This window comes from Kitasatospora sp. NPDC093102, from assembly GCF_040683915.1.
GTDB lineage: Bacteria > Actinomycetota > Actinomycetes > Streptomycetales > Streptomycetaceae > Kitasatospora.
Genome location: NZ_JBFBFA010000052.1, coordinates 1 through 43,815, shown reverse-complemented (window position 1 = coordinate 43,815; position 43,815 = coordinate 1). Strand labels below are relative to the sequence as shown.

General features: G+C 72.9%; 15 protein-coding genes and 3 pseudogenes. 12 read left to right on the top strand and 6 right to left on the bottom strand.

Annotated features, from left to right (window positions below; translation table 11 throughout):
• Positions 1-233: 233 nt before the first annotated feature.
• From AB0O11_RS34850 to AB0O11_RS34840, 3 genes are all read right to left on the bottom strand, one after another.
• Positions 234-827, bottom strand: a complete 594-nt coding sequence (locus AB0O11_RS34850) for a hypothetical protein (RefSeq protein ID WP_363395113.1) — start codon at positions 825-827, stop codon at positions 234-236.
• Positions 828-1,122: 295 nt separating this feature from the next.
• On the bottom strand, positions 1,123-1,959 hold the full coding sequence (locus AB0O11_RS34845) for a glycosyltransferase (protein WP_363395116.1): 837 nt from the start codon (positions 1,957-1,959) through the stop codon (positions 1,123-1,125).
• A gap of 252 nt (positions 1,960-2,211) precedes the next feature.
• A complete protein-coding gene (locus tag AB0O11_RS34840) occupies positions 2,212-3,555 on the bottom strand; it encodes a transcriptional regulator (protein ID WP_363395110.1) in 1,344 nt (447 codons plus the stop codon).
• Between the two features lie 421 nt (positions 3,556-3,976).
• Here AB0O11_RS34840 and AB0O11_RS34835 point away from each other — a divergent pair, with 421 nt between their 5' ends.
• From AB0O11_RS34835 to AB0O11_RS34795, 9 genes are all read left to right on the top strand, one after another.
• Complete coding sequence (locus AB0O11_RS34835) at positions 3,977-8,569, top strand: FkbM family methyltransferase (RefSeq protein WP_363395107.1); 4,593 nt, start codon at positions 3,977-3,979, stop codon at positions 8,567-8,569.
• The gene (locus AB0O11_RS34830; protein ID WP_363395104.1) at positions 8,566-12,777 is read left to right on the top strand and encodes an amino acid adenylation domain-containing protein; all 4,212 of its coding nucleotides are present in this window, start codon (positions 8,566-8,568) and stop codon (positions 12,775-12,777) included. Before AB0O11_RS34835 ends, AB0O11_RS34830 begins: the two co-directional genes overlap by 4 nt.
• A 5-nt stretch (positions 12,778-12,782) precedes the next feature.
• A complete protein-coding gene (locus AB0O11_RS34825; RefSeq protein WP_363395101.1) occupies positions 12,783-18,281 on the top strand; it encodes an amino acid adenylation domain-containing protein in 5,499 nt (1,832 codons plus the stop codon).
• A complete protein-coding gene (locus tag AB0O11_RS34820) occupies positions 18,278-19,696 on the top strand; it encodes a condensation domain-containing protein (protein WP_363395098.1) in 1,419 nt (472 codons plus the stop codon). The genes AB0O11_RS34825 and AB0O11_RS34820 overlap by 4 nt, the downstream gene beginning before the upstream one ends.
• Positions 19,693-20,622 carry a phosphotransferase gene (locus tag AB0O11_RS34815; RefSeq protein WP_363395095.1) on the top strand — a complete coding sequence of 310 codons (930 nt, stop codon included), beginning with the start codon at positions 19,693-19,695 and terminating at the stop codon, positions 20,620-20,622. The genes AB0O11_RS34820 and AB0O11_RS34815 overlap by 4 nt, the downstream gene beginning before the upstream one ends.
• A gap of 71 nt (positions 20,623-20,693) precedes the next feature.
• On the top strand, positions 20,694-22,280 hold the full coding sequence (locus AB0O11_RS34810) for a hypothetical protein (protein ID WP_363395092.1): 1,587 nt from the start codon (positions 20,694-20,696) through the stop codon (positions 22,278-22,280).
• Positions 22,281-22,314: 34 nt separating this feature from the next.
• Entirely contained in the window at positions 22,315-23,025 is a 711-nt protein-coding gene (gene ureB / locus AB0O11_RS34805; RefSeq protein WP_363395089.1) for an urease subunit beta, read from the top strand.
• Positions 23,022-24,701, top strand: a complete 1,680-nt coding sequence (locus AB0O11_RS34800; RefSeq protein ID WP_363395086.1) for an urease subunit alpha — start codon at positions 23,022-23,024, stop codon at positions 24,699-24,701. Before ureB ends, AB0O11_RS34800 begins: the two co-directional genes overlap by 4 nt.
• Before the next feature lie 31 nt (positions 24,702-24,732).
• Positions 24,733-25,557: a hypothetical protein gene (locus AB0O11_RS34795; RefSeq protein WP_363395083.1), complete on the top strand. Its 825-nt coding sequence runs from the start codon at positions 24,733-24,735 to the stop codon at positions 25,555-25,557.
• 16 nt (positions 25,558-25,573) lie between these two features.
• On the opposite strand, the gene AB0O11_RS34790 is transcribed toward AB0O11_RS34795, so the two are convergent.
• The 3 genes and pseudogenes from AB0O11_RS34790 to AB0O11_RS34780 all read right to left on the bottom strand — a co-directional run.
• A complete protein-coding gene (locus tag AB0O11_RS34790) occupies positions 25,574-26,311 on the bottom strand; it encodes a phosphotransferase (protein ID WP_363395080.1) in 738 nt (245 codons plus the stop codon).
• A gap of 399 nt (positions 26,312-26,710) precedes the next feature.
• Positions 26,711-27,484 carry a tyrosine-protein phosphatase gene (locus AB0O11_RS34785; RefSeq protein WP_363395077.1) on the bottom strand — a complete coding sequence of 258 codons (774 nt, stop codon included), beginning with the start codon at positions 27,482-27,484 and terminating at the stop codon, positions 26,711-26,713.
• Positions 27,485-27,860: 376 nt separating this feature from the next.
• Positions 27,861-28,181 (bottom strand): annotated as a pseudogene (locus AB0O11_RS34780) (glycosyltransferase family 2 protein); the annotation flags it as partial.
• Between the two features lie 70 nt (positions 28,182-28,251).
• Between AB0O11_RS34780 and ltrA the strand changes: the two are divergent.
• The 3 genes and pseudogenes from ltrA to AB0O11_RS34765 form a co-directional block, all read left to right on the top strand.
• Positions 28,252-30,054: a group II intron reverse transcriptase/maturase gene (gene ltrA / locus AB0O11_RS34775; protein ID WP_363395074.1), complete on the top strand. Its 1,803-nt coding sequence runs from the start codon at positions 28,252-28,254 to the stop codon at positions 30,052-30,054.
• 71 nt (positions 30,055-30,125) lie between these two features.
• Positions 30,126-31,145: pseudogene (locus AB0O11_RS34770) on the top strand (ISAzo13 family transposase); the annotation flags it as partial.
• Between the two features lie 433 nt (positions 31,146-31,578).
• Positions 31,579-43,815 (top strand): annotated as a pseudogene (locus AB0O11_RS34765) (hypothetical protein); the annotation flags it as partial.

The window sequence follows — 43,815 nt, the reverse complement described above, 5'->3', positions numbered from 1 at the left end:
GCCCGAGTCCAAGTGCATCGACATCGCTGTACCCCCAGTTCGCGCCCGCGATTCTGCCGCACAACACACTCACAGCCGCGGACGCCACACACCTCATGATCGCGTCGACTTCACCCGAATTGGGCAACAGGGTCCGTCACGGAGAGTACAAGCGCCGGCTTCCGCTCCGATGTTCCTCAACCCCCAGGTACAGGACGCGGTGGGGCAGCCGGGCGGCGGCTGGGCCGGTCTGCTCAGCGCCCCGACCGTCTGGCCGTCAGACCGACGGCCAGACGGTCGGCGTGGAGGGCGCGGGCGGCCTCGCGTTCGCGGCGGACGAACTGCGCGGTCGTGTGGATCGCCCCGAGGAGGACGGGGATCAGGACGAGGTCGAGGAGGTGGGTGCTGCGCTGGACGGCTTGGCCGGGCGGGGTGGCGAGCGCGGGGCCCACGACGACGGTGAGCATCAGGATGAAGGCGGCGGCGGCCCAGAGCGCTCCGACCGTCCAGGGCGAGGTGAGGCGGCGCCGCATCGGCAGGCCCTGCGCTGCGCGCAGGACGTCCTCCTGGTGGCGTTCGACTGCCCGACATCGGGCGGCGGCAACGGCCAGGGCCGGCGGGGTGATCAGCCAGACCAGGATTGACGCGAGAACGACGGAGGCGTCGCCCGGCATGGACACCAAGGCGGCAGCCACCGGCAGCAGCCACGCGGAGACGACCGCCCAGGAGACCAGCCGGGCCGAGCGGGGGACATCGAGCGCGGGCCGCCGCAGTGTGCGCAGATGGCGCCAGGTCACCGGCAGGGGGACCAGGGGAATCATGACGGTCATCACTACGGCGCTGCCCACGTCGTCCCCTTCATCGACTTCGGCCCGTCCAGGGCGTGGTGGACCAGCTTGTCACGGCACGGCATCCCGAGGTGGGGAGTACGTCAAGGCTGTTTGACCGCGATGGTGCTGCCCCGTCCGGAAGACGCCGGGCCCCAGGCTCACCACGATCAGGCCGCCGGAGCAGAGCGGCTGGGCGGCCGGGACGGGGATGCCGAAGCGGGGGCCGCGGCGAACTCCTTCCGGTGGACGGACCGATCCTGACGACGGTGCCGGCCCCGGCGTACGGCCGCACCGCGGCAGCCGAGCGGAGCGTCTACACGATCGGCGGGCGGCCGGCCCGGGTGAGGCGCAGCACGGTGTTCCAGGACATGGGGCGGCGTTCGCCGTGGCCGCCGCGCAGGCCTTCGCGGAACCCGGCGAACCAGGTGGTGAGGGCCTTGCGGTCCCTGGTCCGGGCCGTGGTGATCAGTACCCACAGGGTCAGGTAGGCGGGGACCAGGGGGGCGGGGAGGCGCCGGTAGGCGATCCAGACGCGGTTGCGGGCGACCAGTCGCAGGTAGAGGGCGTGGCGGGCGGGGTCGGTGGCGGGGTGGTGGATGACGATGTCCGGGGCGTACCAGCCGGTGTGGCCGTTGTCCCAGAGCCGCCAGCTGAGGTCGAGGCCCTCGTGGTAGGGGAAGAAGTGGCCGGGCCAGCCGCCGGCCTGCTCGTAGGCGGCGCGTCGGACGAGGACGACGCCTTCGGCCATGACGGTGCCGGGCCGGGTGGGGTCGCTGGCGCGCAGGCGAGGGCCCCAGCGGCGCACGGTGATGCCGGTGTCGGGGTCGGCGATGCGGGGCTGGACGTAGACGGCTTCGGGGTGGCGGCGGGCCTGGTCGACGAGGCGCGCCAGCACGCGTTCGTCGGGGAGGTGGGCGTCGTTGTCGAAGAAGAAGATGAACTCGCCCGCTCCGGGCCCAGCCAGGGCGTCGGCACCGACGTTGCGGCCCTCGGGGATGCCGAGGTTCTCCGGGAGAGCGAGGGCTTGGACGCCTTCCGGGACGTGGTCGGGCTGGCAGCCGTTGCCGACGACGACCGCGCGCAGGTCGACGTCCTGCTGGGCGAGGAGGGAGGCCATCGCCGGCGGGAATTCGGCCGGGCGGTCGTTCATGGTCAGCACCACCGCGTCGACGGTCGCCTTCGGACTGGGGGTCAAAGGAGTCTCCGGGGTCAGGCGGCCTGGGCGTGGCGGTGGAGTTCGGCGGCGGTGCACCCGACGCCGTTGAGCCAGCGCTGTTCGGAGGCTACCTCGCCAACCGGGTGCCGATTTGCTCGGAAGGAGGCCATGGCCGTCCGGGACACAGCCGAGGTAGGCATCCAGACAGTCGGTACCCGGCTCGCGACGAAGGTGTTCAGCAACGTCCTACGCGGTGAACTCCAGAAAGGTCCTGACTTCAGCTGCGCCCGCGTGCTGTCGCAGTTTCGCCCGAAGCTCGGCCAGAGCAGTGCTGCCGCGCGCGGAATTCACGCCACCCATGTGCTCCACGGCCTGGTGGGCCACCGCCACGGCCTGCTCGACGTCATTGAGTTCGAGATACGCCTCGGCAGCCCGGGCCTCGTAGATCGCTGCTCCTCGGGGGAAGGAGTCGCCGTCGTAGTCGTCGTAGATCTCGGCCCTGCCGGCGGTGGCGGCCTGCTGGAAGTGGACCAGGGCGCGGGTGGGGTGGCCCAGGTTGAGCGCGGAGCTACCGAGCAGCTGGTGGATCTCTCCCAGGTTGACCCAGTACATGGACGGCAGGTCTTCGTCGAGGGGGACAGCGCGGCTGTAGGCGTCCAGAGCTGCGTTAGCTTCCCGGTCGGAGGCGCGCAGATCCCCGGCCTTGGCGTATGCGCGGCAGGCCCGGGCGTGGAGCATGGCGAGCATTCGGGCGGAGCCGGTGGCCTGGCCGTGGGCGTGGGCCGCTGCGACGAGAGATACCGCTGCACGGGGATCGCCGGTCGAGTAGCACTTGATGGCCCAGAAGGCCAAGGTGTTGGCGAGCACCTCCGGAGCGTGGGCGGCGACCGCGTCTTCGGCGGCGTCGGCGAAGTGTTCCTCTGCGCGGTCGGGGTGTCCGCTGTCGTAGGCGGTCCAGCCCGCGGCGCGCTGGGCGTCGGCGGCGGCTGCGAGCAGACGCTGGCCGGTGCTCTCGTTGTAGGTGGTGGTGTTCAGCGCGCTGGCGATCATGTCGAACTCGTTGACGGCAGCGTTGTAGACGTGGCCGGAGCCGAACTTGTCGTCGAGGTGGCGTAGGGCTTCCAGGCGCTCTTCATGGAGGGTAGCGACGCTGTCGCCGACCCGGCGGCCGGCACCAGTGCGGGTGGGGGTGGGGGTGAGGGGAGCCAGGGCGATGGCCATGCCGCTGGCCGCGGTTGTGATCATGAACCGACGACGTTCCACGGTTTCACCGGCCTTTCGGGCCTTCAGCGCGGTCGGGGTCGCGCGGTGCTGTGCGAGTAGGACATCGGGGACGGCCCGTTCCAGCCAGGCAGGCCAGCCGAGTTCCAGGACATCTCGTTGGGGAACGCTGAGGAGATGGGCGAGTGCGAGTTGTGCCTCCCGGTCGGGCGTGGTGCCGTTCTTCCACCGATGTAGCTTCTGCTTGTTGGTGGCGAAGTTGCCGAACCCCAGGTGCTGGTGCCGGTCCCCAACCCGTTTCAGGAACGCTTCCGCCTTCCCTCCGTGGTGTCTGACGAGGTACTCCAGCAGGGCCCCGACATCGCTCAACGGTGCACTCACCTCCGTTGCCGGATCGACGGTCCCAGTGTCCCTGCGTGAAGCTGTTTCCGGGAGAGGGCGGCCAAGGTGGATGACCGCTGGATGACCGGGAGGCCACCCGAGATGACGCTGGCGCCCTTCCTGTGACCTCCCGTCAGGAGTCTCCTAGGACGGCCGGGACGCTCAGTCCGGGTCGGAACCGCAGGTCTCGGACCGCGGTCACTCGGTCGGCGAATCGGTTTGACGCACGTTCGGGTCGTTCACGTCGTCAGGGGGAAGAGTGGCGTCATCACGGGCAGATCAGCCCGAATTCGGGTTGTCGCGAGCGGGGACGTTGAGGCGGGCCGATGATTTCGTCGGCGAAATCCACGAGCATGGCCGGTCGGCGGTCTCGATCGTCGTGTCCCCGTCCGCGTGCTGGGGAGCAACGGTGGAAGGGTGCGAGCGTGGCCTGCTCGCACGGACGGTCTTCGCGGTTGTCCTGGCGATCGCCACCGGCAGCAAGGATGTGCGGCTGGCCTGCGGTAGCGAGGAGGCCGGAGAGCAGCTGCAGGTCGAGGAGCTCCAGGTCGTGCCGCATGTCTCGCTGCGGGAGCTCTCCCACCGCTGGGTGAGCGCTCCGCCGACCGGGACCGGCTCGTTGGCGGCGCTGCGGCGGCTGGTCGGTGTCGGCGGAGCGCCGGCATTCCACTTCGCCGGAGACGGGCAGGCACCCCGTGACCTCCTGTCCCCTCTGAGCTGCGTGTTCCGTACGGTCCCGGAGGGCCTGGAGTGGACGGTCACCGCGCGGAATGGATCCGCGGACCCGGGTCTGCTTCACGCACTCGCCGACCAGGTCGCAACGATTCTGCGAGCGCTGGCCAACAACCCGGACGTGACGGTGGAGCAGGCCGCCGGGACGGTGCGGCCGCTGGCGTTCGAGATCCGAGTCCTTGGCGCCACGGGCACGGCCGCGGAGGCCCTGCACGCCTGGGGGAAGGCCATCGGCCTGCCCGTGTCCGCGCGCCGTGTCGAACCCGGGGACGCGGTCCTGCCTGCCACGGCGGACGGTGGACTTCAGCTGGCCGGCTGGGGCGCGAACCTCGCCGTCGTCGGCCGGGCCCTGGGCACTCTGCCGCAGCCGCACCCCGCCCGTGCAGAGCACGAGATCCCCTCGGCGGGTTGGGGCGCGCTGCCGGACGGGCGCGCGATCGCGGAGATGCACCCGAATGAAAGCCGCGAGCTCTACGACGAGATCGTGGTCCGGAACCAGTACCTACGGCATGGCCTTCAGGTCTGCGACGGCGACGTGGTGGTCGACGTCGGCGCCAACGTCGGCGTGTTCGCACTGTTCGCCGCCGCGCAGGCGGCCAGGGTCACGGTGCACGCCTTCGAACCGGTCCCCGCCGTGGCCAAGGCGCTGGAGGCGAACATGAACCTCTACGGGATCAGCGGCACGGTGACCCGGGCCGCCGCCGGCGCGAGCGCCGGCGTCCGCACGCTCACGTTCTATCCGCAGTCGTCCCTCCAGTCCGGCTTCTACACCGATTCCGACCGTGACCGGCACATCGTGCGCGACTACGCCCGCCACCAGGCCGAGGCCCTACCTGGACTTCCGGACGATCTACGGACGGCTGCCGCCGAGGCCCTCGAACCGACGGCCCTCGCGCGTACGGCCGACCGGCAGGAGCTCGCGGTGCCGGTGATCCGCCTGTCGGACTGGATCCGCAGCAACACCGTGGGCCGCATCCACCTGCTAAAGGTCGACGCCGAACGCGCGGAGGAGGACGTCCTCGCCGGGATCGACGACGAGCACTGGACCCTCATCAACCAGGTCGTCGCCGAAGTCCACGACCTCGACGGACGGGTGGAACGGCTCCGGGCCCTGCTCCAGAGCCGGGGCTTCGAGACGGTCGTCGACCAGGACGCGCTGTTCGCCGGATCCGAGATCTACATGCTGTACGGCCTGCGGCCCGGCGTGTCGCGCCCGGAAGCCCCCTGGCTGGGCCGCCAGATCGAAGCCGCCGAGCGCTGGGCCGCCACGTCGGCCCTGCCGCTGTACGTGACCGTTGCGCCCGGAGCGAGCGCCGCCGCGACGCGGCAGGCCCGCCGGGCCGTCGAGGCACGCGGCCTCACCTGGGTGGAACCGCCACCCTCCTGCGCTCCGGCCGGCATCGGCACCGAGGGATCGGAGGTGGTGCTGCCGTGGGCGGAGGCGGTGCTGCGCCGGACGACCGCCGCGCAGCGGCCGGTGACCAAGGCCGTGGTCGTGGACGGAGACAACACCTTGTGGGGCGGGGTGTGCGGCGAGATCGGGCCCGAGAACGTGGACGCCGGCGGCCCCTACCGGCAGGTACAGGAGGCGCTGCGGGAGCAGCTGGAGGCCGGGCGGGTGCTGTGCCTGTGCTCGCGCAACAACCTTGCCGACGTGGAGGCGGTGTTCGCCGCTCACCCGGACATGCCGCTGATCCTCGGGGACTTCGGGTCGGTGCGCGTGGGCTGGGGCCCGAAGTCGACCGCCATCGGTGAGATCGCCGACGAGCTCGGCTTCGCGGTGGAGTCGCTGGTCTTCGTCGACGACAGCGCCGCCGAACGCGCCGAGGTGGCCATCGCGCACCCGGGAATCACGGTCGTCGACCTGCCGGCGGACCCACGGGAGTTCCCCGCAGCCCTGCACGGGACGTGGCAGCTCGCCCTGGAGGGCACTGGGACCGCGGAGGACCGCGCGCGGACGGGCCTGCTCGCGGCGGAGGCCCGGCGCCGCCGGGCCGCAGCGCAGACGGCGACAACGGCCGAGTACCTGGAGCAGCTGGACCTCCGCGTGGAGGTGTCCCCCGCGACGGAGGACGAGGTGGAGCGGATCGCACAGCTCGCGGCCCGCACCACCCAGTTCAACCTGACGCTGCGCAGCCACACGCCCGGAACGGTCCGTCAAGTGCTCGACGGCACCGGGGTGGCGCTGTCGGTCCGGGTACGCGACCGCTTCGGCGACTACGGGCTCGTCGGCTTCGTCTCGGCGGAGGCCGACGGGCGTGTGCTGCGGGTGAGGGACTTCTTCGTCAGCTGCCGCGCGCTGGGCCGCAACGTCGAGTGGTGCATCCTGCGGGAGCTGGCCGAGCGGGCCACCGCCCTCGGCCTGGACGGCATCGCGCTCACCGGCACGCCAGGGCCGCGCAACCGGCCGGCGCTGGAGTTCGCCGACGCGGCCCGGACCCGGTTCAGCCTCGCCGATGCCCCCGACCTGGTGGATGCGTCGGCCGCCGCAGCCCTGGAGTGGCGGCTCCTCACCGCACCGCAGGCCATCTCGGCCCCGGCCGCCGATGGGCACCCGGCCGCCTGGGCGCCGTCGCAGGTGCGGTGGCCCGTCTCACAGCAGGCCGCCACGCTGGCCGCGGACGCCTACCGGCGCCCCGGCGAGACGGCGTCCACCACCCCCTACGTCGCGCCGCAGACCGAGACTGAGCGCCGGATCGCCGAGGTGTGGGAGGAGACGCTCAGGGCCGCGCCGGTCGGCGTCCACGACGACCTGTTCACGCTGGGCGGCGACTCGCTGAGCGCCGCGGTGATCTGCGCGCGCCTTCGCCGCCACGGTGTGGACCTGGCGGTCCACGAGCTTCTGGCGCAGCCGACCGTCCGCGGGGCGGCCCGGCAAGCGGGCGCCGGACAGCGGCTGGCGGTCGAGCTGCCGGCGGACGAGGAGTTCGGGCCGGCGTCGCTCGGGCAGCAGCGCATCTGGGCGGCGGAGGCGATCGGAGGGCGCGGAAACGCCCAGGTCATCCCCCTGGCACACCGGATCGCCGGCCCGCTCGATCTGGGCCGGCTGCGTTCGGCGCTGGCGGCGGTCGTCGCCCGGCACCCGGCCCTGCGCACCGTGCTGGTCGACGGCGGCGGGACGCTGGTGCAGCGACGGCTGACCGCCCAGGAGGTCGACATCGAGGTCAGCGACCTGTCGAGCCTGCCGGAGCCCGACCGCGCCGACCAGGCTGATCTGCTGTCCCGCCGGTTCTTCCAGGCGCCGTTCGACGTCGGCCGGGACCTGATGCTGCGTGCGGCCCTGCTGCGGCTGGCCCCCGACGACCATGTGCTGCTGCTGACGCTGCACCACAGCGCCGCCGACGGCTGGTCCGTCGACGTCCTCCAACGGGACCTGGGCGCCGCGTACGCGGACCCGCAGGCCCTGGCTGGCGCTGCGGACGGCGCCACGTTCGCCCAGTACAGCGCTGCGGCGGTCCGGCGGCGCGGGAGCGGCGTGCTCGACCAGGGCCGGGCTGCCGTCCGCGCCGCGCTCGACCGGACGGCGGCCCGGTCCTGGAGCACCCCCACTGGTCTGCCCGTCGAGCCGCGCCACCTGCGCTTCGCACTGGACGCCGACCTGGTGGCCTCCGTGCGGGCGGCGGCGCGCAGCCGCTCCACTCCCCCGGTCGCGATCCACCTCGCGGCCTGGCAGCTCCTGCTCGCCGCCGCGGCTGGCAGCGACGCGCTGGTGACGGGTTGCCCGGTCGCGGGCCGCGCTCAGGAGGCGTTCACCGACACGGTCGGCTTCTTCGCCAACCTCGTCCCCGTCCCGGCACGCTTGGACTGGTCCACCACCGCTCGCGGACACCTCGACACGGCGGTGACCGCCGCGATCGAGGCGCTGAGCCACGCCGAGGTGCCCTACGGGATGGTCGCCGACGGCGCCGGCGCGGTGTTCGACACGCTCTTCACCCTCCAGCCGCCCGCCGCACACCCGCTGCGCCTGACCGGCTGCACCGTCGCGTGGAGCGAGCCGGCGCTGTGGCCGGTGCCGTACCCGCTGATGCTCGACGTCCAGGAGCACGCCGACGGCGCGAGCGCACTGCTGCGCTTCGACGCTCACGCCCACCACCCCGTGGATCCGCCGTGGCTGGCCGAGGCGTACCCGCTTGTCCTGGCCGCGCTCTGCGCCCTGCCCGAACTGCCCCTGCACCGGCTGCGCGACCTTCTGCGGCCCGGCGCCGCCACCGTGCGCGACCTGGTCCGCGACCGACTGGCCAACCTGCGAGAGGACGGCGAATCCCGGTGACCACCACGAGCCCCCGACCCGCCACCACCACCACCGTGTGGCAGATCACCGCCGCCGACGGCCTGGCCGTCGTACCGGCCGCACCGCAGCACCGCCACTTGGCCGCCCACCCTGCGGCCGCGTTCACCGCCCCGCTTCTCGAACTGCGGCTGACCGGGCCGCTAAACACCGACCGGCTCCGCGCGGCCGCCGAGCACACCGTGCGCGAGCACACCGCGCTGCGCCGCCGCCTCCCCGTCACCGTCGGCGGCGACGGGGAGCAGCCGCTGGTCGGGCTCGCCCGCCTCGTAGACGGCGGCCACACCCTCACCCTGAGCCCGACGCTCGGCTCGGTGGATACCACCGGCCTGGTGCGTGCCGCGGCGACCGTCGCCGCCGGCTACCGGACCGGGACGGTGGCCGGGGCGAGCGGGCCGGATCCGCAGACGGTCGACGCCTTCCTCGCCGGCCTGCTCACCGACCCTGGTGCCGCTGGCGGCCGCGAGCACTGGCAGGCCCGTCGGCTGGAGGCGGGGGCCGAGGAGCTGGCCCGCGCCCTGGTGATGCGCACCGCCGCACCCGGCGCCCGGCTGCACCTGCCCGTGCCGCTGGGCGACGCGGCCGGTACCCGGATCATTCGGCTCGCCCGGGACCTCCAGGTCGGTGTGGACGCCGTCGTGGTGACGGCGTGGCGGCTCCTGCTGGAGCGGGTCGCCCCCGGCGAGGACGGGGCGATGGGCCTGTTCATCCCTGGGCCGGTGGAGCAGTTGCCGGACACGATCGGCCTGCTGGGCCGCTGCGTCCCCGTGCCGGTGCGCCTGGACTTCGCCGGTTCGCTCGTCGGCACCGTCCGCGCCTGCCACCGCGAGATCGCGCTCGCCGCCCGGCTCGGCGACTTCTTCACCCACTCGCAGCCCGGCGGCGAGTACACGGTCGGCGTCCGGCACGTGGAGGCGCCCGGGCTCGACTTCGGTCCGGGCCTGGACGCCAGCGTCGAGGCGCTGCGGGCCGCGACCGACCGCCTCCGCCTCGACCTGCACTCCCTGCATGCCGACGGCCGGCTCCATCTCGCCCTGGACGTGGACGGCGCCGCCGTTGCCGAGGAGAGCGCCCGGTGCTTGGCCGACTGGCTGGCCGCTCTGTGTACCGGTCTGCCGGACCTGCTCGACGCCCCGGCCACGGCGGTAGTCGGGCGGATCCTGGACCCGCTCACCTCCAGCAGCCGGCTTCGCGGTGCCGACCGGCCCGGCGTCGGCACCAAGGTACCCGCCACCCTGGGGGAGGCGTTCGACGCCCAGGCCACGCGTACCCCGCTCGCCTGCGCCGCCCGCGACGACAACCAGGAGGTCACCTACCGCGACCTGCACGCCGCGAGCGCCGCGCTCGGCCGGACGCTGGCCGAACGAGGCGTGGCCGCCGGGGACCGGGTGGCCATGTGCATGAACCGCCGGGTGCCGCTACTGGCCGTGCTGCTGGCTGTCGCCCGCTGCGGCGCCGCGTTCGTTCCGATCGACCCGGCCCTCCCGCGCGGCCGGGTGGCCGACCTGCTCGCCGATGCCGACCCGCGACTGATCGTCACGGACCAGCACCGCCCCGACCTCCCGCCGGGCAGCGCGCCCGTGCTGCGCATCGACGCGCTGCCGCCCTACTCCCCCGCAGCCGGACCCGAGCCGGTCGCGGCCGGGCCGGAGACGGACGTGTACGTCATCTACACCTCCGGCTCGACCGGCCGTCCCAAGGGCGTGGCGATCACCCACGCCGCGCTGATGAACTACCTCGGCTGGGCCTCGCGCCACTACGGCACCGCGGACGGCAGCGGCACCCTGGTCCACTCGTCGATCAGCGTCGACATGACCGTCACCAGCCTGTTCCTGCCGCTGCTGACCGGGCAGGCCGTCACCCTGCTGCCCTCCGACGAGCCCAAGGACCTGGCCGACGCCCTTTCCCGGGCCCGCGACCTGAACCCGCTGAAGGTCACCCCGGGCAGCCTGCGCCTGCTCACCACCTACCTGACCGGCGACCAGATCACCCGGGCCACCCGGCACCTGGTCGTCGGCGGCGAGCAGCTGACCGCCGCCACCCTGAACCTCCTAGACGCGCCCGGCCTGCTCGTCACCAACGAGTACGGGCCCACCGAAGCCACCGTCGGCTGCTGCGCCCACACCTTCCGCCTGGGCGAGCACCCGGCGGACGGCCCGGTACCCATCGGAACGCCGATCCAGGACACGACGATCGAGCTGCGCACGCCGGACGGCCGACTCGCTCTGCCCGGCACCGCCGGGGAACTCGTCGTCACCGGGCCCGGCGTCGCGGCCAGCTACCTGGGCCGGCCCGCCGAGAGCGCGGCCCGCTTCACCACCGACCCGCACACCGGCACCCGCTCCTACCGGACCGGTGACCTCGCCGTCCTCGGCCCCGGCGGGCACCTGGTGATGCTCGGCCGCGGCGACGACCAGCTCAAGATCCACGGCTACCGCGTCGAACCCGGCGAGATCGAAGCCGTCCTGACCAGCCACCCCGGCATCACCGCGGCCGCCGTCGTCACCAGCGGCACCAGCGGCACCAGCGGCACGCCGGTACTCGCCGCGTTCCTCGTCCCCGCCCCCGGCGCCGATCCGGCCGCCCTGCCCGAGGCTGCCGCTGCGCTCGCGGCCGACCGGCTGCCGTTCTACGCCCGCCCCGACCGGTGCGAGGTCCTCGACCAGCTGCCGCTACGCGGCAACGGCAAGGTCGACCGCCGTGCCCTGGCCGAACGCCCCGCACCCGCCACCAGGGAGGAGGCGTTGGACGCGGACGACCCTCAGCTCGGCGTGGTCGCCGCGCTGTGGAGCGAAGTCCTTGCCGCGCCGCCGACCGGCCCGGACGCCAACTTCTTCGCCTCGGGCGGCGACTCCATCAAGGCGGTCCTGCTGGCCGGCCGGGCGCAGCGGGCGGGCCTGGAGCTGACGGTGCACGACATCCTGCAGCAGCGGACCCTGCGCCGGATCGCCGCCGCGGCGCGCCCGGCCGGCGCGCGGGACGCGGTGGACCCCGGGCCCGTGCCGCTGACGCCCCACCAGGCCGGGTTCCTCGCCCGCGCCACGGCTCGGCCCGAGCGGTGGACGGTGCGGTGGAGCGCCGATGCCCCCGCCCCGGTCGACACCGGGTGCCTGGAGCGGGCACTGGAGGCGACCGTCGCCGGGCATGAGGCGCTGTGGACGTCCTTCACCCAGGTCGGCGGCCGGTGGACGGCCCGGCTGGGCGAGCCCGGCCCGGTGCCGGTGCACGTCCTCGACCTGGACGCCGTCCCGGCCGCCGAACGGGAGCGGGCCGTCGCCGGTTTCCTGGAGGAGGCGGAGGGCGAGATCGACCTCGCCGGACGGCTGGTGGGCCTGTGCCTGATCCGCGCCGCCGGGCAGGCGGACCGGCTGGTGTGGGTCGTCCACCACCTGGTCGCCGACGTCGTCTCCCTGCAGGGCCTGAGCGATGAGCTGTGGCAGGCCTACGCGAGCCCGGCCGCGCCGGCGCGGCGGCGCGGGGACGGGTACGCGGCGTGGCTGCGGGACCAGGACAGCCGGCCCGCCACCCCCTTCCCGGCCTGGCCCGGGTCCGGCGGCCCGGGCGCATGCCGCACCGTCGTCTCGCGGCTGGGCGCGGACGCCCGCCGGGCTCTGTCCGCTGCGCAGCAGGCCGCGCCGCGCTGGGCTCTCGCCGTGCTGGGGGCCGCTCTGCTGGGTGCGCTCGCCGAGGTGCGCCCGGACCTGCCGCCCGCGCTGTGCGCCGAGCTCCACGGCCGCGACCGTCCCGGGCTCAACCTGGCGGCCGCGGTGGGCTGGCTCACCGACTTCCGGTCGCTGCGGGCCGAGCGGCACGTGCTGTCCGACCCGGCGGCGCTGGCCGCCGTCCTGCACCAGCGGATCGAGGAACCCCACGACTGGGCCGGGGCGCTGCCGCCGGTGGCGCTGAACTACCTGGGCGACCTCCCGTCCGGCCGCGGCCCCGACCTTCCGGACGCTGATGTGAGCCCGCTGTTCGGCCTGGAGGCCGTGGTGTGGAGCACGCCGGATGCGGTCGAGGTCGGGTGGCGCTTCGACGAGGCGTTCATCCCGGCCGCCACCGTCGACCGGCTCCCCGAGGCCTTCGCCCGCCACGCGGCCGCCGCGCTCACCATCCGCCCGCAGACCGCCGCCGGGCCGGCCGGGCTCTCGGCCGCCGACCTGAGCCGGATCACCGCCACGTTCGAGGGATGACGATCATGACCGACCGAACGATCGCCGCAGTCCACCCCGCCACCCCTACGCAGCAGGGCTTCCTCCTCGGCACGCTCACCGCCGCCCCCGACGACGCCCTGTTCGTCGAGCAGGCCGTCTTCCCCCTGACCGGGCCGCTGGAGATGCCGCTCCTTGAGCAGGCCCTGGCCGGGATGATCGACGGCCACGACATCCTGCGGACCGGCCTCGCCTGGAACCTGGCCGCCGACCCGCAGCAAGTCGTCCTCACCCACGCCGAGAGCGCGATCCGTGTCGTGGACAGCCGCGGCCACGGCACCGCCCGCCGGCAGGCCGACCTGGAAGAGCTGCTGCGCGCCGAGCGGGCCCAGCCGTTCGACCTGACACGGCCGCCGCTGCTGCGCCTGGCCGTCCAGCACCTCGACGGTGACCGGCACCACCTGGTGTGGACCCACCACCACGGCGTGCTGGACGGCTGGTCGCACCTCGACCTCGTCCACGAACTCCTGCTGCGCTACGCCGGCCACGTTCCGCCCGGGCGGGCGGGGTTCGGCGCGTACGCCCGCTGGCTGGCCACCCAGGACCGCGGCCAGCCGCAGGTGTACTGGGCTCGGCACCTGGCCGGCTACCAGGTGCTGCCCGCGGCCGCCGAGCACCCGCTCACCCCGGGCCAGGAGCGGTACGGGCAGCACCGGCTCGACGTGGACGCCGCCACCGCCGAGGCCCTGGACAGCTTCGCCCGCACGCACGGCACCACGACGGCGGCCGTGCTGGTCTCCTGCTGGGGCCTGGTCGCCGCCCGGCACCGCGGCCGCGACGACATCGCCATCGGGGTCACCGTCTCCGGGCGCACGGTCGCCTTCCCCGGCGTCGCCGACCTGGTCGGGCCCGTCGCGACGACCGTACCGATCCGACTGCCCGCCCCGGTGGGGGACGCCGCCGACTGGGTGAGCGGCATCCAGGACCTGCTCACCGGAGCGGAGGCGCACAGCCTGTGCTCCACCGCGGACCTGTACGCCTGGACCGACCTCGCACCGGGCGGCGCCCTGTACGACAGCGTGGTGTCGATCGCCAACTACCCGCACACCGGCGGCTCCACCTCGGGGGCCGGGCTGGTGCTGGAGACGGCCGGGATCCGGTCCGAGGGCGGACGCACCCGCCACCTGCTCGCCCTGGTCGTCGAGACCTTCGACGGGCTGCGGCTGCGCCTGGTCAACGACCGCACCCGCGTCGGCGACGACGACGCCCGCGCCGCGCTGGACACCCTGCACACGATGCTGCGCCGCCTCGTCGGTGGGACGCCGGCCGTGGTCACCGACCTGGTCACGGCCGCCCGCGGCCTTGTCCCCTTCCAGCCCCGCCCGCCCGCACCGGCGGCCCACCCGGTGTCCGGCCGGGCCGCCGACGACGGCGACCCGCTGGTGCGGGTGCTGGCCGATGCCTTCGCCGACGTCCTCGGCCAGCCGGCAGGTGCCGACGACGACTTCCTCGCGGCGGGCGGACACTCACTGCTGGCGCTGCGGCTCACGACCCGGCTGCGGACCGCCCTCGGCGTCGACCTCACCCTCGGCGACCTCCTCACCGCCGGTACCCCCAGGGCGCTGGCCACCCGGGTACGCCACCTCCTCACCGCCGACACCACCGCGCCCGACCCGCTGCCCCCGCTCACCCCCGCCGCGCCCGCCAACGCCGGGAAGCCGTTCGCGCTGACGGGCATCCAGCAGGCCTACTGGACCGGGCGCAGCGCGGACTTCGACCTCGGCGGCGTCGACTCCCACCTCTACACCGAGGCCGACCTGCCCGAGGTCGACCTGGAACGCCTGGCCGCCGTGTGGCGAGCCCTGATCGACCGGCACCCGATGCTGCGCGCCGTCACCACCCCCGACGGCCGCCAGCGAATCCTGGCCGACGTCCCGCCGTACCGGATCCGCACCGCGGACCTGCGTACCGACGCCGACCCCGAGGCGCAGCTCTCCCGGATACGCGAGCGCCTGGCCCACGCCCGCCGCGACACCGGCGCCTGGCCGCTGTTCACCATCGAGGCGGCCCTGCTGCCCGACGGGGCCACCCGTCTGTTCCTCAGCTTCGACCTGCTCATCGGCGACGCGCTGAGCTGGCAGATCCTCTACCGCGAGGCCCGCACCCTCTACGAGGACCCGGGCGCCGAGCTGCCCGCTCTGAAGGTGACCTTCGCCGACTACGTGGCCCACTTGCCCGCCCTGGCCGCCGGGGCGCGCTACGAACGCGACCGCGCCTACTGGCGGGCGAAGCTCCCTGCCCTTCCCGCGTCGCCCGCGCTGCCGTTCCTGCCCGAGCCCGCGGGCACCGCCAGCGGGCCGCAGTTCTCCCGGCTGCAGCTGCGCCTTCCCGCCGACGACCTCGCCGCGCTGCGCCGCCTTGCCGCCGCGCACGGTGCGACCCTGTCCGCGCTGCTGCTCGCCGTCTTCGCCGAGACGCTCGGACGGTTCACCAACAGCAGCGTCTTCCTGCTCAACACCACCGTCTACAACCGGCCCGACGTCCACCCGCAGATCAACCTGATCGTCGGCGACTTCACCTCCACCGTCCTGACCGGCATCGACTTGGGCGCGCCGACGTTCGCCGGCCGGCTGCGGGCGCTGCAGCGCCAGCTGTGGGCCGACCTCGACCACGCCCGCTACAGCGGAGTCGAGGTCCTGCGGGACCTGCGCCAGGCCCGCGACCGGACCGCGGCCTCCGCGCCCGTCGTGTTCACCAGCACCCTCGACCTCGAGGTGCCCGGCGCCGAGCCAGCCACCCCGTTCCCCGGCACCATCGGCTTCGGGATCGGCCAGACTCCGCAGGTCCTGCTCGACTACCAGACCTACCAGGCGGCCGGTCACCTCGTGATCAACTTCGACACCGTCGACGGCCGCCTGCCCGACGGTCTGGTCCAGGCGATGCTCGACGACCACGCGGTCCAGCTGCGCACCCTGATCGACGACCCCTCCGCCCCCGAGCGCCCCCGCCTGGGCGCCGCTGCCCCGGCGCCTGAGCTCGCCGCGCCACTCGGCAGTGACCGGCTCCTGCACGAGCCGTTCTTCGACCAGGCCGGGAGGCACCCTGGGCGCACCGCGATGGTCTGCGACGGCGAGCGCACCACCTACGGCGAACTCGCCGCCGCGGCCCGGCAGATCGCGGACCGGATCACCGCCGCCGAGCCCGCCAGCGAACTCGTCGCCGTGCTGTGCCGACCCGGCCGCGAACAGGCCGCCGCCGCTCTCGGTGTCCTGCTCGCCGGATACGCCTACGTGCCCCTGGACCCCGCCTGGCCCGCCGAGCGCCTCCATGACCTCCTGGACTCCACCGGCACCGCGGTCGTCGTGAGCGAGCAGGAGACGTCGGCCCGCACCCGCCTGCCCGCCGGCCTGACCGTCCTCCTCACCGACGACCCCACCACCGCCAGCTACACGGCGGCGGGCCGGGCGCAGCGGGGTCGCACGCCGGACGACCTCGCGTACGTGATCTACACCTCGGGGTCCACCGGCCGTCCCAAGGGCGTCATGATCTCCCACCGGGGCGCGCTCAACACGATTCTCGACGTCAACGAGCGCTTCGGCATCGGGGCGACGGATGCGGTGCTGGCGGTGTCCCCGGCCACGTTCGACCTCGCCGTCTGGGACCTGTTCGGCACCCTCGCGGCCGGCGCCACCGTGGTGGTGCCCACCCGCGACCAGCGCCGGGACCCCGCCGCCTGGACGGCACTGGCCCGCACCGAGCACGTCACCGTGTGGAACAGCGTGCCGGTGCTGATGGACCTGTTCCTGGACGCCCTGCCCGCCGGTGACGCGGTGCTGGAGGGCCTGCGGGTGTGCCTGCTCAGCGGCGACTGGATCCCCCTGGACCTGCCCGGGCGGCTGCGCGAGCGCGCTCCGAAGTGCCGGATCGTCAGCCTCGGCGGCGCCACCGAGGGCTCGATCTGGTCGGTCCTCCACGAGATCGGCGACGTCGACCCGGCCTGGTCGAGCATCCCGTACGGCACCGCGATGACCGGGCAGAGCGTCCAGGTCCTCGACGAGCAGCTGCTGCCGTGCCCCGTGCACGTCCCCGGCCAGCTGTACATCGGCGGCCACGGCACGGCGCTGGGCTACTGGCGGGCCCCGGAGCTGACCGAGGCCGCGTTCGTCTTCGACGGCCGCACCGGCCGCAGGCTGTACCGAACCGGCGACTGGGGCCGGCTGCGCCCCGACGGAACCCTGGAGTTCCTCGGCCGCCGCGACGCCCAGGTCAAGATCCGCGGCTACCGCGTCGAGCTGCGCGAGGTCGAGACGGCGCTGCGCGCGGTTCCCGGCGTGGAGCAGGCCGCCGTCGTCGCCACCGGGGAGCGCACCGCCCGGCGCCTGGCCGCCTTCGCCGTCACCGCCCGGCCCCTGGACGCGGTGCGCGCCGACCTCGCCCGCCGCCTGCCCGCCCACATGCTCCCGGCCTCTCTCACGGTCCTGCCTGAGCTACCGCTGAGCGCCACCAGCAAGGTCGACCGCGGCGCGCTGGAGCGCCTCGCCGCCGACCTCGACCACCAGGCACCACAGCCCGCCACCGGGCCGTCCCGCCACGACACCGCCCTGGAGAACGAGGTGCGGGCGGCGCTGGCCGCGATCGTGCCCGGCCGGCCCGGGCTGGACGATGACCTCCTCGCCTTCGGGATTACCTCCGTCGATGTGATCCGTCTCGCCAACACCGTCGAGCAGCACGCCGGCCGGCGCCCCGACCTGAAGGACTTCTACGCCGCCCCGACCCTGCGAACCCTCCTCCAGCAGGCCGATGAGCCCACCGATACCCCGGTGCCTGCCGCGCCGGGCGTGTGGTCCGGCTGGCCGCAGCTGACCGACCCCGCCGAACGGGCCGCCTTCCGCGCCGCCCGGCCCGCCCACGGCCCGGCCCCCGCCACCCGCACCCTGCCCGACCGGGCGCCCGGCAACCTCGACGTCCGGGCGCGGCGCCGCACCCCGCGCACCTTCGACCCCCTCCCGGTCACCCTGGACGCGCTCGCCGACTTGCTCGACAGCCTGCGCCGCACCGAGGCCGGCGGCCGGCCCGCCTTCCTTTACCCCTCGGCGGGCGGCCTGTACGCGGTCCAGGTCCACCTCCACGTGCGGCCCGGCCGCGTCCAGGGCCTGCCCGGCGGCCTGTACGGCTACCACCCCGACGCGCACGACCTCACCCCGCATGCCCCGGACGTCGACCTCGCCCCCGGCATCCACCTCGGCCCGGCCAACCGGCCCCTCGCGGGCACCGCGGCGTTCAGCATCTTCCTGGCGACCGACCCCGCCGACTCCGCCCCGCTGTACGGGCCCGACGCCGAGCCCCTCGCCCTGCTGAACGCCGGCTACATCGGCCAACTGCTGTGCACCACCGCCATCGATGCGGGCCTCGCTCTGGCCCCGGTGCACGGCCTCGACTTCGACCGGATCCGCTGGCTGCTGCCCGGCGGCGAACGCCTCGTCCTGCTGCACACCCTCCTCGGAGGCATCCCCGACCACCCCGCCACCGGAGGAGAGCCCGCATGACCACCACCGCCACCAAGCTCCCGGTCGTCGTCACCGACAGCGCGCCGCTCTCGCCCGGCCAGGAGCGCCTGTTCGACGCCGAGTTCGCCCTGCCCGACGGCTCCTGGCCCGCCCCCGGCACGCCGACCCGGCTGCGCCCGATCGACACCGCCGCCATCCGCATCGACGGCCCCCTGGACACCGCCGCACTCCGCCGCGCCGTCACCGCGCTGGTCGCCAGGCAGTCCGCGCTGCGCACCACCTTCCGCCGCCGGCCCGACGGCACCCCCGTCCAGCTCGTCACCGACCGCACCCCCGGCCCGATGAGCTGCCAGGCGCTCCACCCCGGCGCCGGCCAGGACCTGCCCACCGTGGAGGAACTGCTGTGCCACGCCCCGGCCCACCTGGTCGACCCCCGCCAGGACCCACTCTTCCGCGTCCACCTGCTGCGCCTGGACCAGGAGCGGCACGTCCTGCTGCTGCAGATCCACCACGCCGTCAGCGACGGCTGGTCCATCAGCGTCCTCTACCGCGACCTGTCCGAGCTCTACAACGCCGCCCACACCGGGCAGGACGCGGACCTGCCCGCGATCACCCGCAGCTTCGCCGCCCACAGTCGGCAGATGCGCGCCGAACGACGGGGCCCCGAGGAGCAGCGTCAGCTCGCCTACTGGCGCCGCCGACTCGCCCCGCCGCTGCCCGGTCGCCCGGCCGCGGCGTCGATCGACGGCTTGAGCCCGGTGGACGTCGAGCCGGTCCTCGTGCCGGCCGACCTCGTCCGGGGCCTGCGCGAGACCGCGGCCACCAGCGCGCAGCGCGGCGGCGTGGCCGGGCCGTTCCTCGCCGCGCTCGCCCTGGTCCTGCACCACCACGGCGGCGAGCGGGACGTGCGGATCGGCATGATGATCTCGAACCGGGCCCGGCCCGGAGCCGAGCACCTGATCGGCTACTTCGTGAACACCGCCGTGATCCGGCTGCACGTCGACCCGCAGATGACCGCCGGGGATCTGGTGGCGGAGGCGAACACCGCCGTCACCGAGGCCATCGAGCACCAGGCTCTGCCCATCCAGGACCTCTACCAGGACCTGGGCGACACCGGCGCCCTCGGACAGGGCCCGCTGTACCGGGTGACGCTCGCGCTCAACACGATGCGCACCACCTCGCTGACCCTGGACGGTCTGCGCTGCCAGGACATCGACCTTGAGCGGCTCGGCCCCCGGCGCGCGCCGACCAACATCGAGCAGCGCTGGGTCCTGGACGAGCATGCCGGCCACCTGGCCGGAACGCTGACCTGGCGCACCGACACCGCCACCAGGCCCGGCATCGGGGCCACGCTCACCGGCCTCGACCAGGCGCTGCGCGCCGTCACCAACCCCCACACCCTCGTCGCCGACATCACCGCCACCCTGCCCCGGGCGACGCCGGGGGCCCGGTGAGCACCGCCCCAGCAGGCGTGCCGCTCACCGAGCAGGACACTGCCCGCCTGCTCGACGCGTACGGCCTGACGCTGCGAAACGCAGGGTCGTTGCCGGGCGGCATGGAGAACGCCCACCTCAAGGCGCAGACGGCCACCGGCACGGTCGTGGTGACCGTGCTGAACAAGAAGACGTTCGGGCAGGCCGAGGAGTACGCCCGCTTTCTGCGGCACCTGGAACTCGCCGAAGCCCCGGCACCGCGGCTGCGGCCGCTGCGCGACGGCGGCTGGGTCACCCGGCACGACGGCCGGCCGGTCATCGTCTGCGACTTCGTCGACGGGCGCAGCCCCGCCCGGCTGCCGGCCCGCTTGGTCCACGAGGCCGGGTTCCTCCTCGGGAGGGTGCACCGCACCGCGGCGGCCGACTTCGACAGTGCGCTGCGCCCGCACCTGCGGCTTTACGACGCCGACGCCGACACCCTGGCCTCGCTGCCCGACGGGCCGTTCGGCCGGTGGGCGCGCTCCACCTGGCAGGCCGTCGGCCACGTTCCCGAGCACGACGCTCCCCTCGTCCCGGTCCATGGGGACCTGTTCCCGGACAACATCGTCGTCCGCGGCGGCCGGAGCCTGGTGTTCCTCGACTGGGAGGACGGCTCGCTGGACCTGCCCCACCTGGACGTGGGGATGGCGCTGCTCGGCCTGTGCTGCCGCCGCGGATTCTCCCCGCGGCGCGCCCGCCGTCTTCTGGCCGGCTACCAGCAGGGCAGCGGAAAGGCGCTGGACGGTGGCCTGGTGCGCGACGCGGCCCTGTACGCGGCCGTCCTCGTCGCGCTGCGCCGCCACCGCTGGCAACAGGAACACCGGCGCCTGCCCGCCGGGCGCTCGGCCGCCGCCATGCACCACCTCGCCAACTCCCTGTCCGACCGCTGGCCGCAGCTTCAGCCGTAAGCCCGGCCCGCCACCCGTGACCCGCGCGCCCCGCCGGGCGCGCCCCCGAACCCTGCAGAGAGCAGACTTCCATGCCTCGTGATCTTGTCCTGGTTGTCGTCCCGCCGAACTCCAACACCGTCATCAAGGGCCGGCTGCTGACCGTCACCCGCCCCGAGGAGCACTCCGACTGGTCGGACTTCCTGTGCCTGGGCGCGCTGTCGCTGGTCTCCTCCCTGGCGACGAACCCGGCGCTGGCACCGGTCTACATCGACGGCACGATCACGCCCCTGGACGACGTCCTCGACTACATCACCGCCCACGCCGACCGGATCCTGGCGCTCTGCCTGGGCATGCTGACCGCGAACTACGAGGCCGGTGTCCTGCTGGCCAAGCACGCCAAGGACAGCGACGTTCGCATCGTCACCATCGCGGGCAACGACCACTTCAGCTCCCTGGCATTGGAGTGCATGGACGCCTCCCCCAGCCTGGACTACGGCTTCGTCGGCAACGAGGTCGTCCGCCCGTTCACCAATCTGATCGGCGCCCTGCGTGCTGCGGCGCCGATCGACCCGGCGGCGTTCCCCGGCCTGGTCTACCGCGCCGACGGCCTCGTGCACACCACCCCGCCGCGGGCCGAGCCGGTCTTCTCCGGCTACGACTACACCCTGGTGAACCGGGCCTTCTCCCAGACGCCGCTGTACACCCGGCAGTTCGGTCACCGGATCGCCCCGCGGATCCGCGAGCTGCTCGGGCGCACGGTGACGGCCGGCGTGCCGGTCGATATCGGGCGCGGCTGCGTGAAGTTCGCCTCCGACGACGCCTGCTCGTTCTGCTCCATCCACCCCGGGCAGTTGTGGCGCAACCAGCTCACCCCCGCCAAGGCCTGGGCCGCCATCGAAGCGGCCTGGAACGCCGGCTACGACTACCACTACCTGACCGCCGACGAACTGCCCCTGACGTTCGCCCAGCTGCTCTTCGGGATGGTCGACAAGGCGCCCGCCTGGTGGTCCGCCCTCGGTGAGGACCAGCGGCCCCTCCTGGTCGGGTACGGCCGCGCCGACGGCATCGCCGACCCCCGCCGCACCGCGCTGCTCACCTCTCTCGGGGTGCGCCAGATCATGATCGGCATGGACGCCGGCGCCCCGCTGTCGCTGGCCGCGATGAACAAGCCGGTAGGCGGGCGGCGCCGCAACGTCCTCGCGGAGGCCGAGAAGCTGTACGAGCTCAACTCGGAGGCGATCACCGTCGCCCGCGACCACGGCATGCTGATCCGTGCCGGCTTCGTCGTCGGCCACATCGGCATGACCCGCGCCCTGCTGGACGAGAACGTCGAGCGGATCCTGACCCTGATCACCGAGGGCGGCAAGCACGGGGTGTTCTCCGCGGTCGACGTGGAGGTGCTCTCCCCGCAGCCCGGGGCCCGCGACTACACCTACCTCACCACCCCCGACGCCGCCCGTCAGGCCGCTGCGAGGCTCGGCCTCACGGTCGCCGACGACGCTACCCTCGCCGCGGTCTCGGCCCGCTGGGCAGACCAGGACGTGGTGATGCCGGAGGACGCGATGCGGGACTACGCCCTCGCGCTGATGCCCGAGCTGTCCTTCGACGACCTCGCCCAGGCCCGCGCCGCGATCCGCTCCCACGCCAAGGCGTGCGGCGTGGTCATCGGCGAATGACCCCCCACCCCGTCCGTGTCCGGAAGGAGATGTCGTGCTTCTGACCCCCGCCGAGCAAGGCCGCCTGCGGCTGTACATGGCCGCCCTGCTGGCCCGCGAGCGCCGCCAACGTGGCGTGAAACTCAACGTGCCCGAGGCGACCGCGCTCATCGCCCACGCAGCCTGTGAGGCCGCCCGCGACGGGGCCCGGCTGGAGGACGCGGTCGCCGCCGGGCGCGCAGCCCTGACTGCCGAAGACGTGATGCCCGAGGTGCCGGGCATCCTGACCGAAGTCCAGGTCGAGGCCGTATTCATCGGCGGCTCCAAGCTGATCGTCATCACCCACCCCCTCGGCCTGGCCGCCGACCCGGCCCAGGCCCCCGGTGCCGTCCTGCCCGCCGATCAACCGCCGCCCGAGTACGCCGATGCGGTGCGGGTCGAGGTCACCAACAGCGGCGACGTGCCGGTCACCGTCACCTCGCACTTCCACTTCTTCGAGGCCAACCGGGCCTTGGCGTTCGACCGCGGCGCCGCCTACGGCCGCCGGCTCGCCCTGCCCGTCGGCGCCAGCACCCGCTTCGAGCCCGGCACCACCCACGAGGTGGAGCTGACCCCGATCGGCGGCAACCGCATCGTCATCGGCTTCGCCGGCCTGGTCGACGGCCCCCTCGACGCCCCTGGCGCCCGCGAGGCCGCGCTCACCCGGGCCCACGCCGCCGGCTACCTCGACACCGGCTCCACCACCGACCAGGAAGGCGACCTGTGAGCAGCAGCAGCCACCTCACCTACGCGCAGCAGCACGGCCCCACCACCGGCGACCGCGTCCGCCTGGCCGACACCGGGCTGACCGTGCGCGTCGAAGCCGACGCCCAGCGGCGGGGCGAGGAGTTCCTGACCGGCTACGCCAAGACCGGCCGCGACGGCATCCACTACCAGGCCCGCCTCACCGACCGGACCTGCGACCTGATCGTCAGCAACGTCCTGCTCGTCGACCCCGTCCTCGGCATCCGCAAGGCATCCATCGGCATCAAGGACGGCCGCATCGCCGCCGTCGGCCGCGCCGGCAACCCCGACACCCTGGAAGGCGTCGACGTCCTCGCCGGCACCGGCACCACCGTCATCCCCGGCGAGGGCCTGATCGCCACCCCCGGCATCGTCGACACTCACGTCCACCTCTGCTCCCCCGGCATCATGGGCGCAGCCCTCGCCGCCGGGGTCACCACCATCGTCAGCCAGAACTTCGGCCCGACCTGGGGCTGCGGCGTCACCAGCCCCGCCGAACTGCGCCACGCCCTGCGCGCCTTCGACGCCTTCCCGGTCAACATCGCCATGCTGGCCCGCGGCTCCTCCTCCCACCCCGGCCCGCTGCTGCGCGCCCTGGAACAGGGCGGCGCCTCCGGATTCAAGGTCCACGAGGACATGGGCGCCCACGCCCGCGCCCTGGACACCGCCCTGACCGTCGCCGACGACCACGACGTCCAGGTCGCCCTGCACAGCGACACCCTCAACGAGGCCATGTCCGTCCAGGACACCCTCGCGGTCATCGGCGGTCGCACCCTGCACGCCTTCCACGTCGAGGGCTGCGGCGGCGGCCACGCGCCGAACGTCCTGCAGCTGGCCGGGTTGGCGAACATCATCGGCTCCTCCACCAACCCGAGCCTGCCCTACACTCGCGACACCGCCGCCGAGCACCTCCACATGATCGCTACCGTCCACCGGCTCGACCCCGACGACCCCGACTGCCGGCGGATGGCCCACGACCGGATCCGCACCGGCACGCTCGGCGCCGAGGACGTCCTGCACGACCTCGGTGCCATCCCCATCACCTCCTCGGACTCCCAGGCCATGGGCCGCATCGGGGAGACCGTCCGCCGCACCTTCGCCGTCGCCGCCAAGATGCGCGGCCTCGACCCCGAGCCCGGCGGCGACGACAACGAACGCGTCCTGCGCTACATCGCCAAGCTGACCATCAACCCGGCCATCGCCCACGGGATGGCCCACGAGATCGGGGCGCTCACCCCCGGCCGGCTCGCCGACATCGTCCTGTGGAACCCCGCCTACTTCGGCGCCAAGCCGCAGCTCGTCCTCAAGGCCGGGTACCCCGCCTGGGGCGTCACCGGCGACCCCAACGCCTCCACCGAGACCAGCCAGCCCCTCGTCCTCGGACCGCAGGTCGGCGCGTACGGCGCCACCGCGGCCGACCTGTCCGTCGCCTTCGTCAGCCGCGCGGCTCACGACAGCGGCGCCGGCACCCTGCCGACCCGGCGCCGTCGCGTCGCCGTCCGCGACACCCGCACGATCGGCCTAGCCGACATGCTCCGCAACGACCGGGTCAGCGACGTCCGCGTCGATGCGGGCACCGGGCAGGTCACCCTCGACGGCGACCCCATCAGCTCCCCGCCCGCCCAGGCCACCGCGCTCAGCCAGCTCTACTTCCTGTAACCCCCGGCCCGAGACACCCAGGAGCACCCGTATGTCCCTCACCAGCCCGGCCCGCGACCTCCTCAACCGCGGTCACGCGACGATCCCCCTGCCCGCCGCAGACGCCGAGGTCCTCGCAGAGCTGCGCGTCCAGGCGGCGTGGTTCTTCACCCAGGACGAGGAGACCAAGCTCCGGCACGGCAGCGACGACTTCAACTTCGGCTATCGGCCCTACGGGCGGCAGTACTCCGTCAACCCCGACCGGCCCGATATGAACAGCTCGTTCACCTACTGGGCGAACGACCCGGCCAAGGTCCCCGGGCACGAGGCCGGCACCGTCGCACCGTTCCTGAAGGCCCTGGGCGCGTACTGGCGGGTCGCCGCCGACGCCGCCGACCAGGTGCTGGCCAGCCTGGCCGACCACTACGGCTACCGCGACGACCTGCAGTTCCGTACCTCGTCCTACCTGGAGATCAACTGGTACCTCCGCGACCCCGAGCGGGACCTGCTCCAGGACCGCCACGAGGACGGCCACCTGGTCACCCTCGCCACCTCCGACGGCCCCGGACTGGAGATTGAGACCGACGGGGAAATGAAGCAGGCGACCGTCGGAGACGGCCGCCTGCTCGTCATGCCCGGCAGCGTGCTCACCGAGATGACCGCCGGTCAGATCCCGCCGCTCTACCACCAGGTCTGCAACCACCAGCTGGAGCGGCGCATCACCACGCTCTTCCTGGTCAACCCGCGACTGGACCGGAACGTGGCCCCCTACACCACGGCAGACGGCGAAGCCGTGGACGTCGCGGCACTGGCGCGGACCAGCGGGTCCATGTTCGGGCTGCCCCCGGCGCCGGTCCTGGCCCCGCCCACCGCCTGAGGCACGAAGGGCCGGCTCAGGCCAGCGCGTCCTCGAACACCGACCGGTTCGCAGCGGTGAACGCGAACTCCCGACGGCTCCACTCGATCCGCGAGGCCAGCACGTCGGGCTCGGCGGGTGCGGTGTCGGGCGAGGCCATGAGCTCGGCCCAGAACCGGGCGTTGCGCGCCTGCCGCTCGAGGATGGCGTCGACCACCGCACCGCGCTCCGGCCCCTGGAGGCGGTAGGCGTCCGCGAGGATCTTCACCTGCTCCGCCTGCCGCTCCACCGGGACGGTGCACTTGGACGCGATGCACCAGGTCCACGCGGCGTAACCGAAATCCTCCAGGGGTGAGCCCGGGGCCGCAGTGTCGAAGTCGATCCACGCGGTCGGCAGACCATCGACGAAGACGGCGTTGTTCGGGCCGACGTCGTGGTGACACACCACCGGCGAGCGACCGGCCAGCTCGCTGCCCCGCGTCGCGTCGTGCATGGCCCGCAGCAGCGCACCAGCCGCCGCCACCTGGTCGTCCTCCCAAACCTGGAAGCGCGCCGGAACCTCACCCGGGAGAAAGCTGAGAATATCCATTCCGTCGGCCTGCCCGAGATACTTCGGGGCGCCGTCGAATTCCTGCTGCTCGAAAACCTTCAGGAGAGCGGCGACGAATTCCGAGGAATCCGACGCCGGCCTGCGCACGGAATCATCGACCCGGACGACACCGTCGGTCATCCGCCCGCCGGAAAGCGTGATCGCACCACCAGGCGCATCAGCCATTGCAGCCGCTCCCATACCTAGATCCCGAATCGGCCCATGGGTCTATCAGCAGCACATTTCCATGCTGGGACACCAGGGCTCGCCATGCGACCCAAGCGATGTTATACGAGTCGCCCCGCACAACGTCCGCGGGGTGACCAACTCGCCGCGCCGCGTGTACAGTTCGGCATTTCCAAGATCGCATTCGGTGATCGCCGGCCGCGTAATTGATCAAAGCACACCGGGCGTGGCCTGGGGCGATGTCGGCAGCGGATGTCGGCGGCATGGCACTCCCACAGCGGGCCGCGTAGCGAACGTCACCCCAACGGATGACGAGGCATCGACGCGCTGCCCCGCGGCGGCCGGACGTGCGCTGCGCCCGCGATCCCGAGGACCGCGGGCGCAGCTGGGCGAGTCTGATCAGGCGAGCAGATTGGAACGAAGGGCGTCCAGGTCGGCTGCCGTGACCCCGTGGGGTGCCAGGTACGCGGGGATGGAGCCGTGCGCGGTCAGGATCGTGTCCATCGCGGAGGCCAGCAGAGCCTCGCTGACCGGGTGGGAGTAGCGGGTGCCCCCTGCCTCGTCCAGGAAGGACGTCGGGCCGGCCGTCAGCTCGAGTTCGACATTGGACCGCACGAAGTCCCCGACGACCTGGTCCCACGGGGCGCCCAGCAACAACTGGATCACCGCCACCGCAAGGCCCGTCCGGTCTTTGCCCACCGCGCACTGCACGACCGCAGGCAGCGAGGCCGGCTCGGCCAGCCGCTCTACCAGCGCCGCGACTGCGGGAGCCGCGTAGGCGGCCATGAACGGGTACAGGGCAGCCGGATCCACGGGCCACGGCTTGCCGTCGAAGCCCGAGAAGTCGGTGAAGCCCATTTCCTTCAGGGCATCCAGGTCAGGCAGCGCCGGAATCGAAACCCATTCGATGGCGAGCCCGTGGATCTGCCCGGGCCAGACATTGCTCTCGACGCCGCTGCGCAGGTCGATCACCGTGCGAACGCCCAGCTCTCGCAGGCGCTCAGCCCCCACTTCGGTCAGCCGGTTCAAGGAACCGGACCGGTACAGGACCCCGGGCCGCAGAGGAGAAATTCCCGCGTCCCGGAAGTTGCGCACGTTCGGTACGTCCGGCAGGTTTCTCTGTGCCGGCACGAGGCGACTTGCTGACCTTGTTTCGCCGTCAGGCTTCGTCATGAGAAAAGAATAGGGCCTTTGCCGCCCTTCCGTTCCTCCATTGCAGAAAAAGCTCCACACCCTTAGAACGACTGGAAATCATCGCTTGGATGGCCTCAATATGCCCCCGGCATGCCACATTGCACCAAAGCGATCAACATCGTCCGGGCGGCCAACGCGCAGCACCAGCAGGGCCACGTCGAAGACGCCTGCGCCGCTGCGCACCAAGCGCTCGACATCACCGCCGAGGTCAGTTCCCAGTGCGCCACCGGCCCGCTGCGGGACCTGAGTTCCGCCCTGCTCTCCCACTCCCACGTACCCGAAGCCAGAGAGGTGCGGAACGGATCTCCGCCACCGTCTGATGGCCCGTCAGAACGGGGCGGTCGAGGGCCCCCGGTCAGATGATGGGCGGCCTCCCGGCGCGGGTGATCCTCCACGCGGTCCGCCAGCTCATCGGGCGCCGCTCGCCGTGCCCGCCGCGCAGCCCTTCCGCAAGGCCCTTGAACCACACGCCGAGCTTCCCCGTCACCCGGAAGCGGTAGGCGCTGATCAACGTCCACGCCGCGAGATACACCGGGACAAGCGGAAGCGGCAGGCGCCGGTAGGCCACCCAGGCGCGGTTGCGCGCGACCATGCGGTAGAACGGGCCGTGCCGGGCTGGATTGGTTGCCGGGTGGTGCACCTCGATGCCGGCTGCATACCAGCCGATCTTCCCTAGTGCTCTGACCGCATACGTTCGCCGGGTTGGTGGTGGCGACGCATGAACCGGTTGGATGTGGACCGACACCATGGCGACATCGATAGCCACGGCGGACTCCGCCGTGGTTCACCGGGCCGCGGTGAACGGACCGGAGGACGACCCCACCGACTGGCTGTCGATCGACTGGCAGGCAACGGAGCGGGAAGTACAGCGGCTGAGGCAGAGGATCTTCACGGCGTCGCAGGCAGGGGACCTCAAGAGGGTCCGCAATCTGCAGAAGTTGATGCTCCGGTCCCGCTCCAACACGCTCATGAGCGTGCGGCGGGTCACGGAGGTCAATGCTGGCCGCAAGACGGCGGGCATCGACGGGATGGTCGTACTGCTGCCCCGGGGGAAGGCCGAGTTGGCCGATTGGTTGCAGCGCAAGGCCGCTCCGTGGAAGCCCCGGCCCGTCAAGCGGGTGTTCATTCCGAAGGCGAACGGACGGCAAAGGCCGCTCGGGATTCCCGTGATCGTGGACCGGTGTCTTCAGGCCCTGGTTCTCGGTGCACTCGAACCCGAGTGGGAGGCACGGTTCGAGCCGCGATCCTACGGGTTCCGGCCCGGCCGTGGCTGTCACGACGCGATCCAGGCCATCTTCCAAGCCTCGAAGGGCAAAGACCCCAAGCGGCAGTGGGTGTTGGACGCCGACCTGACAGCGGCATTCGACCGAATCAATCATGATCGGCTTCTCGCCCTGCTCGGACAGTTCCCCGCCCGGGGTCTGATCGAGCAGTGGCTCAAGGCCGGGGTGGTCGACCAAGGGAGATTCGCCCCGACGGTGGAGGGAACCCCGCAAGGCGGGATCATCTCTCCCCTCTTGATGAACGTGGCCCTTCACGGGATGGAGGGGGCGGCGGGGGTCCGCTATCGGCAGACCGGTGCTCATGCCGGGGAGACCGAGGCGGGCTCACCGATTTTGATCAGGTACGCCGACGACCTTGTGGCTCTCTGCCACAGCCGTGACGAGGCCGAACAGGTCAAGGCTCGGCTCGCCGCATGGCTGGCGCCCGGGGGCCTGGTCTTCAACGAGGACAAGACGCGCATAGCGCACCTCGATGACGGCTACGACTTCCTGGGGTTCAACGTCCGCCGCTACCGCGGCACGCTGCTGATCAAGCCGAGCAGGGCTGCCCTGCAACGGATTCGGGACCGGCTCTCCGCCGAGGTGGTGAACCTGCGAGGGGTCAACGCCGCAGCGGTAATCGCCAAACTCAACCCGATCATCCGAGGCTGGGCCGCCTACTACCGGGGCGTGGTGTCCAGCGAGGCGTTCGCCTCCTTGGACTTCCACATGTGGAAGCTCACCTACAAGTGGGCCAAGCACAGCCACCCGAAGAAGTCGAAGCACTGGGTGGCGTCCCGATATTTCGGTCGGTTCAACCGGTCCAGGCAAGACCGGTGGGTGTTCGGTGACCGGGAGACCGGTTCCTATCTCACCAAGTTCGCCTGGACCAAGATTGTCCGGCACCAGATGGTTCCGGGCCGGGCGTCGGTGGACGACCCGGCCCTGAGCGAGTACTGGGCTGCACGACGGAGCAAGCGGAAACCCCCGCTGAGTGCGACCGGGCTGCGACTGCTGCAGAAGCAGCACGGCCGCTGTCCGCTCTGCGACGGGCTCCTCCTGCACGCCGACCGCGAACCGCAGAGCCCATCGGAATGGGAACAATGGCTCAAGGTGACCCGGCAGGCGGTCCGCAAGAACGCGATCACCGCCGACCCGGGCCGCAGCACACCGGACAACCCCGCCCACCTCCGCCTGATCCACACCCACTGCCACCGCTGGCGCGGCGCCAGCACCGGCAGCCGGACAGCACTGCAACCTGCCAGCAGCCCTCCGGGGCCTGCTTGAGCCGTGTGCTCGGACGACGGGCACGCACGGTTCTGAGGGGGGTGCGGCGCAGTAATGCGCCGCACCTACCCGACCTGGTCGGCCGGTACAAGAACGCCGGCCGAGAGTGGCAGCGCGCGGGCGAGCCGGTCGCCGTGCAGACCCACGACTTCCCCGACCGGGACCTGGGCAAGGCGATCCCGTACGGGATCTACGACCTGGCGGCGAATTCCGGCTGGGTCAGCGTGGGTACCGACCACGACACCGCCGCCTTCGCGGTCGCCTCGATCCGCCGCTGGTGGAACGCGGTGGGCCGGGCCGCCTACCCGCGTTCCCACCGCCTGCTGATCACCGCCGACGCGGGTGGCTCCAACGGCTACCGCCTCCGGGCCTGGAAAGCCGAACTTGCCGCACTGGCCCTGGAGACAGGCCTGGAGATCACCGTGTGTCACTTTCCTCCAGGCACGTCGAAATGGAACAAGGTCGAACACCGACTGTTCTCCCACATCACCATGAACTGGCGCGGCAGGCCCCTGACCAGCCACGAAGTCGTCGTGAACAGCATCGCCGCGACAACCACCCGCACCGGCCTGACCGTCCACGCCGAACTCGACCCGGGCGGCTACGACACCGGGGTCCGCATCGCCGACCGGCAGATGGACGCCCTGCCACTGACCCGCCACGACTGGCACGGCGACTGGAACTACACCCTCCGGCCCGAGGCCTACGCCCAGGTCGACGATGCCCCGGACCCGTTCGACCAGCCCAGCCCCGACCTCGCCTGGCTGCAGCATCCGGTCTTCACAGGGCTCACCGCAGCCGAATGGGATGCCCTGATCGCCCAGCTCCTGACCCTCCACGACGCCCAGCGCGAGGGCCAGCTCGACAAGCGGCGCGGCCACCGGCCCCGCATCAAGGGCGACGGCACCACCGGCCGCCGACCCGTCCTCACCCTCGCCGACCGCCTCCTGGCTGTCTTGCTCCACCAGCGGCTCAGCCTCCCACAGGTCGCAGTCGCCCGACTCTTCGGCGTCACACCCGAGACCATCAACCGCCGCATCCGCGACGTGCGCAAACTCCTCCAGCAGGCCGGCCACACCATCGAACCCGCCGAACCCCAACTCCCGGACCTGGACGCCCTACACGGCCTTGCCGAAGCCCAGTGCCTCATCCTCCCAACGGAGATCAAGACAGCGAGTTAATCCTCTGCAAGCCCTAACTTCACGGCCTTGGGCTTTTGGGCCCAGGGCAGCCGGTGACGGTTCCTCGCGGCCACTCCGTGAGAAAGACGGCCGACCACCCCTGCCACGGAGGGGACTGCGGGGCCTGGACGGTGGCCCCGTGCTGGGACGGCAGGGGTGGTACGCCTGCCACGGCAGGGGACGGCAGGACCCGGACGACGGTCCTGCGCCGGACCCGGCGGGGGTGGCGGGGGTGGCACGTCTGCCCCTCGTTGGTTGAACGTTCCTGTCGGTGTGCCGCGTTGTGTCTTCCTGGTTGTGTTCCCACCGGTCGTGGGTGGGGTTGGGTTTGGAAGGATTTGTGGTGTCGAGGTTCTCTGTGGGTGACGTGTTGTCCGGCATGGTCAACCTGGGCAGCTCGGGGAAACAGACGCCGTCGTGGTGGGCGTGGCTGATGGGAGCGATCTCCGGGTCGTCGTATCCGAAAGCGGACCCGGCGGGCCTGCTGGCCGGCGCCGGGGCCCTGCGCCGGGCGGCGGGGTTCGTCAACGACCGGGCACTGGCGGTGGAGCGGGCCATGGTGGGCGCCGGGGTGGTGATGCCCGGGGCGGGAGCGATGATGGCCTCCACCCTCGCCGGTGTCGGAGCAAATGCCCGCGATGGTGCGCGAACCCTGGACGAGGGCGCCACCGCACTGGAGGAACAGGCCCGGGAGGTCGACCGGGCGCAGTTGATGCTGGGCTTCACCGCGGCGATCACCCTGTGGACCGTCGCGCAGCTGGCGTGGGCGATCGCCGCGACCGGCGGGACCTCGGCGGCCCTGGTGCCGGCGGTGATGGCCGGTGGCCGCCGATCCGTGAATGAGATCGTGGCGGAGTTGTTGGGGGCGATGCGTTCGGGTGCGCTGTTCGGCCTCGGCCAGGACGCGTTCGTCCAGGGCATCGAGGCGGCGAAGTACCGGCAGGGACTGGACGCCACCTCCCTGCTCATCTCCGCCGTCGGCGGCCTCGCCGGCGGGATCGGGGACGTCGTGGGGCGTGGACTCGGCGACCGCCTCATCGGCCCGGACCTGCTGCGGAAGACCGCCGGCGGGGCGCTGGGCGGCGCGATCGGCGGCGAAGCCGGCATGGTGATCTCCACCGCCTGGCAAGGCGGGGGGTGGGACCCCACCGCGTTCGGACTCGCCGCCGCCGCCGGCGCCGGCACCGGTGCGATCGGCGGCGCCGCACACCACTTCCACCAGGCCCGACACCAGAGCGCGTCGCCGCTGCAGGCCACACCGGAAACCCCCGCGCCCCACACCGAGAAAACCCCGGGCCAGGAGCCACACCCCGACCGGCCCGAGAAGACCCCCACCCCGACCCAGGACCAAGGCCAAGGTCCCGGGCAGGGTCCGGAGCCGGAGCGGGCCCGTGGCCACCAGGCGGGTGAGCCGGCCCCGGAGCCCGCACCCGTCCCGGACCCCACACCGCAGCGGGTGGCAGGGCCGGTGGTCGCACACAAGCCGGGCGGGGTGTCGCACGAGGCCCTGGCGGCACAGCCCGCCGACACCGGCGGGGCCCACGACCGGGCCGACCGGCAGGAGCTGCGGATACCCACCGCCGGGTCGGGCCACCCCACCGATACCGGTGCCGGTGCCGTGGCGGGGCACGCCCATCCCGGCCGGGACCAGCTGCCGCCGCACGGCGCGCCAGCCCCCACGGCACCGGCACCGGCCCCGACCGAACACCACACCACCACCAGGCTGGAGCCCACCGCGCACCACCCCACCACACCCACACCGGCCCACCAGCCCGAACCCACCGCACACACCCCCACCCGTCCCGGCACCGACACCACCACACCCCAGCACCCCACAGACCGACCCACCCCACAGCCGGACACCCCACAGCACACCACACCGGACCAGCAGGCCACGACCACGAACAGGAACCCCGCCGCCGGCACTGCCGGTGGCGAGGCGTCGCCTTCCTCCACGCCCTCCACACACAGCCCTTCGTACGGGCGCGACGACTGGCGCAGCCGCGAGCCGAACTGGCCCGCGGCCGTCGCCAAGGCCCAGGCACACCCCCTGGTACGGGAGGTCCAGGACATCGCCCCGGCCCGGCTGGACGCCTGGTGGCAGGCGCTGCCCGAAACCCATCGGCAGCACCTGCGCGTGGAAGTGAACACCGTCCTGGCCCCCGCCGACCGCCCCGCACCCGCCGCCAACACCCCCGAGGACGCCGAACTCGTCAAACTGCGTGCCGCGTTCGCCGGCGAGCTCGCCCTCCACCGCCTCACCAACCACCACACCACCACCGACGGCCTCCTCACCCACGGGCGTTCACGCCTCGCGGAGCACCCGGCCACCACCGACACCGCCACGGGAACCGATGGCACCGGCGCCACCACCGCCAAAGACGTGTTCCTCCACGCCGCCGGCCGCCAGGCCACCGCCGCCGACCGACGCGCCGGCCACCTCCCCGCCGGCACCCCCACCAGAGGCGAACGAGACACCACACACACCCCCGGCCACACCCCCGGCGAGGGCAGTGCCACGGGCCCGTCCTCCCACCCCACCACCACCGCAGCCGGTTCCGACGCGGACTTGGCGCGTGCGGGGCAGCCGCGCACCGAGCCGACGGCGGCCCCGGGCGCCGGCCTCCCGATCGACCAGACCGCCACGCCCGCACAGCGCACGGACACCCCAGCCCAGCCCCAGCCACAGCCCCAGCCGGAGCACGAGCAGCCGGCCGCGACCGCCACGGTCACGGTCACGGTTGGCGGGGCCGACGCTCCCACGATGGCCGCGGGCACCACGCCCGCCGCGCCGGCCGGCCGCACCTACCGCCGCGGCCACCCCGGCAACGAGCCCACCTGGCCCGGGATCGTGCGCACCGCCCAGCGGAGACCACTGGCGAAGGGCGTGCGGGAGCTTGCCGACGAGGACGTCACGGCCTGGTGGGAGAGTCTGTCCCCCGACCACCGGGTGCGGCTGGAGGTGGCGGCGAACAGCACCGCGGACTTCACCCCGCTGCCAGGCGAGTCGACCGAGGCCCACGACCTCTTCAAGCGCCGCGTCGCCCTGGCCGGTGACCTGGCCGCCCGCGGCGTGTACGACTTCGAGCGGCACACACTCACCGCAACCGTCCACGACCACCTGCACACCCCCGCGCAGCCGTCGGCCGGCACACCCGAACCCACCGACGCCCAGCGCGAAACGTTCCACCGCGGCGCCAGCCAGCTCGCCACCGCCGAGAACCGCCTGCGCGCAGGCCTGCCGGGCGCCGGACCAGACGGCAAACGGACCCGCAACGCGGCCCCCGCCGACGAAACCCAGCCCGCACGCAAAGGCGCCGCGGCCAAGCCCGCACCATCCACACCCCGTCGCCTCACGCCCCCCGCGCAACCGGACCATCCACACCAGACGAACACCACCACCGACACCCCCCGCACCCCCCCGTCTGCCGCCGCGTCCCGCCCGACGCCCGCCACACGCACCACCCCCCTGCCCAAGCCACCCTCCGCAAACCCCGCACCCAGCCCCGCCGGGCGTGTCACGCGCGCACGGGCGGCCGGGAAGAACCCGAACACCACCACCGACACCCCCCGCACCCCCCCGTCTGCCGCCGCGGCCAAGCCCGCACCATCCACACCCCGTCGCCTCACGCCCCCCGCGCAACCGGACCATCCACACCAGACGAACACCACCACCGACACCCCCCGCACCCCCCCGTCTGCCGCCGCGTCCCGCCCGACGCCCGCCACACGCGCCCCCCCCCGGCCCAAGCCACCCTCCGCAAACCCCGCACCCAGCCCCGCCGGGCGTGTCACGCGCGCACGGGCGGCCGGGAAGAACCCGAACACCACCACCGACACCCCCCGCACCCCCCCGTCTGCCGCCGCGGCCAAGCCCGCACCATCCACACCCCGTCGCCTCACGCCCCCCGCGCAACCGGACCATCCACGCCAGACGAACACCACCACCGGCGGCCGGTTCCGGACCGGGCCGTCCGTATCCCCGCCCCCCACAACGGCGCGGAAGACCACGAGCGGCGTCAAACGCCAACCGGCCCAATCGGACGCCCTCTCCCCCTCCACCACAGGTGCCACGGCCAAGCGGGCACGCCCCGACACCAACCCGAAAACCGGACACCCCGCAGGTACCGACACGGGAACCGGACACCCCGACCGCGGTGGTGCCGTCATAGCGTCCGCGCTGGAGAAGGAGCGGGTGGAGAGGGCGCTGACCGAGGCGGCCCGTTCCCTCAAGGAGAGCGGGCTGCGGTCGGTACATGGCGGCACGCTCAGTGAGCTGGCACGCTACGCGCTGCCCAAGGGAGCGGGCGTGAAGGACCTGCGGCGGGCCGCGCGCACGGCACTGGACATGCACGCCGGGGCAGAGCTGAGCGCGCAGCGGCTCGGACTCGCCCACCAGGTGAACGTCCTGCTCGATACCGAGCCCGAGGCGCCCTGGCGCGACAACGCCGCACCCTATGCCGGCTTCCTCGAGGAGCACCTGCTACCGGTGGACGCGGAGCACCTCGAGGTCCTCCACCGCCTCCACACCCTGGCCGGCGGCGACGGCGCCGGCACGCCAGGCGACAGCGAGGACGTGCAAACACGGATCGACATGCTGCTGACCAGGACCAGCCCCGACCTCGACCAGCCCGGCAAAGCCCACCGCTGGGCACTGCTCACCGACGCCCTGACCGCACACCGCGACGGACGACCACTGACCCCGGACACCCTGGCGGGCCGGGACGAGGAGCCGCCCGCAGACGCCATGGACCCAACCCCCGACCACAGCCCACACCTACCCACCCACGAGGCACGAGCGCGGGCGGCCGCAGCCGCCGTGCACATCATGCGGGAACAGAACCTGCCCTTCCACGACGGCGTGCCCCACGACCTCGACCCCACCGTACGCGCCCTCACCGACCACTACCTCCACGCACTCACGACCGTGGAAGCCATCCCCCCACGCTTCCGCCCCACCGACCCCCACGCCATCGCACACCACGCACTCACCACCCACGCCCACACCCTCACCACCAGCACCACCCACACCCACGACCACGCCCCGCAAACGCGCACCCCCACGGACAGGACACCCGACAACACGACGGACACGACAGCCGCGGACACAACAGCCGCAGACACAACGGCCGCGGACACAACGGCCGCGGACGCGATGGCCGTGGACGCGATGGTCGTGGACGCGATGGTCGTGGACGGTGTGCCGCCCACGACCGCCACCGGCCCCCACCACGACGCCATCCCCTCCACGAGCGGCACCGGCACGGATCCCGCCCCGGTAGGCGAAACCCGCACACCGCCGGATCCCCGGCCCGTCCCGGGGCATCCTGCCGCGCGGAGCGACCCTCCTCCCTCGGCCGTCGCCACCGACAGCGACACCACCGGCAGCCCGGACGTTCCGTTCACCGCGCCCCGGGGCATCGATCACCTCACCGGCCCCGCTGCTTTCCCCGTCCCGCACGACGACAGCAGCAGCGACGACAGCAGCAGCCACCGCGCCGACGCCGACGCCGACGCGCCGGTCATCGAAGCCCCGCCCGGGGCCCGTGAGGCAGACAAGGAGATCGACCCCGGCTCCCCCGCACCCGCCCCCGCCCCCGCGGGCGGCCCCACCACACCCCCCGACGAGCCCCGCTACCACTGCCGCGTGCCGGAAGAGTTCACGGTCCACTCCGCAGCCACCCAGATCAGCTACAACGGCCTGCACATCGGCATCCCCGAGGAGTCCCGGGACGCGTTCGCGAACACGAAGCTGACGGGTCGGCTGCTGTACGACGACGACGGGAAGGCCTACCTGTCCTTCACCCCGCCCAGCAACGACTCCCTCGAGTCGCCCGCGAGCGAAGACCCCTTGGAGTGGGACCTGCCCACCCAGACCGAAGGCACCTGCAAGCCCGGCACGGGCGCCCGCGTCCTCGGCCTCCGGATCGGTGCTCCGCCGGCACCGGAGAACGCACCCCAGCACTTCGAGTGGGACGTGGAACTGCACGGGCCCCCCGGCCGGCGGATCGCCGTCTACACCCACACCAATCACGCCATCCGGGACAGCCGGCCCTACGACGAACCCACAGACGCCTACTGGGCCCGCCTCGCCCGCCAGGCAGCGGACACGGCCCCGGCCCCCCTGTCCGCGCACCCCGCCACCGCGGACGGCCCCACCACACCCCCCGACGAGCCCCGCTACCACTGCCGCGTGCCGGAAGAGTTCACGGTCCGCTCCGCAGCCACCCATATCAACTACAACGGCCTGCACATCGGCATCCCCGAGGAGTCCCGGGACGCGTTCGCGAACACGAAGCTGACGGGTCGGCTGCTGTACGACGACGACGGGAAGGCCTACCTGTCCTTCACCCCGCCCAGCAACGACTCCCTCGAGTCGCCCGCGAGCGAAGACCCCTTGGAGTGGGACCTGCCCACCCAGACCGAAGGCACCTGCAAACCCGGCACGGGCGCCCACGTCCTCGGCCTCAAGATCGGTGCCCCGCCGGCACCGGAGAACGCACCCCAGCACTTCGAGTGGAACGTGGAACTGCACGGCCCCCCCGGCCGGCGGATCGCCGTCTACACCCACCCCGAATACGGCATCCGGGACAGCAGACCCTACGACGAACCCCCGGACGCCTACCAGGCCCGCCTCGCCCGCCAGGCAGCGGACACGGCCCTGGCCAACAAGCCAAGGCCGGCCGGGACAAAAACCACCACGCACCCCGGCGATCCGGGCAACCACCACCCCGACGGCGGCGACGCCACCCGCCACGAGCCGACAGACACAGCCCCCGCCGACCAGCCCGGCACCGGTGCCGGGCCGGCGGGCCTGGACGCCGCAACCGTCGCCCGGCTGATGACCCAGGCAGGCCTGCACCTCACCCCAGACACCCCGCAACACCAGGCCGCCGCCCACGCCATCGCCGACCACTACCGCAAATCCCTCCAAACCCTGCACGACAACCCCGCCGGCTTCCCCCCCGGCACCGACCCCCACCACCTCGCCCTCACCGCCGCCCACGCCCACGCCAAAGACCTCGCCCACGCCCACACAACCGACCACGCCCCGCAAGCGCGCACCCCCGCGGACGCGACACCCGACAACACGACGGCTTCCTACACGACGGCCGTGGACGCAATGGTCGTGGACGGTGTGCCGCCCACGACCGCCACCGGCCCCCACCACGACGCCATACCCTCCGCGAGCGGCACCGGCACGGATCCCGCCCCGGTAGGCGAAACCCTCACACCGCCGGATCCCCGGCCCGTCCCGGGGCATCCTGCCGCGCGGAGCGCCCCTCTTCCCTCGGCCGTCGCCACCGGCCGCGGCACCACCGGCAGCCCGGACGTTCCGTTCACCGCGCCCCCGGACATCGATCACCTCACCAACCCCGCCGCTTTCCCCGTCCCGCACGACGACGACAGCAGCGACGACAGCAGCCACCACACCGACGCCGACGCCGACGCGCCGGTCATCGAAGCCCCGCCCGGGGCCCGTGAGGCAGACAAGGAGATCGACCCCGGCGCCCCCGCACCCGACAGGGACGAACACGTCTCCCCCACCGGGCACAGGACCCTGTCCCCCGGCGGCGGCGCGGAGCCGATGGAGCCGGACCTCCCCGCCCCGCACCGCGCGGACGAAGACGACGACAGCCCCTTGACGGAGGACGGCGGGCACGCCGCCCCTCGCGGTGCAGCGGCCGATACGGACAGCCGCGACCACCTCCCGGCGGAGATCCCGCTCCCGCGGCGCAGCGCACGGGCCCTCGGTCTCGGCAGCGGCCCGAGCGCCTCCGCGCCGGGCGCCCACCGCGCCGAAGACCCCACCACGACCGTTCCCGGCACGCCGAAGGGCTCGGTCTTCACGCGCGCGTACCGTGGCACTCGAGCCGGCGCTGCTGGCCACACACCCGGCCCCGGCGATGCCCTGACAACTCCCAGCGCCCGCAAAAGCCGCAAGCGGCCCGCCCCGGCCCCGGATCCGGTACCGGCTTCAGCGGCCGGCTCGCGGCCCAGCACCCTGCAACCGCCCGATGCCAAACGCCGGCGCACCACCGGCCCGACCACCACCACCACGGGCGCGGGCGCGGGCGCGGGCACCAGCCACACCGCTTGGCCCGGCCGCCATCCAGGCCTTCCCACGGAGGTGTCCCAGGGACAGCTGTATCAGGTGAGCCTCCACTTCCACGATCTCCCCCCCGAACACCCCGCCCGTGCCATGGGCAAGGACGACGGCCTCGAAGAAGACGCCCTCACCGGTATCACGCTCGGCCTGCGCACCGGCGACTGGACCTTCGACCACTACACCAACACCGTCGACGGCCCCAGCAGCCACACCATCCTGAAAGCCTGGACCACCCCCGCCCCCGACGGCCACACCTTCTGGAACACCCTGCGCGAAGACCCCCAACTCCACTGGCTCCCCGACCTCAGCCGGACCACCGATACGACCAGCACCACCACACCAGGCACCGAAACCGCCGCCCGCAGACCACCCAGCCAACGTCACCACAGCACACCACCGTCCGACACCGCCACACCAGCGGCCGACACCCCCCACCCCCTGCCCACGAGCCGCCCCCGCCGCAGCAAACGCCCCACCCCAGCCCCAGCCACGGCCAGCACCTCAACCCCCAAACCCCCGGCGACAACACCCCAACCCCGCCCGACCACCGAACGATCCCGCCTCACCACCTCCCACACGCGCACCCCGCACCCGAACCCCGCAGTTCATGAGGCACCCCGAACGAACGTGGGGGGCAGCGCGACACCACTCCCACTCCCGCCCCCGACCCCGCACCCCGCCACCACGGGCGGCCCCACCACACCCCCCCACGAGCCCCGCTACCACTGCCGCGTGCCGAAGGAGTTCACGGTCCACTCCGCAGCCACCCATATCAACTACGACGGCCTGCACATCGGCATCCCCGAGAAGTCCCGGGACGCGTTCGCGAACACGAAGCTGACGGGTCGGCTGCTGTACGACGACGACGGGAAGGCCTACCTGTCCTTCACCCCGCCCAGCGACGACTCCACCGAGTCGCCCGCGAGCGACAACTCCTTCAAGTGGGACCTGCCCACCCAGACCGAAGGCACCTGCAAACCCGGCCGCAACGCCGTCGTCCTCGGCCTCAAGATCGGTGCCCCGCCGGCACCGGAGAACGCACCCCAGCACTTCAAGTGGGACGTGGAACTGCACGGGCCCCCCGGCCGGCGGATCGCCGTCTACACCCACACCAACCCCAAATACGACATCCGAGACAGCAGACCCTACGACGAACCCACAGACGCCTACCAGGCCCGCCTCGCCCGCCAGGCAGCGCACACGGCCGAGGCCGCCGAGCCCGGGCCGGCCGGGACGGAACCCACCACGCACCCCGGCAATCCGGGCGGCCACCACACCGACGGCGGCGACGCCACCCGCCACGAGCCGACAGACACAGCCCCCGCCGACCAGCCCGGCACCGATGCCGGGCCGGTGGGCCTGGACGCCGCAACCGTCGCCCGGCTGATGACCCAGGCAGGCCTGCACCTCACCCCAGACACCCCGCAACACCAGGCCGCCGCCCACGCCATCGCCGACCACTACCGCAAATCCCTCCAAACCCTGCACGACAACCCCGCCGGCTTCCCCCCCGACACCGACCCCCACCACCTCGCCCTCACCGCCGCCCACGCCCACGCCAAAGACCTCGCCCGCACCCTCACCTCCCACCCCGAACCCACCCACACCCACGGCGAGGATCCCGCCGCGGCCACAGCCACCCCACCCTCAGCCCCGCACCCCGCCACCGCGGGCGGCCCCACCACACCCCCCGATGAACCCCGCTACCACTGCCGTGCGCCGGAGGAGTTCACGGTCCACTCCTCAGCCACCCATATCAACTACAACGGCCTGCACATCGGCATCCCCGAGAAGTCCCGGGACGCGTTCGCGAACACGAAGCTGACGGGTCTGCTGCTGTTCGACGACGACGGGAAGGCCTACCTGTCCTTCACCCCGCCCAGCGACGACTCCACCGAGTCGCCCGCGAGCGAAGACCCCTTGGAGTGGGACCTGCCCACCCAGACCGAAGGCACCTGCAAACCCGGCCGCAACGCCGTCGTCCTCGGCCTCCGGATCGGTGCCCCGCCGGCACCGGAGAACGCACCCCAGCACTTCGAGTGGGACGTGGAACTGCACGGCCCCCCCGGCCGGCGGATCGCCGTCTACACCCACACCGAATACGGCATCCGGGACAGCAGACCCTACGACGAACCCCCGGACGCCTACTGGGCCCGCCTCGCCCGCCAGGCAGCGGACACGGCCCTGGCCCCCCTGTCCGCGCGCCCCGCCACCGCGGGCGGCCTCACCACACCCCCCGATGAGCCCCGCTACTACTGCCGTGTGCCGAAGGGAGAGTTCACGGTCCGCTCCGCAGCCGCCCATATCAACTACGACGGCCTGCACATCGGCATCCCCGAGGAGTCCCGGGACGCGTTCGCGAACACGAAGCTGACGGGTCGGCTGCTGTACGACGACGACGGGAAGGCCTACCTGTCCTTCACCCCGCCCAGCAACGACTCCCTCGAGTCGCCCGCGAGCGAAGACCCCTTGGAGTGGGACCTGCCCACCCGGACCGAAGGCACCTGCAAGCCCGGCAAGGGCGCCTACGTCCTCGGCCTCCGGATCGGTGCTCCGCCGGCACCGGAGAACGCACCCCAGCACTTCGAGTGGGACGTGGAACTGCACGGCCCCCCCGGCCGGCGGATCGCCGTCTACACCCACCCCGATCACGACATCCGGGACAGCCGGCCCTACGACGAACCCACAGACGCCTACCGGGACCGCCTCGCCCGCCAGGCAGCGGACACGGCCCTGGCCAACAAGCCAAGGCCGGCCGGGACAAAAACCACCACGCACCCCGGCGATCCGGGCGGCCACCACCCCGGCGACGGCGACGCCACCCGCCACGAGACGACAGACACAGCCCCCGCCGACCAGCCCGGCACCGGTGCCGGGCCGGCGGGCCTGGACGCCGCAACCGTCGCCCGGCTGATGACCCAGGCAGGCCTGCACCTCACCCCAGACACCCCGCAACACCAGGCCGCCGCCCACGCCATCGCCGACCACTACCGCAAATCCCTCCAAACCCTGCACGACAACCCCACCGGCCTCCCCCCCGGCACCGACCCCCACCACCTCGCCCTCACCGCCGCCCACGACCACGCCAAAGACCTCGCCCACGCCCACACCTCCCACCCCGAACCCACCCACACCCACGGCGAGGATCCCGCCGCGGCCACAGCCACCCCACCACCAGCCCCCCCACCCCCAGCCCCGCACCCCGCCACCGCGGACGGCGGCCCCACCACACCCCCCGATGAGCCCCGCTACTACTGCCGTGTGCCGGAGGAGTTCACGGTCCACTCCGGAGCCACCAAGATCAGCTACAACGGCCTGGTCATCGGCATCCCCGAGGAGTCCCGGGACGTTTTCGGGGGCAGGGAGCTGACGGGTCTGCTGCTGTTCGACGACGGGAAGGCCTACCTGTCCTTCACCCCGCTCAGCGACGACTCCCTCGAGTCGCCCGCGAGCGAAGACCCCTTGGAGTGGGACCTGCCCACCCAGACCGAAGGCACCTGCAAACCCGGCCGCACCGCCCACGTTCTCGGCATAGGGATCGGTGCCCCGCCGGCACCGAAGAACGCACCCCAGCACTTCAAGTGGGACGTGAAACTGCACGGCCCCCCCGGCCAGCGGATCGCCGTCTACACCCACACCGAATACGGCATCCGGGACAGCAGACCCTACGACGAACCCCCGGACGCCTACTGGGCCCGCCTCGCCCGCCAGGCAGCGGACACGGCCTCGGCCCCCCTGTCCGCGCACCCCGCCACCGCGGGCGGCCCCACCACACCCCCCGGCGAGCCCCGCTACCACTGCCGTGCGCCGGAAGAGTTCACGGTCCACTCCTCAGCCACCAAGATCAACTACGACGGCCTGCACATCGGCATCCCCGATGAGTCCCGGGACGTGTTCGCGAACACGAAGCTGACGGGTCGGCTGCTGTTCGACGACGACGGGAAGGCCTACCTGTCCTTCACCCCGCTCAGCGACGACTCCCTCGAGTCGCCCGCGAGCGAAGACCCCTTGGAGTGGGACCTGCCCACCCAGACCGAAGGCACCTGCAAACCCGGCCGCACCGCCCACGTTCTCGGCATAGGGATCGGTGCCCCGCCGGCACCGGAGAACGCACCCCAGCACTTCAAGTGGGACGTGAAACTGCACGGCCCCCCCGGCCGGCGGATCGCCGTCTACACCCACACTGAATACGGCATCCGGGACAGCAGACCCTACGACGAACCCACAGACGCCTACCGGGACCGCCTCGCCCGCCAGGCAGCGCACACGGCCCTGGCCGCCGAGCCCGACACCGGCTCCGGGACGGAAACCACCACGCACCCCGGCGATCCGGGCAACCACCACCCCGACGGCGGCGGCGCCACCCGCCACGAGCCGACAGACACAGCCCCCGCCGACCAGCCCGGCACCGGTGCCGGGCCGGCGGGCCTGGACGCCGCAACCGTCGCCCGGCTGATGACCCAGGCAGGC

Excerpts from the sequence above, each read along its gene's own strand:
- AB0O11_RS34845 (WP_363395116.1), bottom strand. The coding sequence starts at position 1,959 with ATGAACGACCGCCCGGCCGAATTCCCGCCGGCGATGGCCTCCCTCCTC.
- AB0O11_RS34795 (WP_363395083.1), top strand. The coding sequence starts at position 24,733 with ATGTCCCTCACCAGCCCGGCCCGCGACCTCCTCAACCGCGGTCACGCG.
- AB0O11_RS34785 (WP_363395077.1), bottom strand. The coding sequence starts at position 27,484 with ATGACGAAGCCTGACGGCGAAACAAGGTCAGCAAGTCGCCTCGTGCCG.
- ltrA (WP_363395074.1), top strand. The coding sequence starts at position 28,252 with ATGGCGACATCGATAGCCACGGCGGACTCCGCCGTGGTTCACCGGGCC.
- AB0O11_RS34790 (WP_363395080.1), bottom strand. The coding sequence starts at position 26,311 with ATGGCTGATGCGCCTGGTGGTGCGATCACGCTTTCCGGCGGGCGGATG.
- AB0O11_RS34825 (WP_363395101.1), top strand. The coding sequence starts at position 12,783 with ATGACCGACCGAACGATCGCCGCAGTCCACCCCGCCACCCCTACGCAG.
- AB0O11_RS34810 (WP_363395092.1), top strand. The coding sequence starts at position 20,694 with ATGCCTCGTGATCTTGTCCTGGTTGTCGTCCCGCCGAACTCCAACACC.
- AB0O11_RS34820 (WP_363395098.1), top strand. The coding sequence starts at position 18,278 with ATGACCACCACCGCCACCAAGCTCCCGGTCGTCGTCACCGACAGCGCG.